This is a genomic window from Bradyrhizobium sp. CCBAU 53340, assembly GCF_015291645.1.
Classification (GTDB): domain Bacteria; phylum Pseudomonadota; class Alphaproteobacteria; order Rhizobiales; family Xanthobacteraceae; genus Bradyrhizobium.
In genome coordinates, this window is record NZ_CP030055.1 from 1 (window position 1) to 57,671 (window position 57,671).

At 64.9% G+C, this 57,671-nt stretch carries 50 protein-coding genes (1 of these 50 running past the window's edge); 39 read left to right on the top strand and 11 right to left on the bottom strand.

Annotated features, from left to right (window positions below; translation table 11 throughout):
- The first annotated feature begins 3 nt into the window (after window positions 1-3).
- The 12 genes from dnaA to XH89_RS00060 all read left to right on the top strand — a co-directional run bounded on the left by dnaA (window position 4) and on the right by XH89_RS00060 (window position 16,200).
- Window positions 4-1,416: a chromosomal replication initiator protein DnaA gene (gene dnaA, locus XH89_RS00005; RefSeq protein ID WP_194468737.1), complete on the top strand. Its 1,413-nt coding sequence runs from the start codon at window positions 4-6 to the stop codon at window positions 1,414-1,416.
- A gap of 253 nt (window positions 1,417-1,669) precedes the next feature.
- On the top strand, window positions 1,670-2,788 hold the full coding sequence (gene dnaN, locus XH89_RS00010; RefSeq protein WP_194465120.1) for a DNA polymerase III subunit beta: 1,119 nt from the start codon (window positions 1,670-1,672) through the stop codon (window positions 2,786-2,788).
- 127 nt (window positions 2,789-2,915) lie between these two features.
- Window positions 2,916-4,052 carry a DNA replication/repair protein RecF gene (gene recF, locus XH89_RS00015; protein ID WP_194465121.1) on the top strand — a complete coding sequence of 379 codons (1,137 nt, stop codon included), beginning with the start codon at window positions 2,916-2,918 and terminating at the stop codon, window positions 4,050-4,052.
- Between the two features lie 120 nt (window positions 4,053-4,172).
- Window positions 4,173-4,916 carry a hypothetical protein gene (locus tag XH89_RS00020; protein WP_194465122.1) on the top strand — a complete coding sequence of 248 codons (744 nt, stop codon included), beginning with the start codon at window positions 4,173-4,175 and terminating at the stop codon, window positions 4,914-4,916.
- A gap of 68 nt (window positions 4,917-4,984) precedes the next feature.
- Window positions 4,985-7,150: a hypothetical protein gene (locus XH89_RS00025; protein WP_194465123.1), complete on the top strand. Its 2,166-nt coding sequence runs from the start codon at window positions 4,985-4,987 to the stop codon at window positions 7,148-7,150.
- Between the two features lie 138 nt (window positions 7,151-7,288).
- The gene (locus XH89_RS00030) at window positions 7,289-7,972 is read left to right on the top strand and encodes a hypothetical protein (protein ID WP_194465124.1); all 684 of its coding nucleotides are present in this window, start codon (window positions 7,289-7,291) and stop codon (window positions 7,970-7,972) included.
- A gap of 312 nt (window positions 7,973-8,284) precedes the next feature.
- Window positions 8,285-10,720 (top strand): DNA topoisomerase (ATP-hydrolyzing) subunit B, encoded by a 2,436-nt coding sequence (gene gyrB / locus XH89_RS00035; protein WP_194465125.1) that lies wholly within the window; start codon window positions 8,285-8,287, stop codon window positions 10,718-10,720.
- A 207-nt stretch (window positions 10,721-10,927) separates the two neighbouring features.
- Window positions 10,928-11,536, top strand: coding sequence for a phospholipid scramblase-related protein (locus XH89_RS00040; protein WP_194465126.1), 609 nt, complete (start codon window positions 10,928-10,930; stop codon window positions 11,534-11,536).
- A 264-nt stretch (window positions 11,537-11,800) separates the two neighbouring features.
- Complete coding sequence (gene murA / locus XH89_RS00045; RefSeq protein ID WP_194465127.1) at window positions 11,801-13,096, top strand: UDP-N-acetylglucosamine 1-carboxyvinyltransferase; 1,296 nt, start codon at window positions 11,801-11,803, stop codon at window positions 13,094-13,096.
- A 329-nt stretch (window positions 13,097-13,425) separates the two neighbouring features.
- The gene (locus XH89_RS00050) at window positions 13,426-14,817 is read left to right on the top strand and encodes an MATE family efflux transporter (RefSeq protein WP_194465128.1); all 1,392 of its coding nucleotides are present in this window, start codon (window positions 13,426-13,428) and stop codon (window positions 14,815-14,817) included.
- Window positions 14,814-15,302 (top strand): DUF2867 domain-containing protein, encoded by a 489-nt coding sequence (locus tag XH89_RS00055; protein ID WP_194465129.1) that lies wholly within the window; start codon window positions 14,814-14,816, stop codon window positions 15,300-15,302. The genes XH89_RS00050 and XH89_RS00055 overlap by 4 nt, the downstream gene beginning before the upstream one ends.
- Window positions 15,303-15,555: 253 nt before the next feature.
- Complete coding sequence (locus XH89_RS00060) at window positions 15,556-16,200, top strand: DUF6064 family protein (RefSeq protein ID WP_194465130.1); 645 nt, start codon at window positions 15,556-15,558, stop codon at window positions 16,198-16,200.
- A gap of 15 nt (window positions 16,201-16,215) precedes the next feature.
- Here the strand turns inward: XH89_RS00060 and XH89_RS00065 are convergent, their stop codons facing one another.
- On the bottom strand, window positions 16,216-17,331 hold the full coding sequence (locus XH89_RS00065) for an aromatic acid exporter family protein (RefSeq protein ID WP_194465131.1): 1,116 nt from the start codon (window positions 17,329-17,331) through the stop codon (window positions 16,216-16,218).
- Between the two features lie 123 nt (window positions 17,332-17,454).
- On the opposite strand from XH89_RS00065, the gene XH89_RS00070 reads away from it, so the two are divergent.
- Entirely contained in the window at window positions 17,455-18,825 is a 1,371-nt protein-coding gene (locus tag XH89_RS00070; protein ID WP_194465132.1) for an MmgE/PrpD family protein, read from the top strand.
- A 4-nt stretch (window positions 18,826-18,829) separates the two neighbouring features.
- Here XH89_RS00070 and XH89_RS00075 read toward each other — a convergent pair whose 3' ends face one another.
- The 3 genes from XH89_RS00075 to XH89_RS00085 all read right to left on the bottom strand — a co-directional run bounded on the left by XH89_RS00075 (window position 18,830) and on the right by XH89_RS00085 (window position 22,085).
- Window positions 18,830-20,257 carry a serine hydrolase gene (locus XH89_RS00075; protein ID WP_194465133.1) on the bottom strand — a complete coding sequence of 476 codons (1,428 nt, stop codon included), beginning with the start codon at window positions 20,255-20,257 and terminating at the stop codon, window positions 18,830-18,832.
- A 145-nt stretch (window positions 20,258-20,402) separates the two neighbouring features.
- Window positions 20,403-21,464 (bottom strand): helix-turn-helix domain-containing protein, encoded by a 1,062-nt coding sequence (locus XH89_RS00080; protein ID WP_194465134.1) that lies wholly within the window; start codon window positions 21,462-21,464, stop codon window positions 20,403-20,405.
- Between the two features lie 51 nt (window positions 21,465-21,515).
- Window positions 21,516-22,085 (bottom strand): GNAT family N-acetyltransferase, encoded by a 570-nt coding sequence (locus tag XH89_RS00085; RefSeq protein WP_194465135.1) that lies wholly within the window; start codon window positions 22,083-22,085, stop codon window positions 21,516-21,518.
- Window positions 22,086-22,149: 64 nt separating this feature from the next.
- On the opposite strand from XH89_RS00085, the gene XH89_RS00090 reads away from it, so the two are divergent.
- Entirely contained in the window at window positions 22,150-23,067 is a 918-nt protein-coding gene (locus tag XH89_RS00090) for a pirin family protein (RefSeq protein WP_194465136.1), read from the top strand.
- 63 nt (window positions 23,068-23,130) lie between these two features.
- The gene (locus XH89_RS00095; RefSeq protein ID WP_194465137.1) at window positions 23,131-24,045 is read left to right on the top strand and encodes a phosphoribosylaminoimidazolesuccinocarboxamide synthase; all 915 of its coding nucleotides are present in this window, start codon (window positions 23,131-23,133) and stop codon (window positions 24,043-24,045) included.
- Between the two features lie 300 nt (window positions 24,046-24,345).
- Here the strand turns inward: XH89_RS00095 and XH89_RS00100 are convergent, their stop codons facing one another.
- The 3 genes from XH89_RS00100 to XH89_RS00110 all read right to left on the bottom strand — a co-directional run bounded on the left by XH89_RS00100 (window position 24,346) and on the right by XH89_RS00110 (window position 27,411).
- On the bottom strand, window positions 24,346-25,431 hold the full coding sequence (locus XH89_RS00100; protein WP_194465138.1) for an SbmA/BacA-like family transporter: 1,086 nt from the start codon (window positions 25,429-25,431) through the stop codon (window positions 24,346-24,348).
- A gap of 202 nt (window positions 25,432-25,633) precedes the next feature.
- A complete protein-coding gene (locus XH89_RS00105; protein WP_194465139.1) occupies window positions 25,634-26,512 on the bottom strand; it encodes an MBL fold metallo-hydrolase in 879 nt (292 codons plus the stop codon).
- Window positions 26,513-26,523: 11 nt separating this feature from the next.
- Window positions 26,524-27,411: an NAD-dependent epimerase/dehydratase family protein gene (locus XH89_RS00110; protein ID WP_194465140.1), complete on the bottom strand. Its 888-nt coding sequence runs from the start codon at window positions 27,409-27,411 to the stop codon at window positions 26,524-26,526.
- A 386-nt stretch (window positions 27,412-27,797) separates the two neighbouring features.
- Here XH89_RS00110 and XH89_RS00115 point away from each other — a divergent pair, with 386 nt between their 5' ends.
- A complete protein-coding gene (locus tag XH89_RS00115) occupies window positions 27,798-28,343 on the top strand; it encodes a helix-turn-helix transcriptional regulator (protein ID WP_194465141.1) in 546 nt (181 codons plus the stop codon).
- A 35-nt stretch (window positions 28,344-28,378) separates the two neighbouring features.
- On the opposite strand, the gene XH89_RS00120 is transcribed toward XH89_RS00115, so the two are convergent.
- The gene (locus XH89_RS00120) at window positions 28,379-29,872 is read right to left on the bottom strand and encodes an NAD-dependent succinate-semialdehyde dehydrogenase (protein WP_194465142.1); all 1,494 of its coding nucleotides are present in this window, start codon (window positions 29,870-29,872) and stop codon (window positions 28,379-28,381) included.
- Between the two features lie 113 nt (window positions 29,873-29,985).
- Complete coding sequence (locus tag XH89_RS00125) at window positions 29,986-30,306, bottom strand: hypothetical protein (RefSeq protein ID WP_194465143.1); 321 nt, start codon at window positions 30,304-30,306, stop codon at window positions 29,986-29,988.
- 339 nt (window positions 30,307-30,645) lie between these two features.
- Here XH89_RS00125 and XH89_RS00130 point away from each other — a divergent pair, with 339 nt between their 5' ends.
- Together XH89_RS00130 and XH89_RS00135 are read left to right on the top strand one after the other, a co-directional pair.
- Window positions 30,646-31,839: a serine hydrolase gene (locus tag XH89_RS00130; RefSeq protein ID WP_194465144.1), complete on the top strand. Its 1,194-nt coding sequence runs from the start codon at window positions 30,646-30,648 to the stop codon at window positions 31,837-31,839.
- 109 nt (window positions 31,840-31,948) lie between these two features.
- On the top strand, window positions 31,949-33,655 hold the full coding sequence (locus XH89_RS00135; RefSeq protein ID WP_194465145.1) for an AMP-binding protein: 1,707 nt from the start codon (window positions 31,949-31,951) through the stop codon (window positions 33,653-33,655).
- Window positions 33,656-33,781: 126 nt separating this feature from the next.
- Here XH89_RS00135 and XH89_RS00140 read toward each other — a convergent pair whose 3' ends face one another.
- A complete protein-coding gene (locus XH89_RS00140; protein ID WP_194465146.1) occupies window positions 33,782-34,783 on the bottom strand; it encodes an adenosine kinase in 1,002 nt (333 codons plus the stop codon).
- 125 nt (window positions 34,784-34,908) lie between these two features.
- On the opposite strand from XH89_RS00140, the gene murJ reads away from it, so the two are divergent.
- The 15 genes from murJ (at window position 34,909) to trmB (ending at window position 49,411) form a co-directional block, all read left to right on the top strand.
- Window positions 34,909-36,441, top strand: coding sequence for a murein biosynthesis integral membrane protein MurJ (gene murJ / locus XH89_RS00145; RefSeq protein WP_194465147.1), 1,533 nt, complete (start codon window positions 34,909-34,911; stop codon window positions 36,439-36,441).
- 93 nt (window positions 36,442-36,534) lie between these two features.
- Entirely contained in the window at window positions 36,535-37,587 is a 1,053-nt protein-coding gene (gene trpS / locus XH89_RS00150; RefSeq protein ID WP_194465148.1) for a tryptophan--tRNA ligase, read from the top strand.
- A 253-nt stretch (window positions 37,588-37,840) separates the two neighbouring features.
- The gene (locus XH89_RS00155; protein ID WP_194465149.1) at window positions 37,841-38,410 is read left to right on the top strand and encodes a NifU family protein; all 570 of its coding nucleotides are present in this window, start codon (window positions 37,841-37,843) and stop codon (window positions 38,408-38,410) included.
- Between the two features lie 156 nt (window positions 38,411-38,566).
- A complete protein-coding gene (gene tsaB, locus XH89_RS00160) occupies window positions 38,567-39,259 on the top strand; it encodes a tRNA (adenosine(37)-N6)-threonylcarbamoyltransferase complex dimerization subunit type 1 TsaB (RefSeq protein ID WP_194465150.1) in 693 nt (230 codons plus the stop codon).
- Window positions 39,256-39,741, top strand: coding sequence for a ribosomal protein S18-alanine N-acetyltransferase (gene rimI, locus XH89_RS00165; protein WP_194465151.1), 486 nt, complete (start codon window positions 39,256-39,258; stop codon window positions 39,739-39,741). The genes tsaB and rimI overlap by 4 nt, the downstream gene beginning before the upstream one ends.
- Window positions 39,742-39,779: 38 nt before the next feature.
- Window positions 39,780-40,235 carry a Fur family transcriptional regulator gene (locus XH89_RS00170; protein ID WP_057746941.1) on the top strand — a complete coding sequence of 152 codons (456 nt, stop codon included), beginning with the start codon at window positions 39,780-39,782 and terminating at the stop codon, window positions 40,233-40,235.
- Window positions 40,236-40,240: 5 nt separating this feature from the next.
- Window positions 40,241-40,921 carry an HAD family hydrolase gene (locus XH89_RS00175; RefSeq protein WP_194465152.1) on the top strand — a complete coding sequence of 227 codons (681 nt, stop codon included), beginning with the start codon at window positions 40,241-40,243 and terminating at the stop codon, window positions 40,919-40,921.
- A gap of 127 nt (window positions 40,922-41,048) precedes the next feature.
- Complete coding sequence (gene miaB, locus XH89_RS00180) at window positions 41,049-42,446, top strand: tRNA (N6-isopentenyl adenosine(37)-C2)-methylthiotransferase MiaB (protein WP_194465153.1); 1,398 nt, start codon at window positions 41,049-41,051, stop codon at window positions 42,444-42,446.
- Window positions 42,447-42,510: 64 nt separating this feature from the next.
- A complete protein-coding gene (locus XH89_RS00185) occupies window positions 42,511-43,509 on the top strand; it encodes a PhoH family protein (RefSeq protein ID WP_194465154.1) in 999 nt (332 codons plus the stop codon).
- 59 nt (window positions 43,510-43,568) lie between these two features.
- The gene (gene ybeY, locus XH89_RS00190) at window positions 43,569-44,078 is read left to right on the top strand and encodes an rRNA maturation RNase YbeY (protein ID WP_194465155.1); all 510 of its coding nucleotides are present in this window, start codon (window positions 43,569-43,571) and stop codon (window positions 44,076-44,078) included.
- Between the two features lies 1 nt (window position 44,079).
- Complete coding sequence (locus tag XH89_RS00195; protein ID WP_246767708.1) at window positions 44,080-45,198, top strand: hemolysin family protein; 1,119 nt, start codon at window positions 44,080-44,082, stop codon at window positions 45,196-45,198.
- Window positions 45,195-46,808 (top strand): apolipoprotein N-acyltransferase, encoded by a 1,614-nt coding sequence (gene lnt, locus XH89_RS00200; protein WP_194465157.1) that lies wholly within the window; start codon window positions 45,195-45,197, stop codon window positions 46,806-46,808. Before XH89_RS00195 ends, lnt begins: the two co-directional genes overlap by 4 nt.
- Window positions 46,809-47,046: 238 nt before the next feature.
- Entirely contained in the window at window positions 47,047-47,460 is a 414-nt protein-coding gene (locus tag XH89_RS00205; protein ID WP_057746952.1) for a helix-turn-helix domain-containing protein, read from the top strand.
- Between the two features lie 116 nt (window positions 47,461-47,576).
- Window positions 47,577-48,704: a M20 family metallopeptidase gene (locus tag XH89_RS00210; RefSeq protein ID WP_194465158.1), complete on the top strand. Its 1,128-nt coding sequence runs from the start codon at window positions 47,577-47,579 to the stop codon at window positions 48,702-48,704.
- Window positions 48,701-49,411, top strand: coding sequence for a tRNA (guanosine(46)-N7)-methyltransferase TrmB (gene trmB / locus XH89_RS00215; protein WP_194465159.1), 711 nt, complete (start codon window positions 48,701-48,703; stop codon window positions 49,409-49,411). The genes XH89_RS00210 and trmB overlap by 4 nt, the downstream gene beginning before the upstream one ends.
- Before the next feature lie 98 nt (window positions 49,412-49,509).
- On the opposite strand, the gene XH89_RS00220 is transcribed toward trmB, so the two are convergent.
- Window positions 49,510-50,592, bottom strand: a complete 1,083-nt coding sequence (locus XH89_RS00220; protein WP_194465160.1) for a DUF2336 domain-containing protein — start codon at window positions 50,590-50,592, stop codon at window positions 49,510-49,512.
- 358 nt (window positions 50,593-50,950) lie between these two features.
- Between XH89_RS00220 and rimP the strand changes: the two genes are divergently transcribed.
- The 6 genes from rimP to truB form a co-directional block, all read left to right on the top strand.
- Window positions 50,951-51,709: a ribosome maturation factor RimP gene (gene rimP, locus XH89_RS00225; protein ID WP_194465161.1), complete on the top strand. Its 759-nt coding sequence runs from the start codon at window positions 50,951-50,953 to the stop codon at window positions 51,707-51,709.
- Between the two features lie 2 nt (window positions 51,710-51,711).
- Window positions 51,712-53,322, top strand: a complete 1,611-nt coding sequence (nusA, locus tag XH89_RS00230; protein ID WP_194465162.1) for a transcription termination factor NusA — start codon at window positions 51,712-51,714, stop codon at window positions 53,320-53,322.
- 77 nt (window positions 53,323-53,399) lie between these two features.
- Window positions 53,400-54,083, top strand: a complete 684-nt coding sequence (locus tag XH89_RS00235; protein WP_194465163.1) for an RNA-binding protein — start codon at window positions 53,400-53,402, stop codon at window positions 54,081-54,083.
- Window positions 54,084-54,153: 70 nt separating this feature from the next.
- The gene (infB, locus tag XH89_RS00240) at window positions 54,154-56,847 is read left to right on the top strand and encodes a translation initiation factor IF-2 (RefSeq protein ID WP_194465164.1); all 2,694 of its coding nucleotides are present in this window, start codon (window positions 54,154-54,156) and stop codon (window positions 56,845-56,847) included.
- A 155-nt stretch (window positions 56,848-57,002) separates the two neighbouring features.
- A complete protein-coding gene (gene rbfA, locus XH89_RS00245) occupies window positions 57,003-57,446 on the top strand; it encodes a 30S ribosome-binding factor RbfA (protein ID WP_194465165.1) in 444 nt (147 codons plus the stop codon).
- Window positions 57,443-57,671: the 5' end (the start) of a tRNA pseudouridine(55) synthase TruB gene (gene truB, locus XH89_RS00250; RefSeq protein WP_194465166.1), read on the top strand. It continues 890 nt past the right edge of the window; 229 of the gene's 1,119 nt are visible here — the first part of the coding sequence; it begins with the start codon at window positions 57,443-57,445; its stop codon lies beyond the right edge, outside the window. Before rbfA ends, truB begins: the two co-directional genes overlap by 4 nt.

The following is a 57,671-nucleotide window of genomic DNA, read 5'->3' on the forward strand; positions in this document are numbered from 1 at the left end:
ATGATGACGAACTCGGAACAGGATCGCTGGTCACGCGTGAAGAATCGGCTGCGCTCGAACGTTGGCGAAGACGTCTATACGAGCTGGTTTGCGCGCATGGATCTCGAAGGCGTGCAGGAAGAGAGCGTGCGACTGTCGGTGCCGACGCGCTTCCTGAAGAGCTGGATCCAGGCCCATTATGCCGAGCGCGTGCTGTCATGCTGGCAGGCCGAGATGCCGGAAGTGCATCGCATCGACCTCACCGTCCGCTCCGCGGTGCGCCCGGTGGTGCAGCCGAAGGAAGCGCCCGCGCCGGTCGAGGCGCGCCGTGCGCCCGCCCCCGAGCTGCGCTCGACTGCCACCGCGCCTGTTTCCGCCAATCATGATGCGCTCGGCGGCTCCCCGCTCGATCCGCGCCTGACCTTTGCAAGCTTCGTCGTCGGCCGCTCCAACACGCTGGCCCATGCGGCCGCGCGCCAGGTCGCGGAAGGTCGCCGCGGCGACCCCGTGATGTTCAACCCGCTCTACATCCATGCCGGCGTTGGCCTCGGCAAGACGCATCTGCTCCAGGCCGTGACCTGGGCCGGCAATTCCGGCAACGAGCGCAAGGTGCTCTATCTCACCGCGGAAAAATTCATGTACGGCTTCGTCGCCGCGCTGAAGACGCAGACGGCGCTCGCCTTCAAGGAAGCGCTGCGCGGCATCGACGTGCTCGTGATCGACGATCTCCAGTTCCTGCAGGGCAAGTCGACCCAGGCCGAGTTCTGTCACACGCTGAACGCGCTGATCGATGCCGGCCGCCAGGTCGTGATCGCGGCCGACCGTCCGCCGTCCGATCTCGAGAGCCTGGACGACCGCGTCCGCTCGCGGCTCGCCGGCGGCCTCGTGGTCGAGATGGGCTCGCTCGGCGAGGAGCTGCGCCACGGCATTCTCAAATCGCGCGTCGCGGCGGCCCGCACCCATCATGCGACTTTCGACGTCCCGGAAGAGGTGCTGCATTATCTGGCGCGCGCCATCACCCATAACGGCAGGGATCTCGAAGGCGCGATCAACCGGCTGCTCGCTCACTCAAAGCTGAACAACCAGCCGGTGACGCTGGAGATGGCCGAACGCGAGGTGCGCGACCTGATCCGCCCCTCGGAGCCGAAGCGGATCAAGATCGAGGACATCCAGCGCGTGGTGGCGCGGCAGTATAATGTCAGCCGCTCCGACCTCCTCTCCTCGCGCCGCACCGCCAACGTGGTGCGCCCGCGCCAGGTGGCGATGTACCTCGCCAAGACGCTGACCCTGCGCTCGCTCCCCGAGATCGGCCGCCGCTTCGGTGGCCGCGACCACACCACGGTGCTGCACGCCGTGCGCAAGATCGAGGCCCTGGTGTCCAAGGACAATGCGCTGTCCGAGGAAGTGGAGTCGCTGAAGCGCCAGCTTCAGGAATAAACGCCTAAGGCTTTCCCCCACCACCACCCGCCGTCCCGGCCATGCCAGGACGGCGGGTTTCGTTTGGGCGGGTAAATCGTGGGGAACTGGCTCCCGCTCCCTTGAATCCCGGGGCCATCCGCGCCACCTTGCGCGACCCTGAGGGCTTTGGTCATATCGGCTGGATGATCCGGCCTTCCCAGGGTCTTCGGTGCCGCGGCGCGTTGTCCTCCGCCCGGCTTTTTCCATCTTTGGGGATCGGGCGAGTAGTGCAATGAAGGTTACGGTCGAACGCGCGCAACTCCTGAAATCGCTTGGCCATGTCCACCGCGTGGTCGAGCGCCGCAACACGATTCCGATCCTGGGCAACGTGCTGGTGCGCGCCGAGAACGCGAAATTGTCGCTGAAGGCAACCGACCTCGACCTCGAGGTGACCGAGACGCTGCCGGCGGAAACCGCGACAGCCGGCTCGACCACGGTGCCGGCGCACATGTTCTACGACATCGTGCGCAAGCTGCCTGACGGTTCGCAGATCGTGCTGGAGGCCGACGGTGATCGCGCCGTGCTGGCAATCCGCGCCGGCCGCTCGCGCTTCACGCTGCAGACCCTCCCCGAGAACGATTTTCCTGACCTTGCTGCCGGCGACCTCTCGCATTCGTTCAATCTCGCCGCCAAGGACGTCAAGCGGCTGATCGACCGCACCCAGTTCGCGATCTCGACGGAGGAGACGCGCTATTACCTCAACGGCATCTATCTGCACGCGGCCGGAACCGCGAAGGCCGCGACCTTGCGCGGCGTCGCCACTGACGGCCACCGGCTCGCCCAGCTCGATCTGGTGCAGCCCAAGGGCGCCGAGGGCATGCCCGGCGTGATCGTGCCGCGCAAGACGGTCGGCGAGGTGCAGCGCCTGATCGAGGACACCGATGCCGAGATGACGATCGAGCTGTCGCAGGCCAAGATCCGCTTCACCATCGGCAACGTGGTGCTGACCTCGAAGCTGATCGACGGCACCTTCCCCGATTACGGCCGCGTCATTCCGCAAGGAAACGACAAGGAGCTCGTCGTCGACAAGAAGGACTTTGAGAACGCGGTCGACCGCGTCTCCACCATCTCCAGCGAGCGCGGCCGCGCGGTCAAACTGTCGCTGTCGGCGGGCAAGCTGGTGCTGTCGGTGACCAACCCGGATTCAGGCAGCGCCACCGAAGAGCTCGAGGTCGAGTACGCCTCCGACGCCCTCGATATCGGCTTCAACTCCCGCTATTTGCTCGACATCGCCGCCCAGATCGAAGGCGACGTCGCAGTGCTGAAGCTCGCCGACCCCGGCTCGCCGACGCTGGTGCAGGACAAGGACGACAAGAGCGCGCTGTACGTGCTGATGCCGATGCGGGTGTGAGGGGCTACCGGCCTTCTTCGCACTGATTACATCCGTCATGGCCGGGCTTGTCCCGGCCATCCACGTCTTCAGAGCCAAGAACGTGGGTGCCCGGCACAAGGCCGGGCATGACGTAAAGCGGATTTCCATGACCCCCTCGCGCATTCATCGCCTGACGCTGACGCATTTTCGCAATTACCGGGCGGCGGGGCTCGAGACGGCGGCCGACATGGTGGCGCTGGTCGGGCCGAACGGGGCGGGCAAGACCAATTGCATCGAGGCGATCTCGTTCCTGTCGCCGGGACGGGGCCTGCGGCGCGCCACGCTGGAGGATGTCGCCGACAACCAGGGCGACGGCTCATGGGCCGTGTCCGCGCAGGTCGAGGGCGCGCTGGGGCTCGCCACGCTCGGCACCGGCATCGAGCCGCCGCGCGCGGATGCTGCGGTGAGCCGGCGCTGCCGCATCGACCGCGAACCGGTGAATTCCGCAGCCAGCTTCGGCGACCACATCCGCATGGTGTGGCTGACGCCGGCGATGGACGGGCTATTCATGGGCGCGGCGTCCGAGCGGCGGCGCTTCTTCGATCGCCTGGTGCTCGCCATCGACAGCGAGCATTCCAGCCGCATCAACGCGCTGGAGCGCTCCCTACGTTCGCGCAACCGCCTGCTCGAGACGCGCAATTACGACGACCATTGGTGCGACGCGATCGAGCGCGAGACCGCCGAGCTTGCCGTCGCCGTCGCCGCAACGCGCGGCCAGACCGCGGCGCGGCTCACCGGCATGCTGAATGCGCGCGCGCAGGCGTCCGCGTTTCCCTCAGCGCAAATCGCGCTCGACGGCTGGATGGAGAACGCGCTGCTCGAGGAGACCGCGACCTCGGTCGAGGACCGCTACCGCCAGATCCTGCGCGACAACCGGCCGCGCGATGCCATTGCCGGCCGCACCACCGACGGCCCGCATCTCACCGACCTCCAGGTCGTCTATGCGCCAAAAAGCATGCCGGCGCGCGATGCCTCCACCGGCGAGCAGAAGGCGCTCCTGATCGGCCTCGTGCTGGCGCACGCGACGCTGGTCGCCGAGATGACCGGCATCGTGCCGCTCTTGCTGCTCGACGAGGTCGTCGCCCATCTCGATCCCAACAGGCGCGCCGCGCTGTTCGACGAGCTGCGCAAGCTCGGCGCGCAGGTGTGGCTCACCGGCGCCGATCCTGCTGCATTTGCCGAGATCGGCGCAGGAGGCGAAGTGTTCGACGTCGAGAGCGGACGCGTTTCCGCCCGGCGCTAGCCCGTTTTGTTGAACCCGGCCTATTCGGAACGCGACTAGAACTGTGAGGCCGCACTGGGCGGTGTCGCAGCCGTTGCAGTCGCGCGATCGACACGCGCGATATCCCTGGAGAGAAAGACCATGACGACGGTAAGGCGCGGGACGCAAGTCCCGGCACGATGGCGGCTGTTCGTGTGCGGCATCGCCTTGCTCGCGAGCTGCCTGATCGCGGCCACCGCCAGCGGCTGGGCGCCCCGTCTCCCAATGCTGTTTTCCTCCGAGCTGACGCCGGATCCCGACACCAAGCTGCCGGCGCCGACCCGTTACAGCTACCGCGGCATCCACACCACCGTCGTGCGGGGCGTTGAGACGCCGCTTCGCACGAGGCTTGAAGCGACGGTGCCCGCCGAGCTCGGCAACGTGCTCGCCTTCTACCGCACCGAGCTCGGAAAGCTCGGCTGGCAGGAGCAGCATGATGGCGCAGTGGTCTCCGCCGATCACGTCCAGCTTGCCTTCGTCTCCCCGGTCGGCCCCGGCATGCTGGCGCTCGATCGCAAGGATTCGGGCACCACGGTCGATCTGGTGCAGAAGAACGCATCCGTCGCGACCGACGCCAACGTCATGCCCGAGCCCGGCCAGGCGAAGCTGGTGTTCTCCAATATCAGCGAGACCGAAGCCACGCTCACCATCAATGACCGGACCATCACGCGCGCCGCGGGCACCCATGCGGTGTCGCTGGACCTGCAGCCCGGCAAATATGCCTACGAGGTGGACGTGCCGGGTCATCCAGCCATCGCCCACGTCCTCGACTTTGCCGCCGGTGACACCTGGGAGCTCACGATCGGGCGCGACGGAGAAGCCTGGTCGCCGCTCCTGCTGTACTGAGCGCCTTTGAACCTCCCGAGTTCCATCAGCGACTAGTCGTCTGAGGCGCGAATCCGGGAGTTTTGCCGATGTCGATGATCAAACGCGGGACGCAAGCCCCGGCGCACGGGCTGCTGCTCGCCTGCGGCCTGTTGCTGATGGCGAGCGCCGCAGGCGCGACGCAATTCGACGCCGGCTATATCGACCCTCACACGGTGCCGATGCTGCCAGGCGCGATCCAGGACACCTCCGATCCCTCCCGGGTGCAATATGGTGTGCCGACCGCGGTCGCGGTGACATCGGCCGCCGTGAAGAAAATGCTCATCGCCGAGGGCTGGGTGCCCTACATCCGCCCGCTCGACGAGACCAACAGCAATTTCGTCTTCAAGAAGGGACGGCAGGGACTGTCCGTCTTCTTCACGGAGGGCCTCAGCCGACCCGACCAGTCGTCGGTCTCCTACCGTCCAACCCGCATCTATGCGAATGTCCCGTTCCCCGACGGCGCAATCGATCTCGTGTTCGACGAGACGCGGCCCTATCTCGGCTGCATCGCGCCCAGCGCCCTCGACGCGACGGCGGATTTCTATGCGAAAGAAATGGCCGCGATCGGCTGGCGCAAGCTCACGCCTGAGACGGCGACAAGCTGGCCGAACGCGGACCTGACCGCGTCAGTTCCGAACGGCGTGCGTGCGTTCTACGGCCATGACGATGACGAGAGCAGCGGCTTCTACAAGCAGAAGCCGGTGATGCTGACGCTGACCCGTCGCGACGACGGGCGCACCAATGTCGACATCAGGATCGCGCCGTTCGCGCTGCCCACTGATCTGGAGGCGGGCGATGCGGCCGGCCTGCCGGAGCCGAAGCCATTCAAATCATCCTCGGGCAGGGGCAACGCCCGAACATCAACGCGCGAGCTGATCGTCGCGGCCCTTGCCGACCTGCCCGCAGTGGAGGCCTTCTACCATCGCGAATTTGCAAGCCGGGGCTGGACGGAAGAGGGAAATGCACCGCTCGCCCCCGGCGACGAGATCGCACTGAAATTCTCCTCGCCGGAAGAGAATGGCGTGCTGCATCTTGGCCGCAAATACGATTTCACCATGGTCCATCTGATCGCACAGGTGAAAGAGAGCGTGCTCGCCGCCCGCGCCAAGGCGAAGAAGGACGCCGACGACCAATTCATGAAGGACGCCGAGGCGATGACGAAGCAGGTCCTCGCCGAGGACGCTATCAGGCGCAAGGCGCAGGCCGCCGCGCTGTCCGATGCCCCGCTGCAGGCGCTCGCCGGCAGCAACGCGCCGCTGCCGGTGCCCGAGACCGCACAGGAGGTGGAGTCCGGCAACGGCCGGCTCGAATTCAACTCGACATCGAGCGTGAAGGCGCTGGCCGCCTTCTACCGCGCCTCAATGAAGCCCGCCGGCTGGAAGGAGCAGCCCTCCGTCATCAACCAGCCCAACATGGCGGTGTTGGAATTTTCCAAGGCCGGCAAGTCGATCTCGATGACCTTGATGCAAATGGGCCCGAAGGTGAACGTCAGCGCCAACGGATCCGGCCTGAGGATTGCTGCCGCCAAGCCTGCCTCGCCCAGCCAGCCGGCGAGCAATGATCCTGCTGCAACGCAAGCCAAGGCATCCGCCCCGCTGGAAGCGGATCCGGACTCTGTGCTGCCCGTGCCGAAGCAGCACAGCTCGACCGGGCTTGGCACGGCAAAGCTGCCCGGCATCGAGGTGCCGTTCCGCCGCGAGCTCGAAGCCAGCGTGCCGGCCGAGCTCGGCGAGGTGCTCGCCTTCTATCGCAGCGAGCTGACAAGGCTCGGCTGGCAGGAGAAGCCTGAGGGCGCAGTCACGACCGCTGATCGCGTGCAGCTCGCCTTCGCCTCGCCGCAGGGGCCGGCCGTGTTGAAGCTCGGCCGCGCCAACGGCGAGACGTCGGTCAATCTGGTGCAGAAGAACCCTGAAGCCGCGACCAAAGCGGACATCATGCCCAAGCCGGGTCGGGCCAAGCTGCTGCTTGGCAATATGGGTAACCAGGACGCCGTGCTCACCATCAACAAGCAGACCGTCAAGGTTGCGGCCGGCGCCAGTGGCCCGCAATCGCCGAAAGGTCCGATGCTCGATCTGCCGCCCGGCAAGTATCAATACACGCTGAAAGTCGCGGGGCAGTCGGGGCGCAACGCAACGATCGAGCTCGTCGCGGGCGATGCCTGGGGCCTGATGGTGGGTCCGACCGGCGAGGTGCTGCCGCTGCAGATGTATTGATCGTAGCCCTTGCCTGGATCGGCCGGGTTGAACCTGGCCGATCCGTAGCGCGACTAGTCGTCGAGAGACGGCGGCGACGGCGTCGCAGCCGGTGCATCGCGCGAAAATCGCGACGCACGACATCCCTGGAGAGTGGGCATGACGACGGTAAGGCGCGGGACGAAGGTCCCCGCAAGATGGCTACTGGCATGCGGCCTCGCCCTTCTTGCAGGCTGCTCGCAGGAGCCGCTGACTGCCGCAGATCCCCACGCCGACATGCCGGTGCCGACGCGAGCCAGCCACTCAAGCTTCAGCACCTCGCGCGCGTCCGGCGTCGAAACCCCTTTCCGGGTCGAGCTCAAAGCCCAGGTGCCCGCAGAACTCAACGACGTCCTGGCCTTTTACCGCACAGAGCTCGGAAAGCGCGGCTGGCAGGAAAAGCCGGAAGGCACGATGGTCGCCGCCGATCGCGCGCTGCTCGTCTTCGCTTCCCCGAAGGGACCGGGCACGCTGACGCTCGACCGCGCCAAGGGCGAAACCACGGTCGACCTGGTGCAGCGAAATACCGAGGTCGCGGCCAAGGCCAACTTCCTGCCGACGGCAGGACAAGCCCGGCTGATCTTCGGCTATCTCAGGCCGAACGTGGCTTCGCTTATCATCAATGATCAAACCATTGAGATCGCTGGTGGCGAAAATCATCCCCAAACGCTGGATCTGCCGCCGGGCACATATCGCTACGAGCTGCGCGCATTTGGCCTTCTGCTGCGCGCCGATACCGTCACCCTGGCCGCAGGGGAGGCCTGGGACCTCAGCGACGACAAGAAGCCGTCCCAGATCTACTGAGGCTGCGCTCCCAGCTTCTGCGCACCGTCATGGCCGGGCATGACGACGACCAGTGAACCCCGCCCTGGACGCCCCTGCGCCCCCCGCAAAATCCACGCCTTTGAGGGCTAAAAACGAAGTCTCGAATCGGGCTTTTCGCCAGCCTCGGAATCGGCCTTCGAATGCCTTGAAATCAGGGCCAAAAACCCCATCTACTCAAAGGGTTGCCGGAAGATAGTTTGCGCTAGGCGCAAGCCCTCTTTCGTGGCACAAATAGCTTCCAAATCGGCGCCTTTTGCGCGGCTGATTCGGGCGACATTTCGAAGGCCTCTCATGACAGAACCTGCTCGGCAGCAAGCTGCCGAAAACGAGCCCTCCACCGCGAGCGAATACGGCGCGGAATCGATCCGCGTGCTCAAGGGGCTCGATGCCGTCCGCAAGCGCCCCGGCATGTATATCGGCGACACCGATGATGGCTCGGGCCTGCATCACATGGTGTACGAGGTCGTCGACAACGCCATCGACGAAGCGCTGGCGGGCCACGCCACGCGCGTCGACGTCGTGCTCAATGCCGACAATTCCGTCACCGTGCGCGACGACGGCCGCGGCATTCCTGTCGACATCCACAAGGGCGAAGGCATCTCGGCGGCCGAGGTCATCATGACCCAGCTGCACGCCGGCGGTAAGTTCGACCAGAACTCCTACAAGGTCTCCGGCGGCCTGCACGGCGTCGGCGTCTCCGTCGTCAACGCGCTGTCGAGCAAGCTCGGCCTGCGCATCTGGCGCGACGACAAGGAACATTACATCGAGTTCGCCCATGGCGATGCGGTCGCACCGCTCAAGGTGGTCGGCGATGCGCCGGGCCGGCGCGGCACCGAGGTGACGTTCCTGGCCTCGACCGAGACGTTCAAGAACGTCGAATATGATTTTGCCACGCTCGAGCACCGCCTGCGCGAGCTCGCCTTCCTCAATTCCGGCGTCAACATCATCCTCTCCGACATGCGCCATGCGGTCGAGAAGCGCGAGGAGATGCACTATTCCGGCGGCGTCGAGGAGTTCGTCAAATATCTCGACCGCAACAAGAAGGCCCTGGTGCCGACGCCGATCATGGTGCGGTCGGAAGCCAACGGCATCGGTGTCGAAGCCGCTTTGTGGTGGAATGACAGCTACCACGAGAACGTGCTGTGCTTCACCAACAACATCCCGCAGCGTGACGGCGGCACCCATCTCGCCGGCTTCCGCGGCGCGCTGACGCGCCAGGTCAACGGCTATGCCGAGGCCAATGCGAAGAAGGAAAAGATCGCGCTGACCGGCGACGACTGCCGCGAAGGCCTCACCGCCGTGCTGTCGGTGAAGGTGCCGGACCCGAAGTTTTCGTCGCAGACAAAGGACAAGCTTGTGTCCTCGGAAGTGCGCCCGGTGGTCGAGAACGTCCTCAACGAGGCGCTCCAGGCCTGGTTCGAGGAGCATCCATCCGAGGCCAAGATGATCGTCGGCAAGGTGATCCAGGCCGCCGCCGCCCGCGAAGCTGCGCGCAAGGCGCGCGAGCTGACGCGCAAGAGCCCGCTCTCGGTCTCCTCGCTGCCCGGCAAGCTCGCCGATTGCCAGGAAAAGGATCCGGCCAAATCAGAGCTCTTCATCGTCGAGGGTGATTCGGCAGGCGGCAGCGCCAAGCAGGGCCGCAACCGCGAATTCCAGGCCGTCTTGCCGCTGCGCGGCAAGATCCTCAACGTCGAGCGCGTCCGTCCCGACAAGATGCTGTCGTCGGAACAGATCGGGACGCTGATCACAGCGCTCGGAACCAGTATCGGCGACGAGTTCTCGGTCGAGAAGCTGCGCTATCACAAGATCATCGTGATGACCGACGCCGACGTCGACGGCGCCCACATCCGCACGCTCTTGCTCACCTTCTTCTATCGGCAAATGCGCGACATCATCGACGGCGGCTATCTCTATATCGCCCAGCCGCCGCTCTATAAGGTCTCACGCGGCAAGTCCGAGCAGTACCTGAAGGACGAGCGCGCACTGGAAGACTATTTGATCGACGCCGGCCTCGATGATTGCGTGTACATCCCCGGCACTGGCGGCGACCGCTCCGGGCGCGACCTGCGCGCGCTGGTCGACGATGCCCGCGTGGTCCGCAGCATCCTGCGCAATCTGCACAGCCGCTATAACCGCAAGGTGGTGGAGCAGGCCGCGATTACCGGCGTGCTCAACAAGGAGATCTACGGCGATCCCGAGAAGGCTGCGGCCGCGGCGCAGTACATCGCAGGCCGGCTGGACAACCAGGCCGAGGAGGTCGAGCGCGGCTGGATCGGTCAATTCGTCGAAGGCCAGGGTTTCCTGTTTGAACGCACCGTGCGCGGCGTCAAGGAAGCCGCCGTCATCGACGACGCGCTGCTCGGCTCGGCCGAGGCTCGCAAGCTCGACGAGTACACGACGAGGCTCCAGGACGTCTATGCCCGTTCCGGCAAGCTGCGGCGCAAGGACAGCGAGCACGTGGTGCATGGCCCGGTCGATTTGTTCGAGGCCGTCACCGAAGCCGGCCGCAAGGGCATCACGCTGCAGCGCTATAAAGGTCTCGGCGAGATGAACCCGGAACAGCTCTGGGAGACCACGCTCGACACCGAGGTGCGCTCGCTGCTGCAGGTGAAGGTCAAGGAGGTCGACGAGGCCGACGACATCTTCACCAAGCTGATGGGCGACGTGGTCGAACCGCGCCGCGATTTCATTCAGGAACACTCGCTCAGCGCGACGATCGATATTTGAGGGCGACTGGCTCCTCTGCGTCATGGCCCGGGCTTGTCCCGGCCATCCACGGCTTGCTCCGCGGAACAAAGAACGTGGAAGCCCGGGCATGACGACTGTGGCTACACCGCTTCCTGAACCTCACCCCCGCCAATCGCGACGAAATGGCGTAGGCGGCCCTGGAAGAGGTTCGAACGAATGTTGCCGATTTTAGCTGGACAGAGCCGAATGTACGTGCAGCAGGTCTTCGAAATGGCCGAGCTCTTCGGTTTCGAAACCCGCAACAAATACCGCATTCGCGATGAAAATGGCCGCGATCTACTCTATGCGGCTGAACAGCAAAAGGGGCTTCTCGGCTTCATCGGGCGGCAGGCATTCGGGCATTGGCGTTCCTTTGAGGTGCATTTTTTCGACAACGCGCGACAGCCTGTCATGCGCGGGATTCATCCCTTCCGCTGGTTCTTTCAGTGCCTGGAACTACGTTCGCTCGACGGCCGCCTCATCGGGACCATCGAGCGTCAGTTTTCGATTCTCACCAAGAGCTTCCATGTGCACGATGCGCAGGGAAGAGTGGTGCTCGAGGTCAGTTCGCCATTCTGGCGCGTCTGGACCTTTCCATTCATGCGCGGAGGGCAAGAGCGCGCGCGCGTTGCGAAAAAATGGTCTGGCCTCGGCTCTGAACTGTTCACCGACCGCGACAATTTTCTGGTGGAGTACCTGGAACGCAGTCTGACGGAAGATGAGCGAGCGCTGGTTCTCGCTGCTGCGATCTACATCGATCTCATGTACTTCGAAACCAAAGGCGAGGGCGGCGCCATCAATCTGTTCCGCAATTGAGGCGGCCGCCTCAAGCTCAGGTCGTCATCCTGAGGAGCCCGCGACAGCGGGCGTCTCGAAGGATGGCCGCGGGCGAAAGCCGGGCCTTTCATGGTTCTCCCGGCGACGCGAAGCATCGTCCGGATCGGCGCATTCCGCGCTCCTCACCATGAGGGCCTAATAACGAATTCGGAGCTGGCCTGCACAATTGCTACCGCGCTCAATTCCCTATAGTTTCCGCCCCGAAAGTAGCCCGCCCCACCGCACCAGGACGGAGAGAACCCAGTGGCGCCCATCCAATATATCGTCGAGGGCGGTCACCGGCTCTCGGGCTCGATCGAGCCGGCCGGCAACAAGAATTCGGCGCTGCCGATCATCGCGGCCGCGCTGCTCACCGAGCATCCAGTGACGTTGGAGAACGTGCCGCGGATCCGCGACACCGAGACGCTGGTCGAGCTGGTCCGCTCGGTCGGCGCCTCCGCGGAATGGACCGAGCGCAACACGCTGCACATCCACGCCAAGAGCATCCGCGCCGCCGATCTCGATCCCGAGCTCTGCGTGCGTATCCGCGCCTCGATCCTGCTTGCAGGTCCCCTGCTCGCCCGCTGCGGCGAGGTGATGCTGCCGCCGCCCGGCGGCGACGTCATCGGCCGGCGCCGGCTCGACACCCATGTGCTCGCGCTGGAACAGTTGGGCGCCAAGGTCACCGCGACCGACCGGCTTGAATTCCGCTGCCCCAAGCTCACCGGCGCCGACGTGTTCCTGGACGAGCCGAGCGTCACCGCGACCGAGAACGCGCTGGTCGCGGCCGTCGCCGCCGATGGCGTCACCTATTTGCGCAACGCGGCCTCCGAGCCGCATGTGCAGGACCTCGCCAACTTCCTGGTCGCGCTCGGCGCGAAGATCGAGGGCATCGGCACCAACACGATGATCGTGCATGGACCGGCGACGCTGGGCGAAGCGACCTACCGGATCCAGCCCGACCACATCGAGGTCGGCTCGCTGATCGGGCTTGCCGCCGTGACGCGCTCGCCGCTGCGCATCGTGCGATCAGGTGTCGAGCATCTGCGCTCGATCCGCATGGGTTTTGAGCGGCTCGGCATCGTCTGCCGCGTCGAGGGCGACGACCTGATCGTGCCGTCGAACCAGACGCTGAAGATCCAGGACGATTTCGGCGGCCACGTGCCGAAGCTGGAGGACCAGCCCTGGCCGGCCTTCCCGGCCGATCTGATGTCGATCGCGATTGTCACCGCCACGCAATGCGAGGGCGTGATCCTGATGTTCGAGAAGATGTTCGAATCGCGGATGTTCTTCGTCGACAAGCTGATCGGCATGGGCGCGCGCATCGTGCTGTGCGATCCGCATCGCGCGATCATCGCCGGTCCCAGCCGGCTGCACGGAGCGACGCTGAGCTCGCCCGACATCCGCGCCGGCATGGCGATGTTGCTCGCCGCCATCTGCGGCGAGGGTACCTCCACCATCAACAACGCCGACCAGATCGAGCGCGGCTATGAACGCATCGACGAACGGCTGAACGCGCTGGGTGCGAAGATCCGGCGCGTGCCTGAGCGGAAAGGGTGATTTGCGAGAAATCTCCGCGACGGCAGTCTCGTAGGGTGGGCAAAGCGACTTGTCCGCCGTGGCTCGAAGCTAAGGCGGAAGCGTGCCCACCATCTCTCTCGATCATTGACAGATCGTGGGCACGGCGCAAGTGCGCCTTTGCCCACTCTACGAGACCGATGATGGTCTCGTGCCCCGGACGCAGCGCAGCACGTCAGTGGTGCGCCGCTGAGCCGGGGCCATGCCGCGAACTCGGAGTGCGTGACTCCTGGATCCCGGCTCGCGCTTCGCGCGTCCGGGACACGAGAGGGGCCATGTTTTCGACGTGCGGCTGTGCTATGGACGCCACCATGCTCGACACCGTCCAACCACAACAGCCGGGGCAAACCGGCGCGCAAAGTCATCTCGCGCAGGAATTCGTCGAGACATTGCGGCTGGCCGTGCCGATGATGCTGACGCAGCTCGGGCAGATCGCGATGATCACGAGCGATCTCGCGCTGATCGGGCGGCTCGGCGAGGATTCGGTTGCGGCTGCGGCGCTTGCGCACACCGTGTATTTCGTCAGCTTCACCTTCGGGCTCGGCTTGATGGCTGCGGTGTCCCCGCTGGCCGCGCAGGCGTTCGGTGCCGGCGACGTCAGGCGCATCCGCCGCTCCTTGCGGGTGGGCTTGTGGGTCGCGTTTCTCATTTCGCTGCCGATGATGGCCTCGCCGCTCTATGGCGAGCACATCCTGATGGCGCTCGGACAGGCGCCGAATTCGGCCGCGCTCGCGCAGCGTTATCTGAATGGCCTCGCCTGGGGCATCGCACCGGCGCTCGGCTTCGTCGCGCTGCGCAGCATGATGAGCGCGGTGAACCGGCCGCAGGCGCCGCTGTGGATCACGCTCGCGGCGATCCCTGCGAATTTCGTGCTGGTCTATTGCCTGATCCACGGCCTGTTCGGCCTGCCACAGCTCGGCCTGTTCGGTGCGGGACTTGCGACCACGCTGGTCAATCTCGGCACCTTCATCGCCGCGCTCGCCATTGCAGCCTGGCGCAAGCCGTTCAGCGATTATCATCCGCTGGCGCATCTGTGGCGGATCGACTGGCCCCTGATGCGGCAGCTGATCGTGATCGGCGCACCGATCTCGTTCTCGCTTCTGCTGGAATACGGCCTGTTCTCCTCGGCCGCGCTGCTGATGGGCTTGATCTCGATCACCGCGCTCGCCGCGCACCAGATCGCGCTCCAGGTCACCGCCGTGCTGTTCATGGTCCCGCTCGGCATCGGCATGGCCGCGACGGTGCGGGTCGGCCATGCTTTCGGCCGCGACGACCCGGCCGGCGTCCGGCGCGCGGGCCTCGTCGCGGCCGTGCTCGGCATCGCCTTCGTCGCAGCCCTGACCGTTGCGATCATCCTCGGGCGCTACGAGCTGGGACGGCTGTTCCTCGGCAGCAGCGAGGCCAGCGTGCCGACGGTCGCGCTCGCAGCGACACTGCTCCTGGTCGGCGCGACCTTCTTCATTGCCGACGCGCTCCAGACCATCATGGGCGGCGCCCTGCGCGGCATCAACGACACCAGGATGACGCTGGTGTTCGCGGCCACAGGCTATTGGTGCGTCGGCTTCCCGATCGCCTGGGTGCTCGCCTTCCATGCCGGCCTCGGCGCGGTCGGCGTCTGGACCGGATTGTCGATCGGATCGTTCGTCTATGCCGGACTCTTGATCTTGCGCTTCCGCATGTTGACGCGCAAAATCGCGGGATGACAGGACCCGTTCGCGAAATCCCCCCCGATGTCGACGCCGGCGCGGTGCTGGCAGGCGCGCAGTTCATCGATGCCTTTCAGGCAGAGATCGGCGCAGCACCCCTGACCGCGCGCGAGGCCTGCACCCGAATGGTGCTGCACGGTCCGCGCTGGGTCGATGCGCTGACGCGGCTGCGCAACATCTTGGTGACACCCCTCGGCCTGAAAACATCGGGGGAAGGCGCCTACGCGCCCGGCGGCCTGATCGGCCTGTTTCCGGTGCTGAGCGAGACCCCAGAGCGGCTGATCGCCGGCTTCGATGATTCCCATCTCAACTTCCGCATCGTGGTCGATGTCGCCGGCGAGGCGAGGCTTCGCCACGTCACGCTGACCACTCTGGTGAAAACGAACAATCTGCTCGGACGGACCTACCTCGCGCTCATCACACCGTTCCACAAGCTGGTGGCCCGCAGCATGATGGGATGCATCGTGGCACCGGCGCGATGACGCTGTCCGTCGACCTGTTCTTTTCCTTTCGCAGCCCGTTCAGCTATCTTGCGCTGCCAACGAAGCGTTAGGGTGAACTGAAGAGGCGTCAGCTCCGCTATATTGCCGAAAGCCCGACGGGAAATACCGTCGCGCTTGGCCGGCTGTCGACATGGGTCAACGTGCCGCGGCCGGCTGAGCATCCGCGTTGATCCCGATCAAATGGTGCATCCTGGCGGTTGACTAGCGTCTCCTCCCACAGGGAGCCGCATTCATGCTGCCGTTCACGGCCGAGCAATTCCTTGGCATTTTTGCGAGCTACAACAGGGCCATTTGGCCGGCGCAGGTTTTAGCTTACCTGTTGGGCGGGCTGGCCTTCCTGCTGGTGTTTCACAAGGGCAGGTGGTCCGGTCAAATCGTCGCCGGCACCCTTGCAGCGATGTGGGCATGGACCGGCATCGTCTATCACCTGGTCTTCTTCGCAACGATCAACAAGCTCGCTTACATTTTCGGCGCGCTGTTCGTCGTCCAGGCCGCGGCCTTCATCTACTTCGGCGCGTGCCAGAGGCAGCTGGATGTCAGCTACAACGAGAGGCCGGCAGGATTTATCGGGGTCGTGTTCATATTCTACGCGGCAGCGATCTATCCAATGTTCGGCCTTGAGATGGGGCAGCCTCCAAACGAACTGCCGATGTTCGGGGTCACACCGTGTCCCGTCACTATCTTCAGCTTCGGCATGTTGCTGCTGACAAGACACCCCGTTTCGCGCTGGCTGATTGTGATCCCGTTTCTATGGTCGCTCGTCGGCGGCAGTGCCGCGATTCTTCTCCGCATCCCGCAAGACTGGGCATTGTTGGTGGCCGGAGTCGTCTCCGTCGCACTGCTGGTCAAGCGTGACAGGGAGATGGTCCCTGCCTGATCATCCCACACCGGCTCACTCCGCCACCTTCACCGGCCCATCCGCTGCCGCCTCCGACCATTCGCCAACGACGCGGTCGAGGTCGCAGAGGTTCTGGTGCATCTGCTCCAGCGAGAAGCCGAGCGCGAAGAAGCGCTCCGCGGTGTCGCTCGCGTGGCCGCGGATCAGACCGTCCTGGCGCACCGCCGCCACCGCCTCCGAATAGTGCTGAAGCGCGACGTGAACGGGGTGGATCGGCGGCGCGCCGGCGCCCTCACGCAGGGCTTCGGCCGCGGATTTGAGGAAGCGCAGGATCGCCGCGCTCACCTCTGCCAGGGGACCTGCGAGCCTCACCTGCACCTCGGCCGGCAGCGGCACCACGGTGGCACGGCCGACCATCACGACGTCGTGGCGCAGCCGCAGGATCGTCCGCAACAGCGGGCCGGTGTCGGGGCCGCTCGACAGGCGCGCCGAGCGCTCGCGCTCGGCTTCGGCGCCGATGGTGTTCATGCCCACCATGGCGGTGCCAATGCCGTCCTGAATCCGATGCAGCGCATCGTTGTCGCGGCCGCGCGTCAGGCCGGCGAGCAATTCGTTGAAGGCCTCCGCGATCAGATCGAGCAGTTTCGCCGCACTGGCGCGAATCTGGCGCACGGCGCGCGAGGGCAGCACCACGAAGGAGACCAGCAGCCCCGTCACCGCGCCGACCGAAACCTCGCAGACGCGGTCGATCGCCGAAGCCATTGGATCGGCATGATGCATCGACGGCAGCACCAGCACGATCACCGCCGTCACCGTCGCCGAGCTCAGGTTCGGATAGATCGACGCGATGAAGGCGAGCGGCGCCACGGCCAACACCAGCAGCCCCAGCAGGCCCGCTTCACTGGAATAGGGAATCAGGATGGCGATCGCGCCGCCATAGATGGCGCCGCCGATCGTGCCGAGCATGTAGTCGCGCGTCGCCTTCAGCGAGCGGCCAACGCTCATCTGGGTCACGATGATCGACGTCAGCACGGCCCAGAGCGGCAACAACAGATGCAGCGCGGTGGCGAGCGCATAGGCGCCGGTGGCCGCAACGGTGACCCGGACCGCCAGCCCCAATTGCGTCCTGCGCGACCAGACCCGGTCGAACAGCTCTCTTGCTGAAATCATCATCTCAAGTCCCGGTCAGATCCCATCGCGCCAACCAAAAGCATAGCTGATACCCGCTGCCCCAAGGCCGCTTGAAAGGCAAAATCAGCCCGCCTAACTTGCCGGCCAAAACGAGGAAACACGATGGCCCACGAAACCGCAACGCTCGCCGCCTATGTCGCCAAGCTGAAATTTGCCGATATTCCGGCGGAGGTGCTGGATCGCGCCAAGGTGCTGACGCTGGACTTTCTGGGCAGCGCCATCCGGGCGCGGCGCGAGGCCGAATCCACCCCGTCGCTGCTGAAGATGCTGGAAGCGCTGTCGCTCGACACCAAGGGCGATTCCACCGTGTTCGGCGATTCCAAGACCTGGACGCCGGCCGTGGCGGCGCTACTCAACGGGGCGCTCGGCCATTCCCTCGACTTCGACGACACGCATGCGGATTCCTCGCTGCATCCGAGCGCGCCGGTGGTTCCCGCCGCCTTCGCCGTCGGCGAGATGGTCGGCGCCTCCGGGCGCGATGTGCTGACCGCGATCGTCGCTGGCTACGAGGTCTGCTGCCGGCTCGGCAATGCGCTCGACCCCACCTCGCATTATGCGCGCGGCTTCCACCCGACCGCGACGGCCGGCACCTACGGCTCGGCGGCGGCAGCGGCCAAACTGTTCGGCCTCAACGAGACGCAGATCATCGCCGCCTTCGGCGTCGCCGGCAGCCAGGCCGCCGGCTCGCTGCAATTCCTGATGAACGGTGCCTGGAACAAGCGCTATCAGGTCGGCGCCGCCGCGATGAACGGCGTGATCGCCGCAACGCTCGCCCGCAACGATTTCGTCGGCGCAACCGAATCGATCGAAGGCAAGCACGGCCTGCTCGCCGGCTACACCGACGATCCGCATCCGAGCAAGGCGGTCGCCGACCTCGGCAAGACCTACGAGACCATGAAGATCGGCGTGAAGCCTTATCCGAGCTGCCGCTACACCCATGCCGCGATCGACGCGCTGATCGCCATGCGGCGCGAGCACAATCTGACGCCCGACCAGGTCAAGCGCGTCGAGATCGGCCTGCATCGCAACGGCATCACGCTGACCGGCGATGCCGCGACCAAGCGGCACCCGATCTCGATCGTCGGCGGCCAGTTCTCGATGTTCTTCACCGGCGCGCTCGCGCTCGACCAGGGCTCGTTCGGCTGGGACGATTACAACCGTCTCGGCGATGCCGCGATCGACGCGCTCGCCGACAAATTCGACGTGGTGCAGGACGACCGGCTGGAGATCGGCCGCACGCATCCCTTTGGCGCACGCGTCAGCATCACCACGGAAGACGGTGTGCATGAGCGGCTCTATGCCGATCCGTCCGGCGAGCCGAATTCGTTCCCGGACGCGCAAGCCATGCAGCAGAAGTTCCTGACGCTGGCGCGGCCCGTGCTGAATGCACGGGCCGACAAGTTCGCCGACGCAATCATGACGCTGGAGCGGTTCGATCGCGTGGCACAGGCGACGGAGTTGGGACGGCAGTAGCGGCCTAATTCGCTCCCGCCATCTTCCCCTGCTCTCGCGTGACAGCCACGACATCGCGCACCAGATCGAACACGCCATCCACCTCAGGCGGCCAATTCGGCGAGCGGCCGAGCCGCACGATGACGAGGCGCTCCGAGGGAATGATGATCGTGTACTGCCCGATCGTGCCCTTGGCGAAGAAGGCATCGCGTGGCCAACCGTGGTCGACGCGAAATTTTGCGCCAAAACTGTTGCCTTGGTTGGTCCAGAAGCCAGCGCCAATACCGACCCACCCGTTCGGCGTGGCGGACGCCGAATAGTTCACCCAGCCCTCCGGCAGGATGCGCTTGCCGCCGGCGACGCCGTCATTGAGATAAAGCTGGCCGAAGCGCGCCCAGTCGCGCGCGGATGCCATCATCTCGCCGGAGCCCTCGATCGTGCCTGAAGCGTCGAGCTGGAGCGTGACGTTGTGCATGCCGAGCGGCGCGAACAATTCGCGGCGCGCGAAGGCGAGCGCATCGGCGGGCTTGCCGCCGGCGGCGTTACGGATCAGTTGCGCGAGCATGAGGTAATTTCCGTCGTGATAGTTCCACGCCGTGCCCGGCGCTGTCGCGAGCGGCGCGCGCTCGGCGAAGCTCGCCATATCGTCCTCGGCATATTTCATGGTGTTGACCGGTTCGAGCACGGAGCCAAGCTTGGCCTCCAGCGAGCTTCCGAGCGCGATGCCGGCAGTGTGACGCAACAACTGGTCGACCGTAATGGCATGGCGCGGATCGTCAGGACTTTGCCAGGCGGCGATGGGCGCGGGCCCATCGAGCTTCAACTTGCCTTGGCGCACCAGAATGCCCATCAGCGCTGACATCACCGACTTCGTCATGGAGAAACCGAGCAGCTGCGTTTGCGGCCCGACGCCATCGGCATAGCGCTCGGCGATGATGCGGCCGGCCTTCATGACAACGATCGCGCGGGTGCGGCGGTAGGGCGGCTGCGCGGGCTCGGCAAAGGCGCGGTCGAGCGCGGCTGCCAGGCCCTCGCTTTGCGGCGCGACAAGTCCCGGGCCGGCGATCTCGGGCAGCAATGCGGTCTGCTTGTCGTCGGACGGCAATGCGACATCGGCGATTCCCTGCCCGTGCTCGAGCGTGCAACCGAGCCCGTCGCGGTAGACGGCGTGGCTGCGGCCGATCCCGAACAGGGACACCGTGACATCCTTGCGCGCGCGATCGACCTGAAGATCCATCGCCCAGGTCAGAAGACCCGCACCGGGCATCGCATCGGTGGTGTCAGTGAGGTCACGCCTGACATCGAGGCCGGAGACGAAAATGTCCGAGCAGAGCGTGTGGGCGATGAAGCCGGTGGCAACCTTCGGCACATCGCGGGCTCGCGCCGCCCCGAGCGCGAGGCCGGCACAGGCAATAGTGGTGGTGAGGAGGAGGATCTTGCGGCGACGGGTCACGGGCTTTCTCCGGCTTCGGGGCGTGTGCCGGGGAGCAAGCCGGAGGTGGGCGATGTGTGCTCGCCGGATTTGGAAATCGGCCTCGTCGAAACTGATCAGGACTGGTCGATTTCGGAATTCTTACGTGATTTCAAAGGCCTGAAATCTAGGCCGCGTCGACCTTGAGCCGGCGATATTCCGTCGGCGTCACGCCGGTCACCGCCTTGAAGGCGCGGTTGAACGGGCCGAGCGACTGGAAGCCGGCGTCCATCGCAATGGTAATGACGGGAACCTCTGCCTGGGTGGGATCGGCCAGCGCCGCCTTGGCTTCCTCGATGCGGTGGTTGTTCAGAAACACATTGAAGTTACGATAGCCGAGCCGGTGGTTGATCAGCCGGCGCAGCCGGTATTCCGGGATCTTCAGCCGGGTGGCCAGCACGCCAATGGTGATGTTCTCCTGACGATAGATCCGCTCATCCGCCATCAGCCGCATCAGGGTGTCGATGAGCTTCTGATCGGCAGCATCGTCGGCCGCGGGCTGACTGAAAACAATGGGCGGCGCAGGCTCCACCGCTGCCGGAAACAGATCCGCCCCGTCAACGCGCATCATGGCATAGACGATCGCCGCGACGGTACAGGCGAGCGCGCCGGCATTGATGGTTTCGGCGACAGCGCCGACATGGTCGCCGGCGACGACGATCTGGAGCACCGCGTTCAACCCGCCATAGAGCGCGATGGTGCAAACGATGAAGACGCGAACGCGGCGGCGGCGCTCGACGAGGTCAGCCGGCCAGGAAGCGATCATCTGCCCGACTGCAAGCGCGATGAAACCGAGCACGATCAGATTGACCATCGTCACCGAGAACCGCACATGGCCGCTGGGTGCAATCCAGACGCAGCCTGCGAAGCTGTAGGCCGTCACCAGCGCCCAGATCGCTCCGTGCCACCAGCGCAGGCGAAACTCATCGTCGAACAGGGCGCGCGTAAACAGCCAGAACACCACGATGGTGCCGGTCGACAACGCGATCAGCGGCGCATGCCAGAGCGGAATCCGCGACGTGACATCCAGCGAATAGCTCACCGCATGGGCAACCGATCCCAGCACGAAGGCCGCGCCCAGGCGGGCAGCCAGCACGTTGCGATAATCGTGTAGCAGCGACGCCGCCAGCATCAGCAACAGCGCGACGCTGGCGGCGCGGAAGGCGAGTTCGAGATTGGTCAGCAGCATGCGTCGGTCCGATCGTCCGTGCCGCGAACTTAAGTCAGATCAGATTTCGATTCAATTTCGCCGCCACGAAGCGCGTGTCGTGATCCAGGCATCGGCGGGCTTTCCGAACAGATCAATCTCACGATCCTTCCGCGCGCCGAGCTTGAGCGCCACGCCTTGGGATGCCGCATTCTCGCTTTCGATACAATGCATGATCTCGTCGATCTCAAAACTATCGAACGACCAGTCGATCGACGCGCGCGCCGCCTCCACCGCATAGCCCTTGCCGCGAAACTCCTTGGCGATGCCCCACCCGACCTCGAAGGCCGGCCAGCCCGGCGGACACCAGGGGCCGACCCGGCCGACATATTTGCCAGTTGACTTCTCCTCGACCGCGAACATGCCGAAGCCGTAGAGTGCCCAGTGTCCTGATATCACCGCCGCGTTGCGCCAGCCGGCGATTGCGGTGGTGACAGGCTTGCCGTCGGCTGCAATGAAACGCGCCGTGCCGGGGTCGCTCAACATCGTCGCATTCGGCGCGATGTCGCTGGCGCGCCATGGACGCAGGATAAGACGTTCCGTCTCGATTTGCGGGCCTGAGACCTCAAGCAGCCTGGCGCCAGGCTTGAGCGGCGGAATCATCTGTCTCCTCCCGTTCCCTTTGATGTTCTGCTACGATCATACCAGCAAGGAACAGGAGTTCACCATGAGCTGGCAACCCTCCAACGATCCCGTGCTGGGCGATCCCATGTCCTGCGACGCGCTCGATCTCGTCATCGTGCCGCGCACCCGCGATCTCGGCGACGGATTTGAGGTGCGGCGGGCGCTGCCGCATGGCAAGCGGCAGATGGTCGGCCCCTTCATCTTCTTCGACCATTTCGGCCCGGTGCAGTTCGTCTCCGGCAAGGGCATGGACGTGCGGCCGCATCCGCATATCGGGCTGGCCACCGTCACCTATCTGTTCGACGGGTCCATCATGCATCGCGACAGCGAGGGCAACGTGCAGGAGATCGCGCCCGGTGCGATGAATCTGATGACCGCCGGCCGCGGCATCGCGCATTCCGAGCGCACGCCGGATGCGCAGCGCGCTTCGGGCCAGCAGATGCTCGGCCTGCAGAGCTGGATCGCGCTGCCGGCCGGATCCGAAGAGATCGCGCCGTCGTTCCAGCACTATGCGGCCGGCGATCTGCCAATGATCTCGGAGCGCGATTTTACCGCGCGGGTGATCGCGGGCTCGTCGTTCGGCATCGCCTCGCCCGTCACGATGGTGTCACCCTGGTTCTACACCGAGGTCACGGCCGCCGCCGGCGCGAGCGTGCCGCTCGACCCCGATCATGAGGAACGCGCGATCTATATCGTCGACGGCGAGGTCGAGATCGCAAATGAGCGCTACGAGGGGCCGCGGCTGCTGATTTTCCGCCCTGGCGACCGCATCACCGTGAAGGCGCTCAAGGCCACGCGAATGATGTTTCTCGGCGGCGATGCATTGGAAGGCCCGCGCCACATCTGGTGGAATTTCGTCTCCTCCAGCAAGGAGCGGATCGAGCAGGCCAAGCAGGACTGGAAAACCGGCCGCTTCGCCGCGGTTCCTCAGGAACATGAGTTCATTCCGCTGCCGGAATAAGCTAATCCGGTGTCCGGTCGCGCCATCAGGTGCGGCCGAATATTCTTTCCGAAAGCTGTGCCGATGACCACGATGCTCTCCAGCGACCTGCCCCTGACCAAGATCGGCCGCGGCAAGGTGCGCGATATCTACGCCGTCGACGACGACCGCCTGCTGCTCCTCACCACCGACCGCATCAGCGCCTTCGACGTCGTGATGGCCGAGACCATCCCGATGAAGGGCGCGGTGCTGACCCAGATCAGCGCCTACTGGTTCAACAAGCTCGAAGGCATCGTGCCGCATCACATGATCAGCGCCGACACCGACGAGATCATCGCAGCCGTGCCGGCGTTGAAGCCGCATCGCGCCGAGATTCTCGGCCGCGCCATGCTGTCCCGCCGCACCACCGTCTTCCCGATCGAATGCGTGATCCGCGGCTATCTTTCCGGCTCGGCCTGGAAGGAATATGCGGCGAGCGGGACGCTGGCGGGCGAGAAGCTGAAGGCAGGTCTCGTCGAGAGCGAGAAGCTCGAGCCTTCAATCTTCAGCCCGGCGACCAAGGCCGAGACCGGCCACGACGAGAACATCACCATCGCGAAGATGCGCGAGGTCGTCGGCGACGACGTCGCCTACACGCTCGAAAGCATGACGCGCGCGATCTACACGCTCGGCGAAGAGCTGGCGCGCGAGCAGGGCATCATCATCGCCGACACCAAGTTCGAGTTCGGCCGCGACAAGGACGGCCGCATCATCCTGATCGACGAAGTCATGACGCCGGACTCGTCGCGCTTCTGGGCGGTCGATGCCTACAAGCCCGGCCAGCCGCAGGCGAGCTTCGACAAGCAGCCCTTGCGCGATTATCTCGACGCCGAGCGCCGCGCCGGCCGCTGGAACGGCGACGCCCCGCCGCCGCCACTCCCCGCAACCGTCGTGGACGCAACCAGCAAGCGGTACCTGGAGGCGTATCGGCGGGTGACGGGTCGCGAACTCAAGATCTAGCCCCAGCCGCTGCCGCACACTCCGTCATTGCGAAGAGCTCTTGCGACGAAGCAATCCAGAATCCCTCCGCGGCGACAACCTGGATTGCTTCGCCGCGCTCGCAATGACGTGTGGGGAGCAGTGCGGTGAGTGCCGACATCCGCGGGTGGTTGATCGAAGAGGGTCGCGCGTGCCTCTCAAGCACTACCCGCCAAGCCCTCTGCTGCCGTCCCGGCGCAGGCCGGGACCCATACCGCGAGGTCTCTCGATCGCGTGCAGTGCTGTCCGGAAAACCGCTCCGCACATTTTGCGGACGATGCTCTAAGCCTGGACCGCCTGATCCTCGTCCATGGCGAGCATAAGTTCGGCAACCCGGTTGGCGGAGGCGGTCCATTCTGCAAGCTTGGCGTAGTTGTCCGTGAACCAGTTGAACGCGGTCTGCACGACGACGAAGGCAGCCGAGGCCTGAACCACTTCGCCAAGCGTCATCGCATCGGTCAGGTATTTGGGAAGACACAGCAAGAGACCGATCACCGGCGTGACCAGAAGACTGGTATATGTCACCAGCGTCATCCGCATCAATTGCCAGCAATAGATGCGCCAGATCGCGATCACGGCCTTCAACGCCGACACGACGGCGTGTCGTCCATTCGATCGATCCTCGGAAACGATCTTCCCCTCACCGCTCTCGCGCACATGCGTTCCGATCGCCCGCAGCTCGGCCTCCATGCGCTTGTTCTCCTCGATGACGCGCGTCAGGTGGCCGGCTGTCAACCAGATGCCGAGCGCGAGCAGCGCGGCATACGCGATCACGGCGAGGACGAGATAACCGGGAATCGTGAAGTCCAGGCCGTCGAGACGAACCTGCAAACTGCCGCCGACGGACCATAGCACGCCGATGAACGTGCCGATCGTGAGCAAGGACTGAAGCAGCCCGGTGGCAAGATCGATCGGCAAATCGGTCGCGACCCTGGCGTCATCGGCGATGCGATATTCCGGCGCCTCGTGGTGTCCGGCGAGGCGACCCGACCCGGCAAGGCGAGAACCACCCAGCCAATCGTCGTAGAGGCGGTTGCTCAGCCACTCGCGCCAGGAGCGCTGCAGGGTCATGCGCGCCCACACCGAGAATACGGTCAAGGCGATACTCGCAGCCGCCAGCGGCAGAAACCGCAGCGCCTGGTACAGGAGTGCCGCCTGATCCTTGCGGCCGATGGCGTTGAAGAAGTCCCGATTCCAGAAGTTCAGGCCGTATTGCGTCAGAAGTTGCAGGATCACATTGACGACCAAGCCGAGGACCAGGGCCCATGCGACCCAGGCGGTGGAGCCTCGCCAATACCCTGAAGCACTTTGCCAGAAGCGGCCGAGCAGCCGCTTCTCACCCGGAGCGAAAGAGGTCCTCGTCAGCATTCGCGAGCCGCAATCCTGCGTGTGCACCACCCTATGATGCCGCTCACGCCAAATTACGGCGTCTTGCCCGAGGCCTCTTGACCTGCGTCAAGCGACGCCGGCGGCTACACCCCCGCCATCATCACTCCAACGCTTCGTCATGGTCGAACGGCTGACCTCAGGTAATGGGCCCTGGCCTTCGCCAGGACGACGAAGGAGCGCCTCAGATGAGCTCCGCAGACCAGGGCTCATGACGGATCTCGAACGACTCGCCCTTCCTCGATAGCCGCGCGAAGCCCGGGAAATTCAGGTGCATTCCGGCGACGAGCTCCCCGCTCGCAGACACGCGATCCAGCACCTTCTTTCGGGTCGCTGCGGCCGCCGCCTGATCCACATCGAACGCAATCGTCACGTCCGGCCTCGGCACCTGAATATCCGGATAGTGAACGATGTCGCCCCAGATCAACAGCGACGCACCGCCGTCATCGATTCGATAGCCGCTGTGTCCCGGGGTGTGGCCAGGAAGATGGTCGATCACGATGCCGGGCGCGACTTGCCCTGCGCTGACCGTCCGGCGTCGCGCGCCATAGGCCTCGAAGACGGCACGGGCGGCTTGAAAGAACGGCTTGATCGCATCCGGGGCCAGATTGAGGTTGGCGTCGTCTGTCCAGAACGCGAACTCGGCTTCGTGCATCACGAGCTGGGCGTTCGGAAACAGGGGCGCCGAGGGCAAGACGCCGACGAGACCTCCGATGTGGTCCGGATGAGCATGGGTCAGAAGGATCTGGTCGATGGCGAGCGGGTTGACGTTGGCCGCGGCAAGCGAGGCCTGCAGCCGGCCGCCCCAGCCATTGATGCCGCCGCTACCGCCATCCACCAGGATGGTCCGGCCTCTTCCCTCGATCAGATAGGCGCTGACGGTGATCGCAGATGACGGAGGACGGCTTGCTGCCACCGTCATGCGCATGGCCTCATCAGGTCGCATTCCGGATAGGAGGTCGAACGGCGCAACAACGAAGCCGTCGACGATCCCGGTGACGATGTAGTCGCCGATTTTCCGCCGGTTCAGGCCGGGTGCTTGCCATTGGTTCGAATTGGTCATGCCATCGTCCTTCATTGCACTGCGAGGGTGTCATGCACCATCGCGTCCAGGCTGCTGGCGGTGATCCTCAGCAGTTTCTCCGTCTCGCTGGCGTCGAGCAGCAGCGGCTTTTCGAACAGATAGGACATCTCGACGGCTTCACCGAAGCCGATGCCTTCGAGATCGATCGAGGTGAGGCTAAGCAGCTTCGGATTGTCGATCTTCAGCGCGGCCGCGAATCTTTGCACCAGTTCGCGCACGGACGCCGACTGCGACGGCGCGTGAAAGGCACGGCCCCACTCTCCGGTGTAGCGCGACGCCGCGACCAGCGTCTTCGCGGTGTCCCTGGTGAAGCTCCATGCATGCGCCGCGTCGAGATCGCCGAGGAAAGCGACCGGCTCATTCTTGAGCAGCGATGGCAGTGCCAGCAGCGAGAAATACGTGACCGCGCCTTTGCCCAGATAGTCGCTGGCACGGATCTCGATGGCAGGAACGTTCGATCCCAATGCGCGCTGCCACATGATGTGGCGGGTCGTACCCTTTCGGCTGGTCGGGTCCGGTTCCAGATCCGGAGTGAGAGGGCTCACAGCTCCAGCACCATAGCTGTAGACATTTCCGGCCACGAGCAGTCTCGCCCCAACCTGCTCGGCCGCCTTGACCGTTCCATCCATGATGGGAAAGAAATCGGTCGGCCACCGATGATAGGCCGCCATGGCGCACATGAAGATCGCATCCGCGCCCTTACTGAGCGCGGCCAACTGCGCAGCGTCCGTGGCATCCGACGACACCGTACGCACAGCTCCTGCATCGAGCGACCCGGCGCTCCTGCTCGTGAGGATGACGCTATGTCCCTCCTCCGCCAGAAGGCGCGCGGTTTCGCGCCCGACCGGGCCGGCTCCGACAACCACGTAATGACTCACTTAACCTCCTCGTTCGTCACGAAGCGACAGGTGAGTTCTTTGACGCCTGAACCGTTGAAAATCGCGCACGATGCGCCAAATACCGAGCACGTTCCGCCAAGCCATTCGGGAGCCCGGCCATGCGTGCGAGATCGAGTTCGGCGTCATCATCGGTCGGGAGCATCGCCGCGGCCACCCGAACGGAGTCCGATCCGGTTGCCCTCGAACCGATCGGCGACCACCGGATCATCATCCATCTCACACCCACCATGCGCTCCCGTTGCCTCGCGTCCGGCGAAGCACATTTGCGTCACGCCGGCGATATCGATCTGATCCCCTCGGGCACGACTGCAGGCTTCGTTGCAGAGACGCCCTATCGGTCGCTTCAGATCCGGCTCGCGCCCCGCATGCTTGATCATGCCGCGTCGAAGGCAGGACGATTGACGTCAGTCCGGCTGGGTACGCATCACATGCTGCGAAATGACCGCATTATCCTGCTCGGACAGGCGCTCGAAAGCGACATGAAGGCAGGCTCGCCGAGCGGCCCGCTGTTCGCCGAGAATGTCGGAATGGCCCTGGCGGTCGAGCTGCTTGGACTGGCAGATGATGCGCCGCGCCAAGCCACGCGTCTCTCAGGCGCGCAACTCCAGAGGATCGCCGCCTATGTCGACGAGAACCTGGACCAGCCTCTCACTGTCGACATTCTCTGCCGCGAGGCCGGCGTCAGCAGCTCGCATTTGAGGGCATGGTTCAAGGCGGCCATGGGCATCACCGTGCACCACTACGTCCTGCAACGACGGCTGGAGCACGCACGTCAGTTGCTCCTCCAGGGCGACCGCAAGCTCAGCGACATCGCCCTGGAAGCGGGGTTTTCGCATCAGTCTCACCTGGCCAAGTGGATGCGCCGCGAATTCGGGCGCAGTCCCGGTGAGCTGCGTCGAAGCAAGAACTGATGCTTGCGTGATAGCGTAGCCCGGATGACCAGGGACTACACCCCCGCCATCATCACGTATTTGATCTCGACATATTCTTCCATGCCGTGACGCGAGCCTTCGCGTCCGAGGCCGCTTTCCTTGACGCCGCCGAACGGCGCGACTTCGGTGGTGATGAGGCCGGTGTTGACGCCGACCATGCCCGACTCCAGCGCTTCGGCGACGCGCCAGACGCGGCCGAGATCGCGGGAGTAGAAGTACGACGCCAAGCCAAAGGGCGAGGCGTTGCACATCGCGATGACGTCGGCCTCGTCCTTGAAGCGGATCACCGGAGCGAGCGGGCCGAAGGTTTCCTCCTGCGATACCAGCGAGTCCGGCTTGACGTCGGCAAGCACGGTCGGCTCGAAGAAGGAGCGCCCGAGCTCGCTGCGCTTGCCGCCGGTCACGACCTTGGCGCCGCGCTTGACGGCATCGGCAATGTGACGCTCGACCTTGTCGATCGCCTTCATGTTGATCAGCGGCCCTTGCGTGACGCCGGTCTCGGTGCCGTCGCCGATCTTCATCGCCGCGACCTTCGCCGACAGCTTCTTGACGAACTCGTCGTAGATCCTGTCCTGGGCGTAGATGCGGTTGGCGCAGACGCAGGTCTGGCCCATGTTGCGATATTTCGAGACGATCGCGCCCTCGACTGCAGCATCGATGTCGGCATCGTCGAACACCACGAACGGCGCATTGCCGCCGAGCTCGAGGCCGAGCCGTTTCACGCCGACCGAGGCCTGCTGATAGAGGATCTTGCCGACCGCGGTCGAGCCGGTGAAGCCGACGAAGCGTACCGCCGGATGCTCGCACAGCACCTTGCCGATCGGCGGCGCATCACCGGTGATGATGTTGAGCACGCCCTTGGGAATGCCGGCCTTCTCGGCGAGCACGGCCAGCGCCAGGGCCGAGAGAGGCGTCTCGTTGGCGGGCTTGAGCACCACGGTGCAGCCCGCGGCCAGTGCCGGCGACACCTTGCGCGTGATCATCGAGTTCGGGAAGTTCCACGGCGTGATGGCACCGCAGACGCCGATCGGCTGCTTGATCGCGAGCAACCGCGCATCGGGCCGCTGGGTCGGAATGGTCTCGCCATAGACGCGGCGGGCTTCCTCCGCGAAGAACTCGATATAGGCGGCACCGATGTCGACCTCGCCGAGCGCTTCCGACAGCGGCTTGCCTTGCTCGGAGGTGAGGATCAGCGCGAGGTCTTCACGGTTGGCGATGATCAGCTCGAACCATTTGCGCAGGATGTTGGAGCGCTGCTTGGCGGTGTGCTTGGCCCAGGCGGGGAACGCACGCTGGGCGGCTTCGACCGCCTTGATGGTGTCATCAGCCCCGAGCTGCGGGACCTTTGCGATCTCGACGCCCGTCGCGGGATTGTTCACCGCGAAGACCGGCGTGCCGACCCAGGCGCCATCGATGTAGCAGGCCTCCTTCAGCAGCGCCGGGTCCTTCAACCGGTCACGCAGGGTGGCGGTGGCGTGCTGGGCGCGTGCAGCGGCGGTCGGGGTCATGGCGTTACTCCCTCGGGGGCGATCGGATTCGGCCCGGAATATAGGGACACCAGATGCGCAATGCACCGTCCCGCAACGCACAGCTGATGGGAGTTAAACTGACAGCGGGGTCGTTACGCCGCGCCGCTCATATAGGTCTCGCGGCGGCCGATCATGCGTTCTGCTGCGGCCTTGGCGTCGGCCTTCGAGGAGGTCGCACAGGTGCGGTATTCGAGATCGGGTACGTCGGACGGGTTGCGGCGGCCGAACCAGGATTTCGAGCCGACCGGGAGCTGCGCCAGCGACTGGGCCAGATTGTCGACCGCGCCGAACGAATAGAGCGCGCCTGATCCGGCGATCCGAACCTCGTAAATGCCGGGCGAGATCGGCGCTTCCAGATTGTCGCCCCGTCCGGGACGGGGATAGCGCTTCCATTCGCTCCAGGTCGAAATCATCTTTGAGTCCCCTCGCGGCCGCTGGGACCGCCAAATTTGCTTCAAGTCTTGACGTCAGCCGCCGATCGGGCGGGGAGCTGAACGCCGCAACGCACAAAATGTTTCAAATGCTTCAAACACCTGAAACATATCGCCTGAGTCCATCCAAGGTCACGGGCAGTTGCGGCCATCCACCGCAGATTGTGATGAAGTGTTGCAGATCAGTCGTCCCGCGCGGAGTGCAGACCGTCAAGTCACGACATCGCGACCACAGGATGCATATCGCCACGCTTGCCGCGCGCGACCTGCAGGAGGACAATCCGAACACTTCCAACAATAATCAAACCGGAGGAAACGCTGATGCAAAGCAAAGCCCAGATCGACGAGATTCTGCGCAAGACATGCGATGCCAAGGAGATTCCCGGCGTTGTCGCGATCGCCGCCAGCGGCAGCGAGATTCTGTATCAGGGCGCGTTCGGCAAGCGCGACCTGTCCAAGCCCGATGCGATGACTGCAGATAGCGTGTTCTGGATCGCCTCGATGACGAAGGCGGTAACATCAGCGGGCGCGATGCAGCTGGTCGAGCGGGGCAAGCTGTCGCTCGATGCGCCGATCGGATCGCTGCTGCCCGACCTCGCCAATCCGCAAGTGCTGGAAGGCTTTGACGCCAAGGGCGAGCCAAAACTGCGGCCGGCGAAGAGTGCGATCACGCTGCGCCACCTCATGACCCACACGGCGGGCTTCTGCTACGACATGTGGAACGGCGAATTCGCGCGCTACATGGAAAAAACAGGCACGCCCGGGATCATCACCTGCCTGAACGCCGCGCTGAAGGCCCCCGTGATGACCGATCCTGGCACGCGCTGGGAATACGGCACCAACATCGATTTCGTCGGCAAGGCCGTGGAGGCCGCCAGCGGCAAGCGGCTCGATGCCTACCTGCGCGACCATATGTTCGCGCCGCTCGGCATGAGCGACACCGGCTTCAAGATCAGCGACGACATGCGCAAGCGCCTCGTCGGCATGCATGCCCGCGGCGAGGACGGCCAGCTTGCCGCTATGCCGTTCGAGCTCGAGCAGACCCCGGAATTCCACATGGGTGGCGGTGGCCTCTATTCGACCGCGGGCGACTACATCAAATTTACGCAGATGATCCTGAACAAGGGCCGCGGCAACGGCAACCAGGTGCTGAAGCCAGAAACGATCGCCATGATGGGACAAAACCAGATGGGCGATCTCAACATGACCAAGATGACGACGGCGGCGCCACCTTACACCAACGACGTCGATCTCTACCCGGATCAGGTGAAGAAGTGGGGCCTCAGCTTCATGATCAACACCGCCAAGACCGCGGAGGGGCGCAGCGCCGGCAGCCTCGCCTGGGCAGGCCTCGCCAACACCTATTACTGGATCGATCCGGCACGCGATGTCACCGGCGTGATCCTGATGCAGCTCTTGCCGTTTGCGGATGCGAAATGCCTGCAGGCGTTTGCGGGATTCGAGCGCGGCGTCTATGCCGGGCTCGATGCCGGAAGCGGGCAAAAGGCGGCGTAACCCCTTAGTATGAGGCGCGCAGCATCGCGCGCTCTCCCGGCAAAGGATAACCTCGTGCCCGAAAGCCGTCGGCTTCGGGCACGAGGCGATAAGGTTTGAGGAGACGAACTTGGCGAACGATCTTGCAGGCAAGGCCGACAGCTATGTGTGCGGCATCTCGGACACGCCGCTGCTCGGCGACACCATCGGTCGCAGCCTCGATCACGCGGTGCGGCGCTGGGGTAATCGCGAGGCGCTGGTCTCGCCCAGCCACGGCGTGAGATGGACCTGGACCGAATTCGCCGAACGCGTCGATGCGCTTGCCGCCGGCTTTCTCGCGCTTGGCCTCGAGCGCGGCGAGCGGATCGGGATCTGGTCGCTGAACCGGCCGGAATGGACGCTGACCCAGTTCGCCGCCGCCAAGGCCGGCCTGATCCTGGTGACGATCAATCCCGCCTACCGGCTCAGCGAGCTCGAGTTCGCGCTGAAGAAAGTCGGCTGCGCCGCGATCGTCACCGCGACGGCGTTCAAGACCAGCCAATACATGGAGATGCTCAACACGCTGCTGCCGGAGCTTGCAAGCGCGAGGCCCGGCCAGTTGCGCGCGACGCGGCTGCCGGCCCTGCGAATGGTGATCCAGATCGGCGGTCCTTCAGCGCCAGGCACGATCCCCTTCGAAGAGGTCGCGCGCATGGGCAGAGCGGAGCATCGCGAGCAGCTTGCCGCACTCGGCGCCGCGCTGCAGTTCGACGATCCCGTCAACATCCAGTTCACCAGCGGCACGACCGGCTCGCCCAAGGGTGTGACGCTGACCCACCACAACATCCTCAACAACGGCTATTTCACCGGACGCGCGATGCGCCTGACTGAAGCGGATCGCATCTGCATTCCGGTGCCGCTCTATCATTGCTTCGGCATGGTAATGGGCAACCTCGCCTCCGTCACGCTCGGGGCGACCATGGTCTATCCCGGCGAGGGCTTCGATCCGCTCGCGACGCTGCGCGCGATCGAGCAGGAGAAATGCACGACGCTCTATGGCGTGCCGACCATGTTCATCGCCGAGCTCGATCATCCCGAGTTCAAGACGTTCAACCTGACATCGCTGCGCACCGGTATCATGGCCGGCGCGCCCTGCCCGATCGAGGTGATGAAGCGCGTCAACACCGAAATGAACATGCGCGAGGTCACCATCGCCTATGGCATGACCGAGACCAGCCCGGTCAGCTTCCAGAGCGCCACCGACGATCCGCTCGAGCGGCGCGTCTCCACCGTCGGGCGGATTCACCCGCATGTCGAGGTGAAGGTCGTCGATCTCGAGGGACGGATCGTCAAGCGCGGCGAACGCGGCGAGCTCTGCACCCGCGGCTACAGCGTCATGCTGGGCTATTGGGAGGAGAAGGAAAAGACCGGCGACGTGCTCGACGTCGCCGGCTGGATGCATACTGGCGACCTCGCCACCATCGACGACGAGGGCTATTGCAACATCGTCGGGCGCATCAAGGACCTGGTGATCCGCGGCGGCGAGAACCTCTATCCGCGCGAGATCGAGGAATTCCTTTACCGTCACCCCAAGATCCAGGATGTGCAGATCTTCGGCGTCGCCGATACCCGCTATGGCGAGGAGCTCTGCGCCTGGATCCGCGTCAGGCCGGGTGAGACGCTGACCGCCGAAGAAGTCCGCGCCTTCTGCGACGGTCAGATCGCTCACAACAAGATCCCGCGCTATGTCGAGTTCGTCGACGAATTCCCGATGACCGTGACCGGCAAGATCCAGAAATTCGTGATGCGGGATGCCGTGGAGCAGCGGCTGGGGTTGAAGGCGGCGAAGACGGCGTGAGGTGAGAGCCACCGCGTCGCCACATCGTCATTGCGAGGAGCTCTTGCGACGAAGCAATCCAGAATGCCTCCGCGGAGGAGCTGGATTGCTTCGCTTCGCTCGCAATGACGAGGGGAGAGACGACGACTAAACCGTCAGCCCGCGCTGCTGGGCCAGCTCCCTCAGCGACACCTGGGGACGCGCGCCGATATGCTGGATCACTTCCGCCGCAGCCAGCGCACCGAGCTCGCCGCATTGCTTGTGCGACAGATCGCGCGAAAGGCCGTACAGGAAGCCGGCCGCGAACAGATCGCCGGCACCGGTGGTGTCGACCAGCTGCGTGACCGGCGAGGCCGGCGCTGCGACGGCATCGGTCGGCGTCACCACCACGCAGCCCTTTTCGCTGCGGGTGACCACGCCGAGCTTGACGTCGCTGCGCAGCTGCTTGAGCGCGGTGTCGAAATCGGAGGTCTCGTAGAGCGAGTGCAGCTCGGACTCGTTGGCGAACACGATGTCGGCGATGCCGTCACGCATCAATCCCAGAAATTCATCGCGATAGCGGCCGACGCAGAAGGAATCCGACAGCGTCAACGCCACCTTGCGGCCGGCCTCGTGCGCAACCTTGGAGGCCTTGAGGAAGGCTTCCTTGGCGCCCGGCGGATCCCAGAGATAGCCTTCGAGATAGACGATCTTGGCAGCCGCGATCTCGGCCGGATCGATATCGGCGGGCGACAGATCCTGCGCCGCACCGAGATAGGTGTTCATGGTACGCTCGCCGTCGCCGGTCACCAGGATGTAGGAGCAGCCGGTGGCGGGGCCGTCCTTCGCGGGCGGCGTGTTGAAGGCAACGCCGGCGGCGCGGATGTCATGGACATAGAGCTTGCCGATCTGATCGTCCTTGACCTTGCCGACATAAACGGCACGCGCCCCCAGGCTACCGATGCCGACGATGGTGTTGGCGGCCGATCCCCCCGAGACTTCCGTCGCCGGGCCCATGTCGTTGTAAATGGCCGCGGCCCGTGCCTCGTCGATCAGGGACATGCTGCCCTTGACCATGCCGTGCTTGACCAAAAAGGCTTCATCGGTCCGGACCAGAACGTCGAACAGCGCATTGCCGATGCCGAGAACGTCATATTTCACGTCAGCCATTCACCTTGATCCTGTTTGCCGGATTGCGAACCTTACGGAAATCCGCTTCCTGTCGGCCTCAAATCTGGCCCGCGGCCTATCACGACCCGGGCTTTGCGGGCAAGCAACGGTATTATACACGCGCAATGATCCGCTCCTTCCTGACCGTCTCGACGGGAACACTGGCCTCGCGTCTCCTCGGCTTTGCCCGCGATTCCCTGATCGCGGCGCTGCTCGGCACCGGCGCGGTGGCCGATGCGTTTCTGGCGGCGTTCCAGCTCGTCAATGTGGTGCGCCGACTGCTCAGCGAAGGGGCCCTGAATGCAGCCCTGATCCCGGCCTGGCTGCGCGTCCGGGACCGCGATGGCGCGGAGGCTGCCTCCGCGTTTGCCGGACGCGTGCTCGGCACAGTCAGCGCGGCGCTGATCGCGATCTCGATCGGCATTGCGCTGCTCATGCCGCTGATCATCATGGTCATCGCGCCGGGCTTCGTCGGACGTCCCACGCTTGATCTGGCCGTGCAGAACGCGCGGCTGATGCTGCCTTATCTCGCGTTTGCTGGCCCGGTCACGGTACTGATGGGACTGTTGAACGCGCAAGGGAAATTTGCGCTCACGGCGTTCTCACCATTGCTGTTCAACATCGCTCTGATTGCGGCCATCGCGATGCTGCTCGTCTGGCACGCCGATGCTGGCTTTGCCGCGTGGATGCTGGCCGCCACCGTCGGGATCGCCGGATTGCTGCAACTCGCGATGTTAGCCTCACAGCGAAGCGCGCGTCTGGCGACGCCGTTGCGCGCAAGCCTCGACAAGGGGATGCGCGGCTTCTTTGCCAAGGCGATCCCCGGCATGATCGCAAGCTCGGGCCCGCAATGGCTGATGGTGGCAGGCGCGATCATCGCCTCCGCAACGCCATCCGCCGTATCCTGGCTCTATTTCGCCAACCGCCTGATCGAGCTGCCGCTCGGCATCGTCGGCGTCGCCATGGGCACGGTGCTGGTGCCGGAGTTGACGCGCGCGGTCGGCAACGGCGATCGCGACGCCGTCGCGCACGCGGAATCGCGCGCGCTGGAACTTGCGACCGGACTCGCGTTGCCGGCGACGCTCGGCCTTGCCGTGCTGGCTGAGCCGATCGTGCGACTTTTGTTCGAGCATGGTGCGTTTGGCGCGGAAGACAGCACCGCCACCGCACGCGCGCTGATGTGGCTGGCGCTGGGGTTGCCGGCGCATGTGCTGATCAAGGCGCTGTCGCCGGCCTTCTATGCCCGAAGTGACACGATGACGCCGCTGCTAGCTACGGCCAAAGGGTTTGTGGTCGCGGTCGCCCTCGCCGTCCTGCTCGGGCACTTCTTCGGCGCAAGCGGGATCGCCGCAAGCATCGCGGCCGGGGCATGGAGCAGCGCGCTCGCGCTGCTCCGCAAGGGCAGCCGTGAATTCGGCTTCTCGGTCGACAGCGCCGCCCGCAAGCGGCTGCCGCGGATCGTGCTCGCCGCTGCTGCCATGGGCGCCCTGCTCTTGCTGAGCACGGGCCTGATGCCCACCGAGGCCCATGGCCTGATCCGCTTCATTGTGCTGGGTCTGCAGATCGCGGCCGGGATCGCAATCTATGGCGTGCTCCTGCAAATCCTCGGCGCCGCCTCCTGGCGCGAGGTGGCTGCCGCCCTGAAGCGGCCGGCCTGACCGCGAGGCCCGCGCGGGTCCTATCGAATTGCCCTTGACGGAGCAGCGCCGCTGTTGGAAACGACGGCCGGCGACCTCTCAGGAAAACTGACCATGGCATTCGTTGAACGGGTTTTTTCGGGCGTCCAGCCGACGGGCAATCTGCACCTCGGCAACTATCTCGGCGCGATCGTCAACTTCGTGAAAATGCAGCAAACCCACAACTGCATCTATTGCGTCGTCGACATGCACGCGATCACGCAAGGCGTGGACGTCTGGGGCGGACCGACCGAGCTCGCGCGCGTCACCCGAGAGGTGACGGCAGCGTTCATCGCCAGCGGCATCGATCCGAAGAAGCACATCGTGTTCAACCAGAGTCAGGTCTCGGGCCACGCCGAACTCACCTGGATCTTCAACTGCGTCGCGCGCCTAGGCTGGCTGAACCGCATGACCCAGTTCAAGGAGAAGGCCGGCAAGGATCGCGAGAACGTCTCGGTCGGGCTCTACGACTATCCCGTGCTGATGGCTGCCGACATTCTGCTCTACCGCGCCACCCACGTTCCTGTTGGCGAGGACCAGAAGCAGCATCTCGAACTCTCGCGCGACATCGCCCAGAAGTTCAACAATGATTTCGGCGATTCCATCCGCAGCCACGGCGTCAATGACGGCCTGTTCTTCCCGCTGCCGGAACCTTTCATCACCGGCCCGGCGACGCGCGTGATGTCCTTACGCGACGGCACCAAGAAGATGTCGAAGTCGGATCCATCCGACAATTCGCGCATCAATCTGACCGACGACGCCGACACCATCGCGCAGAAGATCCGCAAGGCGAAGACCGATCCGGAGCCGCTGCCGACGGAAGAGAGGGGCCTGGAAGCGCGCCCCGAAGCCGACAATCTCGTCGGCATCTTCGCCGCACTCTCCGACCGCTCCAAGGCCGACGTGCTCAAGGATTTCGGCGGTGGCCAATTCTCCAGCTTCAAGAACGCGCTGGCGGAACTGTGCGTCACCAAGCTGGCGCCGATCGCCGGCGAAATGAAGCGCCTGGTTGCCGATCCCAGCCATATCGACACCATCCTGAACGATGGTTCCGACCGGGCCCGCGCCATCGCGGACGAGACCATGAAGCTCTCGAAGGACATCGTCGGCTTCATCCGCCGGCGCTGAAGTTTAAGCGCGGCGGGACCGGAGGACCGTCATGCCCGGGCTTGTCCCGGGCATCCACGTTTTGGCCCCAGCCGAAGCGGCATGGATGGCCGGGACAAGCCCGGCCATGACGATGCAGATACATTTCCGTCAACTAACTCGCTGAAATGACAGCGGAACGGCCGTTTCGCCCCTTGATCGTGCGTTCCCCGTCGCCATCTGCTAGGGAAGAGAGCACGCGCCGGCCTTGAACCGGCGACGTCTGGAGAAACCCATGTTCATTCAAACCGAAGCCACCCCCAATCCCGCCACGCTGAAATTCATTCCCGGCCGCGTCGTTTCCGACGGCAGCCCGATGGAATTTTCGAGCCGCGACGCGGCAACGCGTTCGCCGCTCGCCGAGAAGCTGTTCGAGGTCCCCGGCGTCACCGGCGTGTTCTACGGATCCGACTTCATCACCGTGACCAAGACCAGCGGTGAATGGCAGCAGCTCAAGCCCGCGATCCTGGGGGCCATCATGGAGCACTACATGTCCGGCGCGCCGCTGCTCGCCGACGGCGCGGCTGCAAGCGATGTCGAGCTCGACGATGAAGACGAATTCTTCGACGAAGCCGACGCCGAGACGGTCGACATGATCAAGGACCTGATCGAGACGCGGGTGCGGCCGGCGGTCGCCAATGACGGCGGCGACATCACCTTCCGCGGCTTCAAGGACGGCATCGTCTACCTCAATATGAAGGGCGCCTGCTCGGGCTGCCCGTCCTCGACCGCGACGCTCCAGCACGGTATCCAGAACCTGCTCAAGCACTTCGTGCCCGACGTGGTCGAAGTCCGGCCGATGTAAATTGCGCGATCGGCGCACCGATCGTTTCCGTCATGCCCGGGCTTGTCCCGGGCATCCACGTTTTTGGAGCTGCAAAGTCGTGGATGGCCGCGTCAAGCCCGGCCATGACGGCAAGAAGCTTGGGCATCATCCGGTTGGCAATGCTATGATTGCGACATGCTGATCCTTGCCATCGATACCGCGCTGGAAGCATGCGCGGCCGCCGTTCTCGACACCGACGCCGGCGAGCTCCTTGCGCAGGAGCAGCTTCTCATGAAGCGCGGCCACGCCGAGGCGCTGATGCCGATGATCGCGCGCGTGATGCAGTCGGCCAATGCCGCGTTCACGGCACTCGACCGGGTCGCTGTCACCGTCGGTCCCGGCAGCTTCACCGGCCTGCGCGTCGGCATTTCGGCGGCGCGCGGTCTTGCCCTTGCGGCCAAGCGGCCGGCCGTCGGGCTGACGACCTTGTCCGCCTATGCGGCCGCCATCGTCGGCCAGAGCCGGTCGGCGCCGGTGATCTCGGCGATCGATGCGCGGCACGATCACGTCTATTTCCAGATCGTCGGCGGCGACGGCAGCCAGCTGGTGCGGCCGGCCATCGCTCCCATCGACGAGGCGATCGCGGCCTCGCAATTCGGTGCGCCGCATCTGGTCGGCAATGCCGCCAAGATTCTCGCCGAGCGCTGGCCAAAGAATGGACCGCAGCCGGTTTCGGTCGACGCGCAGCCTGCGCCCGACATCAGCTGGGTCGCATGGCTCGGCGCCGCGGCCAATCCCGGCACCAATCCGGCTCGGCCGTTCTATCTGAAGGCGCCCGATGCAAAACCGGCCGCGCTGCCGCCGCTTGCGCACGCCGCCAGCTCATGATGGGCTGGATATCGGAATGGTGGCGGGGCGGTACGGCCGTCGTCGAACCCGCCACTGCGCGCGACGCAGCGCGGCTGGCGCAGCTGCATGGCGCCTCTTTCGCGCGCGGCTGGGGCGAAAGCGAATTCGAAGCCATGCTCAGCGAGCGCAACACGCTCATTCATCGCTTGCGCCTGGGGCGCAAGACGATTGGCTTTGCGGTGTCGCGGATTGGCGCGGACGAAGCCGAGATCCTTTCGGTCGCGGTCGATCCGGCCCATCGCGGCCACGGCCTCTCCCGCACGCTGCTGATGACCCATCTCGGTCACCTCGCCGGACGCGGCGTGCGCACGATATTTCTGGAAGTCGAGGAGAACAACCAGCCGGCACGACGGCTCTACGACCGGGGCGGATTCGTGGTGGTCGGGCGCCGCGAACGCTACTATAAGCAGGCCAACGGGGAACAATTGAACGCACTACTGATGCGACGTGACTTGTCGTAACATCGATGGCAGAGAACGCCCCGTCAGGCGGATACGATATGACCGGACTTAAACCCTCTTCGGCATCCAAGGCGACCGGCATCGAGGCGCGCTGTGCCGCCACCGGCATGCGCATGACCGAGCAGCGCCGCGTCATCGCGCGCGTGCTTGCGGAAGCGGTCGATCATCCCGACGTCGAGGAACTGTACCGGCGCTGCGTCGCGGTCGACGACAAGATCTCGATCTCGACGGTCTATCGTACCGTCAAGCTGTTCGAGGACGCCGGTATCATCGAACGCCATGATTTTCGCGAGGGCCGCGCGCGCTACGAGACGATGCGCGATAGCCACCACGACCACCTCATCAACCTGCGCGACGGCAAGGTGATCGAGTTCACCTCGGAAGAAATCGAGAAGCTCCAGGCCGAGATCGCCCGCAAGCTCGGCTACAAGCTGGTCGACCACCGCCTCGAGCTCTATTGCGTGCCGCTCGACGACGACAAGCCGACGTCTTGAGTCTCGTGCCAATAGACCTCATCATCTTCGATTGCGACGGCGTGCTCGTGGACAGCGAGGTGATCTCCTGCCAGGCACATGCGAATGCGCTGACGCGCCACGGCTATCCGATCACGTCGGAGCAGGTGGCCGAACGCTTCCTTGGCCGTGCGACAAAACAGGCCAATTTCGAGATCGAAACCGAGCTCGGCCGCAAGCTGCCCGAGGCCTATCACGGCGATCTTCAGGACGAGCTGTTTCGCGCGTTCGAAGCCGACCTCGCGGCGATCCGTGGCATCCACGACGTGCTCGACGTCGTGACGCAACGTGTCTGCGTTGCCTCGAGCGGCTCGCATCAGCGCATGCAGGTGAGCCTCGGAACCACCGGCCTCTATGAGCGCCTCGCGCCACACATCTTCTCGTCTTCGCAGGTGGCGAACGGCAAGCCGGCACCAGACCTGTTCCTGTTCGCAGCCAAGCAGATGGGCGTGTCGCCGGAGCGCTGTGTCGTGATCGAGGACAGCCTCGCGGGCATTGCCGGCGCGCGGGCGGCCGGGATGAAGGTGTTCGGCTTTTACGGGGGTAGCCATTGCGGGGCCGGCCATGCCGAGACCCTGCGCCAGGCCGGCGCCGATCTGACCTTCTCGGACATGCATCAATTGCCGGAGCTGGTCCGGCGGGTCGCGGCGGACGCCCTAACGGGCTGAATCCGGCACCAAACCTCGCGATTCCGCACTTCGCCGCCCGGGGATGGCTCTTTTGGCCCCCAATCGCTGGATTTTCGCCCCTCCAGCCTATATTTGAGGGCCGTCCTCCACCTCATCTCCAGGTTCCATGACGCCGCCGCGCAAGCTGCACATCAAATCATATGGCTGCCAGATGAACGTCTACGATGCCCAGCGCATGGTGGACACGCTGGCTCCGGAAGGATTCGTGGAGACGGCGAACCCCGAGGACGCCGACCTCGTCATCCTCAACACCTGCCATATCAGAGAGAAGGCCTCCGAAAAGGTCTATTCCGAGCTCGGGCGCTTACGCGTCGCCAAGGACGAGGCCGCGCGCGAGGGCCGCGCCATGCAGATCGCGGTCGCGGGCTGCGTTGCGCAGGCCGAGGGCGAGGAGATCGTCCGCCGGGCGCCCACCGTCGACGTCGTGGTCGGCCCGCAGAGCTATCATCACCTGCCTGAGCTGTTGAAACGCGCCGGCAACGAAGGCCGCGCGATCGAGACCGAATTTCCCGCGGCAGACAAATTCGGTTTCCTGGCCCAACCGAAGCCCGACGCGATCCGCGCCCGCGGCATTTCCGCTTTCGTCACGGTGCAGGAAGGCTGCGACAAGTTCTGCACCTTCTGCGTGGTGCCGTACACGCGGGGCTCGGAAGTCTCGCGGCCCGTGGCGAAGATCGTCGATGACGTGAAGCGGCTCGCCGACAATGGCGTGCGCGAGCTCACGCTGATCGGCCAGAACGTCAACGCCTATCACGGCGCGGGGCCGGACGGAAAAACCTGGCCGCTTGGCCGGCTGCTCGAACATCTGGCGACGATCCCCGGCATCGCGCGCCTGCGCTATTCGACCAGCCATCCCCGCGACGTCGACGACAGTCTGATCGCGGCCCATCGCGACCTCGATGCCCTGATGCCGTTCGTGCACCTGCCGGTGCAGTCGGGCTCGGACCGGATTCTCGCCGCCATGAACCGGAAACATACCGCCGATGATTATCGCCGGGTCATCGACCGTTTCCGTACCGCTCGCCAAGACATTGCTTTTTCATCGGATTTTATCGTCGGCTTCCCCGGCGAGAGCGAGCAAGATTTTCTCGCCACCCTCGCGCTTGTCACGCAAATCGGCTACGCTGCGGCGTATTCGTTCAAATACTCCGCCCGGCCGGGAACGCCGGCCGCGGACATGCAGGAGACGGTGTCCCCCGCCGAGATGGACCAGCGATTGGAGCGGCTCCAGGACTTGATCGACAGCCAGCAAGCGGTCTTCAACAAGGCTGCGATTGGCTCAACGGTCGACGTGCTGTTCGAACGTCCGGCGCGCAAGGACGGCCAGATCGTCGGCCGCACCGCCTTCCTTCAGCCCGCCCATGTGATGGCCTCGCCCGACATCATCGGCAAGATACTGCCTGTTCGGATCGACAGTCTCGAGCGCTACAGTTTCCTCGGCGAGCTCGCCACGCCACGCGATGCGCGCGAGCCCGCTTTATCATCCATCGCTACCGGAGCCTGAACCCTTGCCAAAAAGCGCATCGGATTCGTCTTCTATCGCTCCCAGCCGCAAATTTGACCGCGACATGCAAGTTCCGCCCGAGACCCAGGTCGTCATCGACTTCGACGACAACCGCGCCGCATCCGCACTGGTCGGCCCTTACGGCCAGAACCTGGCGCAGATCGAGCGCCGGCTCGGCGTCGTCGTGGACTCCAAGGGCAACCACATCACCATCGGCGGCACGCGCGACGGCTGCGACGCGGCGCGCCGGGTGCTGGAGACGCTCTACGCTCACGCCGTGAAGGGGCAGGATGTCGACCAGGGCGAGGTCGAAGGCGCGATCCGCGCGGTGATCGCGCAAGGGTCCCTGTTCGAGTTCGACGCCAAATCGGCGAAGTCCGCCTTCGACAGCATTAACTTGCGCAAGCGCCCGGTGCGCGCGCGCACGGCCGCGCAGGACTCCTACATCCGCGCGCTGAAGCGCCATGAGCTGGTGTTCGGCATCGGCCCCGCCGGTACTGGCAAGACCTGGCTCGCCGTCGCGCATGCCGCGCAATTGTTCGAGCGCAAGGAAGTCGACAAGATCATCCTGTCGCGTCCCGCGGTCGAAGCCGGCGAGCGGCTCGGCTTTTTGCCCGGCGACCTCCGCGAGAAAGTCGATCCTTATCTGCGCCCAATCTACGACGCGCTTTATGACCTCATGGACGCGCGCATCGTCGAGCGCGCGCTGCAGACCGGCGAGATCGAGATCGCGCCGCTCGCCTTCATGCGCGGCCGCACGCTGACCAACGCCGCGATCATCCTCGACGAGGCGCAGAACACGACCTCGATGCAGATGAAGATGTTCCTGACGCGTTTGGGCGAGAACAGCCGCATGATCGTCACGGGCGATCCCTCGCAGATCGATCTGCCGAACGGCCAGACCTCGGGTCTTGCCGAGGCGATGCGTCTGCTCGATGGCGTCGAGGGCATTGCACAAGTTCATTTCAAGGCCGAGGACGTGATCCGCCACGAGCTCGTGGCACGAATCGTCGCCGCCTATGAAGGCTCGCCGCAGCGGCCGCCCGCCGGCAACAAATCCTGACGAGACAACAGCGGGACCCCAAGGGCGCGGACACGGCGCTCTTCGTTCCGAACAAAGCCATGTCGCATTCCAACCTTCCCATCACCGAGGTCCTCGTCGTCGCCGATTGCTGGCAGAGCGAGCCTGACGCCGAAGCCGTGATCCAGCGTGCCGTTGCGGCTGCCGCCGAATCCGTCGACGAAGACGTCGCGGACGCAGAAGTGGCGGTGATGCTGACCGATGATGTCGGCATCCGCACGCTCAACAGCAACTGGCGCGGCCTGGACAAGCCGACCAACGTGCTGTCGTTTCCCGCGCTCCAGCCCGAAGGCGAGTGGAAGCCGGGCGATGCGCCGCGCATGCTCGGCGACATCGCGATCGCCTTTGAGACCATGCGGCGTGAGGCGGACGAGGAACACAAGCCGTTCGACCATCATTTGAGTCATCTCGCGGTGCATGGTTTCCTGCATTTGATCGGCTACGATCACGAGAACGACGACGACGCGGAAGAAATGGAAGCGCTCGAAACCGAGATCCTGGCTCACCTCGGCATCCCCGATCCCTATGCAGACCGCGCGGGGACGCACTGAGATGCCGGATTCAGACCCTATCCACGACAATCCGCGCAACACGGCCAACCTGCCGGCCGTGGTGACGCCCGGCGAAGTCATGCGCCCGACGGCGGAAGGCTGGCTGCTGCGCGCCATCCGCACGCTGTTCGGCTGGAAGGCCGGCTCGGTGCGCGACGATCTCCAGGTCGTGCTCGACGCGTCGACGCCCGACGACACCGGCTTCTCCGCGGTCGAGCGCACCATGCTGCGCAATATCCTCGGCCTGCACGAGCGCCGCATCGCCGACGTCATGGTGCATCGTGCCGACATCATCGCGGTGAAGCGCGACATCCCGCTCGGCGAATTGATGGACCGGTTCGAGCGCGCCGGCCATTCGCGCCTCGTCGTCTACAACGAGACGCTGGACGATCCCGTCGGCATCGTCCACATCCGCGACCTGCTCGCCTTCATGACGGCGCGTGCGCGGGTGTCGGAGGCGACCAAGACCAAGCGCAAGAAGCCGCTGCCGGCCGGGCTCGATCTGAAGGCCGTGGACCTGGCACTGCCGCTGCATGAAGCGCGCATCATCCGCAAGCTGCTCTACGTCCCGCCATCGATGCGGGCGATCGACCTGCTGGCGCAGATGCAGGCGACGCGCATTCACCTGGCGCTGGTCGTCGACGAATATGGCGGCAGCGACGGCCTGGTTTCGCTCGAGGACATCGTCGAGCAGATCGTCGGCGAGATCGACGACGAGCATGACAGCGACGAGCCGCCGTCGATCGTGCGGCTGCCAGACAATGCCTTCATCGCCGACGCCCGCGCCAGCCTCGACGACGTCCGCACCGTGATCGGCGAAGACTTCGTCACCGGCGAGGCCGGCGAGGAGGTGGAGACGCTGGGCGGCTATCTCGTCAGCTTCGTCGGACGGCTGCCGGTGCGCGGCGAGGTGATCTCGGGCCCCGGCACTTACGAGGTCGAGGTGCTCGATGCCGATCCGCGCCGCGTCAAGCGGCTGCGGATCTCGACCCGGAAGGAACGCCCCACACCGCGCACCCAGCGCGAGAGAAGCCGTCGCGAGGCCGCTCCGGACAGCGGCCAGCCGCCGGCCGGTGAAGCGCCGACCCCGCCACCTGCCGACGGGACCGGCCCGCAGTGAGCGTGTTCCAGCGTTTCAAGCAGATTGCACTTGCCATCATCCTGACCTGGGGATGGAAACGCGCGTTGCTGGCGATGGCCTGCGGCGCGCTCTCGGTGCTGGCGCTGGCGCCATTCAACGTCTTTCCGGTGCTGTTCATCACCTTTCCTGTGTTGGTCTGGCTGATCGACGGCGCCGGGGCCGGCCGCTACGGCGGCGTCCCCGCCGCAGCGCTGACCGGCTACTGGTTCGGGCTCGGCTATTTCGTCCCCGGTCTCTACTGGATCGGCTACGCCTTCTTCGTCGACGCCGACGTGTTCGCCTGGCTGACGCCGTTCGCCGTGCTGGGCCTGCCGGCCTATCTCTCGATCTACACGGCGATCGGTTTCGCGCTCGCCCGCCTGCTCTGGACCAAGGATGCCACCCGCATTCTCGCGCTCGCCGCAAGCCTCACGGTGAGCGAATGGTTGCGCGGGCACATGCTCACCGGCTTTCCCTGGAACGCCTTCGGCTATGCGCTCTCGGAGCCGCTGGCGCTGGCGCAGACCTCATCCCTCATCGGTCAGTGGGGCATGACGTTTCTCGCGGTTGCGATCTTCGCGAGCCCGGCGGTGCTGATCGACCGCACCCGCGACCGCAAGCTCGCGTGGCGCGTGCCGGCCGCGGCACTCGCGCTGCTGGTCGTCATGGGCATCTTCGGCGCGATCCGCATGTCGCTGCATCCGACCACCATGGTTGCGGGTGCCAAGCTGCGCCTGATGCAGCCGAACCTCCAGCAGGACCTCAAATTCAACTACTCCGCCAAGGCGGAGGTGATGAAGAAATATCTGGCGCTGTCGGACCGCGCATCCGGGCCGCAATCTTCAGGCGTCGGCGCCGCCACCATCCTGATCTGGCCGGAATCGGCGTTTCCGTTCTTCCTGACCCGCGAAGCCGACGCGATGGCGCAAATCGCCGAGCTGCTGCCCAAGGGCACGGTGCTGATCACCGGCTCGGTCCGCGCTCCCGATCTGCCTCAGGGCACGCCGATCACGCGGGCCTATAATTCGATCTATGTGATCGACCACGACGGCAGCGTGCTCGCCGTCTACGACAAGCTGCACCTGGTTCCGTTCGGCGAATATCTTCCGTACCAGAATCTCATGGAGAAGCTCGGCTTCGAGCAGCTGACGAGGATGCGCGGCGGCTTCATTCCCGGCGAGGTGCGGCACGCGTTACCGGTGCCGGGGGCGCCGCCCGCCCTGCCGCTGATCTGCTACGAGGCGATCTTCCCCGACGAGGTCGGCACGCGCGACCAGCGCCCAGGCTGGATGGTCAATCTCACCAATGACGGCTGGTTCGGCATCTCGACCGGCCCGTACCAGCATCTGGAGCAGGCGCGGATGCGCGCCATCGAGCTCGGACTGCCGCTGGTTCGCTCCGCCAATACCGGCATCTCCGCGGTGATCGATCCGGTGGGGCGCACGGTGGCCAGCCTCGGTTTGGGGATCGAGGGCATTTTGGATGCAAATCTGCCCACCGCAATCCCGCCCACGATCTATGCGAAGGTCGGCGACATCCCCGCAGCCATGCTCGTCGCGCTGGCTGTGATTTTGGCGGTGCGACGCCGCGTTGCCAAACGGCACCCCTGATCTGATCGCGCGGCTGCCAGCGACATTCCAGCGGGGCGGCCGGAAACCTTTGACAACCGTAGTCCCACGGTTGACAGACTGCATGCGGCCTCCCCATTCTGCACCGGCTGCGCAAGACAGCGGTGCATTGCTAAATTTCTCCGCAATGTTTCCCCAATCAGAGTGAAGTTTTGACGTCGCTGTCACCTGAGGCAATACTTTCGATTGCGCCCACGGTGGTGTTTGGAGGGCTGAGGAAATGTCGAAAGCGCCCAACCCTGTTGACAAATATGTCGGCAGTCGCGTGCGCATGCGCCGCATCATGTTGGGCATGAGCCAGGAAAAGCTCGGCGAAGCTTTAGGCCTGACTTTCCAGCAGATTCAGAAATACGAGAAGGGCACGAACCGGGTCGGCGCAAGCCGTATCCAGCAGATTGCCGAGATTCTCCAGGTGCCGGTGTCGTTCCTGTTCGAGGGCGGACCGAGCGGCGTCGCCGGCCCCGACGGCTTCGCCGAAGGCGCATCACCCTCCTATGTCTCGGACTTCCTCGCGACATCAGAAGGGCTCGCGCTCACCAAGGCGTTCACCCGAATCACCGATTCGAAGCTGCGCCGTTCGATCGTCGACCTGGTCGAGCAGATCGCCGCCCGCGAAGGCCCGGACAAGCGCTGACGCGGCGCATCATTCCGATTTGAGACTGAGCCAAATCTGGCCTATGTCGTCATTTGCGGACCGCGCCTTGCGCTGCCTCCGCGGAAGTGATGCGATTCGAAGGCACAGATACGTCCATGGCGAACTCCAATTCGTTCGATAGCCAAACTATTCTCGCTGGCATCCGCCGCTGGGTGGAGATCGAGACACCGACGGAAGTGCCCGAACAGGTCAACAAGCTGACCTCGATGGTTGCCGATCATTATCGCGATCTGCCGGTCACGATCGAACGCATCACCGGCGTCGATGGCTGCGGCGATCATCTCGTGGTGCGTTCGAGCTGGGGCCAGGACCGGCCCGGTATCCTGGTGCTCAGCCATCTCGATACTGTTCACCCCATGGGCTTCATCGCGCGCCTGCCGTTCAAGGTCGAAGGCGACAGCGCGTTCGGTCCCGGCATCTACGACATGAAGGGCGGCGCCTACATCGCCTATCATGCCTTTCGCGAGCTTTGCGCCACGCCCGAGCGTCCGCCGCTCGGCGTCACCCATTTGTTCACCTCCGACGAGGAGATCGGCAGCCCGACCTCGCGCACATTGATCGAGCAGGAAGGCCGCAAGGCCAAATACGTGCTGGTGACGGAACCGGCGCGCGATGGCGGCAAGATCGTCACCGGACGCAAGGGCGTCGGCCGCTTCCAGGTTTTCATCAAGGGCGTGCCCGCGCATGCCGGCTCGCGCCCCGAGGACGGCCGCAGCGCCGTGCGCGAACTCGCCAATGTCATCCAGACGCTGGAAGGGATGAATGACCTGACGCGCGGCGTCACCGTCAATGTCGGCGTGGTGCGCGGCGGCTCGCGCCCCAATGTCACGCCGGAAGAGGCCTATGCCGAAGTCGATCTGCGCGTGCCTGGCTTCAACGATGCGGAAGAATTCGTCGGCAAGATCCTCGGCCTGACGTCGAAGACCGACGGCGTGACCGTCACCGTCACCGGCGAGCTCAATCGTCCGCCCTATGAGAAGGGCAATGCGGGCGCATCGTTGTACGAGCACGCGAAGACGCTCGCTGCCGAGCTCGGCTTCGAGCTGATCGACACCCATACAGGCGGCGGCTCGGACGGCAATTTCACCGCGCCGCATACCGGCACGCTCGACGGGCTCGGCGTCGACGGCAAGGGCGCGCATACCCATTACGAGCAGCTCTACGTCTCCTCGCTCGAGCCGCGCGCGCGGCTGCTCTATCGGCTGTACCAGACGCTGCGATGAGCGAACGCAAATCAGATCCCGATCGCGCGGACAGCGCGCGCGCCTTCTTTGGGCGGCGCAAGGGCCACAAGCTCAGGCAGCATCAGGCCGAGCTGGTCGATCATCTGCTGCCGCATCTTTCGCTCGACATCGCGGCGGAGAGGCCGACAAGCGCTGCGGAGATCTTTGCTCCGCCGGCCGAAGATATGCGTCTCGAGATCGGCTTCGGCGGCGGCGAGCATCTCGCCGCCGAGGCGCAGAACTTTCCGACTACCGGCTTCATCGGCTGCGAGCCCTATGTCAACGGCATGGCCAAGATTCTCGCGCAGATCGAAGCGGCCAATATCGGCAACATTCGCCTGTTCGCGGGCGATGCCGCCGAACTATTGGCCTGGCTGCCTGAAGCCTCGCTGTCGCGGATCGATTTGATTCATCCCGACCCCTGGCCGAAACGGCGGCACTGGAAGCGGCGCTTCGTTCAGGACCGCACGATCGCCGCGATGGCGCGCGTGCTGAAGGCGGGCGGTGAATTCCGCTTCGTCTGCGACATCGACGATTACTGCGCCTGGACGCTGGCCCATCTTGCGCGCGCGCCGGATTTTCAATGGCTGGCCGAACGCGCCGACGATTTCCGCCAGCCCTGGGAGGGCTACACCATGACGCGCTATGGACGAAAAGCCGCGCGCGAAGGACGCAAGGCGGCGTATTTGCGATTCAGACGGACGTAGTCGTCAATGCGAGGAGCGAAGCGACGGAGCAATCCAGACTGCTTCTGCGCAGAGATCTCAGGATTGCTTCGCTTCGCTCGCAATGACGGAGCGCGACGCTAGATCGTCTGCCGGTTGCGCCAGAATTTCACGACGCGCTCGGCGGTCGCCGGCATCAGGCGCGTGAAATTCATCCGCGCCTGCTCGAGATCGGCATCGGCAGGCATGCGATGCGGCCCGTACCACATCAGGATCAGCGCGCGCACCGTGGGCCAGCCGAGATTCAGGACACGGCCGATGATCAGGATCGGATCGTAGCGATCGCCCGAGATCAGGCGATCGAGGATGGAAAGCCTGACGCCGGCCATCGCCGAGAGCGTGGCGACCGATTCCTCGTATTTGTGCGCCTTGGCAAAACCGAGCAATGCGCTCTCGCCGAGATGGCCGTCGCGATGCAGGCCAAGCACCGTGCGTTGCGCGGCCGAGAAATCGCGTCGCGGCCCGGGCGGCAGTGCGGCCTCCTCGATCGCGGCCATCGCGCGCTTGATCTCGAGCTGGCGCGTCGGATTGACCACGGTGGACAGGCGACGCCTGATGACGTCGAGCGTGCCGTCCAGAAGCTTCTTGAGGTGTTCGCCGGAGAGATCCTCGCGCTGGCCGATCTTGAGCGTCAGCACCCCGTCCTGGCTCGCGCGCTTGATCAGCTCCGAATAGCCACCCGGCGAGAAATGCGCCCCGGCATTGCCGGCGGCGCGACGCACCACGTCGCGGTCGCCGCGCTCGACCAGCACGTCGGTGATCTCGGTCGACAGGGTCGGCCGTTCCGTCATCGCCAGCAGGTGGCCCTGGCCCTTCAGCCGGGCGATCTCGACGAGCGCGGCTTCGTCGAGCACCGGCGAGCGGCGCAGCACCGGGCCCGCCACCAGGATCTCGTTTTCGCGGGCGAGCTGGCCCACCAGATGAGGCGGAGCATTGTCCAGCCGCGAGAAGCGCTCGGCGAGATCGACACGCGCGGCAAGCTCCGCATGCGGGACGAGATCGATCAGCAGATTGTCGAAGAGATCGATGAGCTCGGGACGGAGTCTTGAGGCGTCCTGGAAGAACAGCGCAGCAATGGCGCTCGCGATCTCGCCACGACGTCGGGGATCGCCGCGTTTGACGATATCGTCCAGTCCTGGAATGAGCGACGTGGCAACGGTCATGAAACGCAACTCGAATCTGGCACGCCGTGGGCGCGCCATGACTCAAGCCGCCCCACAAGCTCGAAATTTAGGCCCGCTTTGTGAAGGAAGCGTTGCTGCCGGCGCCGCCGGCCAGGGGCGCAAAAAGCCCGCATCCGGCTGCGAGGGGCCTTGTCCGGGCCTTCGGAAAGGGCTATATCAGCGCCAATTCATCTTCTCATACGATCCGCGTAGTGAGAGTGGGCCCGAAAGGACCCGCTCTTTTTTATTACCTGAACGCGGCTTGGCGGAAGATGCGGCCCGACGCCGTCGGGAAAGTTCCGAAGCGGGCTTTGACCTCTTAGCCAAGCGTTAACCATCGAGCGCCTTGACCTCTGATATGACCGAACCGACCGCTGGTTCCACCGATGCCGAATTGCTGGCCGAGCCGAGGCTCGTGGTCGAGCCGGGCGTGGCGGCACGGGTGTCTGCGGTCGCAGCCCCGGTGCTCGAAGGCATGGGTTACCGCCTGGTGCGAATCCGCATTTCCGGGGAGGCCGGCTGCACCGTTCAGATCATGGCCGAGCGGCCGGACGGCTCGATGCAACTCGAGGATTGCGAGGCGATCTCGCGGGCGCTGTCGCCCGTGCTCGACGTCGCCGACCCCATCGATCGCGCCTATCGGCTGGAAATCTCCTCGCCGGGGATCGACCGCCCGCTGGTGCGCCGCTCCGATTTCGAGCGCTATACCGGCCATCTGGTGAAGGTCGAGATGGCCGTCGCCCATGAAGGGCGCAAGCGGTTTCGTGGCATGCTCGGTGCCGTCGAAGGCAACCGCGTGCATCTGCATCGCGACGACGCCAAGGCCGGCGACGATGCCGACGTGCTGCTGACGATGGAAGATATCAGCGAGGCACGGCTGGTGCTGACCGATGAGCTGATCGCCGAATCCATGCGCCGCGGCAAAGCCGAGGAGCGCCAGATGCGCCGGGATCTCGGCCTCGCGCCGCCGCAGGCGCCGCATGCCAAGATCAGCGAAAAGACCACCAAGAACACCAAGCCGACGAAGAAGAAGCCGGCCCCGACCAATACGAAGAAACATCGCCTTGCCGCCGAACGCGCGCGGCGCGGCGAGATCGAGCCTGACGAAGGAGACTAGCCATGGCAGTCAGCGCCAATCGACTTGAATTGCTCCAGATTGCCGACGCCGTCGCGCGCGAGAAATCGATCGATCGCGGCATCGTCATCGCGGCGATGGAAGATGCCATCGCCAAGGCGGCGCGGGCCCGTTACGGCAGCGAGACTGACGTTCACGCCGAGATCGACCCGAAGAAGGGCGAGCTGCGGCTGTCGCGCCACATGCTGGTGGTCGACAAGGTCGAGAACCATTCCAACCAGATCTCGCTGGTCGATGCGCAGCGCGCCAATCCGGGCGCCCAGGTCGGCGACACCATCGCAGACACCCTGCCGCCGCTCGAATACGGCCGCATCGCCGCGCAGTCGGCCAAGCAGGTGATCGTGCAGAAGGTGCGCGAGGCCGAGCGTGACCGGCAATACCAGGAGTTCAAGGACCGCATCGGCGACATCGTCAACGGCGTCGTCAAGCGCGTGGAATATGGCAGCGTGATCGTCGATCTCGGTCGCGGTGAAGCCATCATCCGCCGTGACGAGATGCTGCCGCGCGAAGTGTTCCGCAACGGCGACCGCGTCCGCGCCTACATCTTCGACGTCCGCCGCGAGACCCGCGGTCCGCAGATCTTCCTCTCGCGCACCCATCCGCAGTTCATGGCGAAGCTGTTCGCGCAGGAAGTGCCTGAGATCTATGACGGCATCGTCGAGATCAAGGCGGTGGCCCGCGATCCGGGCTCGCGCGCGAAAATCGGCGTGATTTCCCGCGATTCCTCGGTCGATCCGGTCGGTGCCTGCGTCGGTATGCGCGGCTCGCGCGTGCAGGCCGTGGTGAACGAATTGCAGGGCGAGAAGATCGACATCATTCCCTGGTCGCCCGACATCGCGACCTTCGTGGTCAACGCGCTGGCGCCGGCGGAAGTCTCCAAGGTCGTCATCGACGAAGACCGCGAGCGCATCGAGGTCGTGGTGCCCGACACCAACAACCAGCTCTCGCTGGCGATCGGCCGTCGCGGCCAGAACGTCCGTCTCGCCTCGCAGCTCACCGGCTGGGACATCGACATCCTGACCGAGCAGGAGGAATCGGAGCGCCGCCAGGCCGACTTCGAGAACTCCACCCGCGTCTTCATGGAATCGCTCAATGTCGACGAGGTTGTCGGCCAGTTGCTCGCCTCCGAAGGCTTCACCTCGGTCGAGGAACTCGCGATGGTGGACCTCAAGGAACTCGCCAGCATCGAGGGCTTCGACGAGGAGACCGCGCAGGAACTGCAGAGCCGCGCCCGGGAATATCTCGATCAGCAGGAAGCCGAGATCGAGGCGCGCCGCAAGGAACTCGGCGTCGAGGATGCCGTGAAGGACGTGCCCGGCGTGACCTCGAAGATGCTGGTGAAGTTCGGCGAGAACGACATCAAGACCGTCGAGGACCTCGCCGGCTGCGCCACCGACGATCTGGTCGGCTGGACCGAGCGCAAGGAAGGCGGCGAGCAGACCAAGTTTGCCGGCGCACTCGACGGCCTCGGCATCTCCCGCGACGATGCGGAAGCCATGATCATGCAGGCCCGCGTCAAGGCCGGCTGGATCACCGAAGCTGACCTCGCCAAGCCGGCCGAAGAGGCCGAGGCGATCGCAGATCAGCCGGCTTGATGCGCGTTCAGCAAAAGTGGAGACCGGTTTTGCGTAAAGAACGCGCGACCTGGAAGGCGTAGGAGGATGTTGCCCGGATGCTTGCCAGCGCTGACAGCGAACTTGACCATGGACCGCGGGCCGAAAGGTCCGCGACCATGCGCATGTGCGCGGTTAGCCGCGAGGTCCGGCCGATCGACGAGCTGATCCGCTTCGTCGTCTCGCCCGCCGGCGACCTGGTTCCCGACCTCAAACGCAAGCTGCCCGGACGGGGCATGTGGGTCACGGCGTCGCGACGGGTGGTTGCGGAAGCCCTCCGTCGTCACCAATTTACCAAAGCCTTCAAGCGCGACCTGCGCATTTCCAAGACGCTTCCCGCCGACATCGAGGTGCTCCTGGTTCGGAGCGTGACCGAAGCCCTTGGGATCGCCGCCAAGGCGAGGCAGGTCGTGGCCGGCTTCGGCAAGGTCGAGAGCGCCCTGCGGGAGGGCACGGTCGAGGTCCTGATCCATGCCAGCGACGGGGCCGCGGACGGAATCCGTAAATTGGACACGCTGGCGCGGCAAAATGACGGAAATCGCGGCGATCAGCCGCCGATTCCCGTCGTCACCGCCTTGAAATCTGCAGAATTGGATTTGGCACTCACCCGGTCAAATGTGATACATGCTGCCCTGCTCGCGGGCCCGGCGAGCAAGACATTCCTGTCACGTAGCCAGATGCTGGTCCGATACCGGCTGGCGGACGAAGACAAGACTGCCGAAAAGCACGGCCAGGATTTCTGAAGACAAACGACGACCCGATAGGACGGTGCGGCAACGCACAACACTGATAAATCAGGATTAGGACTGCTGAATGGTTGATACCAAGACCCCTGACGACAAGAAGCTGAGCGTTCCGAGCAAGACGCTATCGCTCAAGCCGCGCGTCGAAACGGGCACAGTGCGCCAGAGCTTCAGCCATGGCCGCAGCAAGCAGGTCGTGGTCGAGAAGCGCGGCAAGCGTCGCATCGACGGCAGCCCTGAGCCGCAGGCGCCGACGGTGGTCGCAAAGCCGGCGCCGGCCGCATCTGCGCCCACACCCTCGCGCTCGTCACCGCCGCCACGCAACGCCGGCTCCGGCGTCGTGCTGCGCACGTTGACCGAGGACGAACGCTCCGCCCGCGCCAGCGCGCTCGCCGACGCCAAGGTTCGCGAAGTCGAAGAGCGCCGCCAGGCCGAGGAAGAGGCCCAGCGCCGCGCCGTCCGCGAAGCCGCCGAACGCGCCGAACGCGAAGCCGCCGAATCCCGCCGCAAGGCCGAGGAAGAGCGTCATCGCCACGAGGAAGAGGCCAAGCGCAAGGCCGAGACCGAAGCCAAGAAGCGTTTTGGCGAAGGCGAGCAGCCGGCAGCCGGCGCGCGTCCCGCCGCAGCGGCGGCCTCGGCTCCCGCGACCAGCGCGCCGCGCCCCGCGCCGACCACGACGCGTCCGGGCGCGACGACGACCGCTCGCCCGGCACCCGCCACGTCGCGGCCGGGTGGCCCCGTGGGTCGCACGCCCGCCGTCGCGGCCGGACCGGACGAGGACGATGGTCCGCGCCAGATCCGTCGCGGCCCCGGTGGCGCCGCGCGCCCTGCCGCAGCCCCCAAGACCACGCACAAGCCCGGTCCGCAGAAGGAGCGCGGCCGCCTGACGGTCGTGACCGCCCTCAACGCCGACGACGTGCGCGAGCGTTCGATCGCCTCGTTCCGCCGCCGCACCCAGCGCCTGAAGGGCCACGCCTCGAACGAGCCGAAGGAAAAGCTCGTCCGCGAGGTGACGATCCCGGAAGCGATCACCATCCAGGAACTCGCCAACCGCATGTCCGAACGCGCGGTCGACGTCATCCGCATGCTGATGAAGCAGGGCGCGATGCACAAGATCACCGACGTGATCGATGCCGACACCGCGCAACTGATTGCCGAAGAGCTCGGCCACACCGTCAAGCGCGTCGCCGCGTCGGACGTTGAAGAAGGCCTGTTCGATCAGGTCGACGATTCCACCGACACCGAGACCCGCTCTCCGGTCGTCACCGTGATGGGCCACGTCGACCACGGCAAGACCTCGCTGCTCGACGCGCTCCGCCATGCCAACGTTGTGTCGGGCGAAGCCGGCGGCATCACCCAGCATATCGGCGCCTATCAGGTGGTATCGCCCGAGAGCGGCAAGAAGATCACCTTCATCGACACGCCCGGCCACGCCGCGTTCACCGCGATGCGCGCCCGCGGCGCCAAGGTCACCGACATCGTCGTGCTGGTGGTCGCGGCCGATGACGGCGTGATGCCGCAGACGGTCGAGGCCATCAACCACGCCAAGGCGGCCCGCGTGCCGATCATCGTTGCCATCAACAAGATCGACAAGCCCGACGCCAAGCCCGAGCGCGTCCGCACCGAGCTGCTTCAGCACGAGGTGCAGGTCGAGTCGTTCGGCGGCGACGTCGTCGACGTCGAGGTGTCCGCCAAGAACAAGACCAATCTCGACAAGCTGCTCGAGATGATCGCGCTCCAGGCCGACATCCTCGAGCTGAAGACCAATTCGGAGCGTCCGGCCGAAGGCACCGTGATCGAAGCCAAGCTCGATCGCGGCCGTGGTCCGGTTGCCACCGTGCTGGTCCAGCGCGGCACGCTGCGGGTCGGTGACATCATCGTCGCCGGCGCCGAGATGGGGCGTGTCCGCGCGCTGATCTCGGATCAGGGCGAGACGGTGCAGGAAGCCGGCCCCTCGGTGCCGGTCGAAGTGCTCGGCTTCAACGGTCCGCCGGAAGCCGGCGATCGTCTCGCCGTGGTCGAGAACGAAGCCCGCGCCCGTCAGGTCACCAGCTATCGCGCGCACCAGAAGCGCGAGAACGCGGCGGCCTCGATCTCCGGCATGCGCGGCTCGCTCGAGCAGATGATGTCGCAGCTGAAGACGGCGGGCCGCAAGGAGTTCCCGCTGATCGTCAAGGCCGACGTGCAGGGCTCGCTGGAAGCGATCCTCGGCTCGCTGGAGAAGCTCGGCACCGACGAAGTCGCAGCCCGCATCCTGCATGCCGGCGTCGGCGGCATCTCGGAATCCGACGTGACGCTCGCGGAAGGTTTCAACGCCGCGATCATCGGCTTCTCGGTTCGTGCCAACAAGGAGGCTGCTGCAGCCGCCAAGCGCAACGGCATCGAGATCCGCTACTACAACATCATCTACGACCTCGTGGACGACGTGAAGAAGGCGATGAGCGGCCTGCTCGCGCCGACCTTGCGCGAAACCATGCTGGGCAATGCCGAGATCCTGGAGATCTTCAACATCTCCAAGGTCGGCAAGGTTGCCGGCTGCCGCGTCACCGACGGCACCGTGGAACGCGGCGCCAATGTGCGCCTGATCCGCGACAACGTCGTCGTGCACGAAGGCAAGCTGTCGACGCTGAAGCGCTTCAAGGATGAAGTGAAGGAAGTCCAGTCCGGTCAGGAATGCGGCATGGCCTTCGAGAACTATCACGACATGCGTGCCGGTGACGTCATCGAGTGTTATCGCGTGGAGACGATCCAGCGCTCCCTGTAAGTCCAAATCTTACCGAAGCGCCCGGATCTATTTGAGCTGAAATTGCGGGAGTGCGATGGCCGGATTTTTTCCGGCCATCCACGCTCCATTCGTTTCAACAGGACAAATGACAATGCTCGTGTCCCAACGCGGGCACGTTGAGGTGATTTTCGACCATGCCGCGCCATCATCAGAAAAAGAGTTCCGCGCCCGGCGGCTCGCAGCGACAGCTGCGTGTCGGCGAGCAGGTTCGCCACGCGATAGCCGATATTCTGGCGCAAGGCAGCGTGCATGATGCGGACCTCGAAGGCCACATCATCACCGTGCCGGAGGTGCGGATGTCGCCCGACCTGAAGCTCGCGACAATCTACGTGATGCCGCTCGGTGGCCGTGACACCGAGCTTGTCCTCACTGCGCTCGACCGCAACAAGAAATTCCTGCGCGGCGAAGTCGCGCGGCGCGTTAACCTGAAATTTGCACCTGATATTCGTTTCCGCGTCGACGAACGATTCGACGAAGCGGAACGGATCGAGAAGCTTTTGCGAACGCCTGCGGTGCAGAAGGATTTGGACAAGGATCTGGACAAGAATCCGGATTCGGATCGGGAAGAAGAGCAATGATGGTGGACCCGGCTCACGGCACGATCGGCAGCGACGAGGCCGATGCGCGCGAGGCGCAGCAAAATAATTTTGCAGATGTCGGCGGCGGTTCTCAGCCGCATCAGGAGGCGCGTCGCGTCAACAACGACCCGCGCGCGGGCAAGCAGAAGGGCAATCAGGTGCGCCGCGACCGGCGCGACGTGCACGGCTGGGTCGTGCTCGACAAGCCGATCGGGATGACCTCGA

Bases quoted from the DNA above. Each gene is read 5' to 3' on its own strand.
- dnaA (WP_194468737.1), top strand. From the start codon at position 4: ATGACGAACTCGGAACAGGATCGCTGGTCACGCGTGAAGAATCGGCTG.
- dnaN (WP_194465120.1), top strand. From the start codon at position 1,670: ATGAAGGTTACGGTCGAACGCGCGCAACTCCTGAAATCGCTTGGCCAT.
- recF (WP_194465121.1), top strand. From the start codon at position 2,916: ATGACCCCCTCGCGCATTCATCGCCTGACGCTGACGCATTTTCGCAAT.
- XH89_RS00020 (WP_194465122.1), top strand. From the start codon at position 4,173: ATGACGACGGTAAGGCGCGGGACGCAAGTCCCGGCACGATGGCGGCTG.
- XH89_RS00025 (WP_194465123.1), top strand. From the start codon at position 4,985: ATGTCGATGATCAAACGCGGGACGCAAGCCCCGGCGCACGGGCTGCTG.
- XH89_RS00030 (WP_194465124.1), top strand. From the start codon at position 7,289: ATGACGACGGTAAGGCGCGGGACGAAGGTCCCCGCAAGATGGCTACTG.
- gyrB (WP_194465125.1), top strand. From the start codon at position 8,285: ATGACAGAACCTGCTCGGCAGCAAGCTGCCGAAAACGAGCCCTCCACC.
- XH89_RS00040 (WP_194465126.1), top strand. From the start codon at position 10,928: ATGTACGTGCAGCAGGTCTTCGAAATGGCCGAGCTCTTCGGTTTCGAA.
- XH89_RS00050 (WP_194465128.1), top strand. From the start codon at position 13,426: ATGCTCGACACCGTCCAACCACAACAGCCGGGGCAAACCGGCGCGCAA.
- XH89_RS00055 (WP_194465129.1), top strand. From the start codon at position 14,814: ATGACAGGACCCGTTCGCGAAATCCCCCCCGATGTCGACGCCGGCGCG.
- XH89_RS00060 (WP_194465130.1), top strand. From the start codon at position 15,556: ATGCTGCCGTTCACGGCCGAGCAATTCCTTGGCATTTTTGCGAGCTAC.
- XH89_RS00065 (WP_194465131.1), bottom strand. From the start codon at position 17,331: ATGATTTCAGCAAGAGAGCTGTTCGACCGGGTCTGGTCGCGCAGGACG.
- XH89_RS00070 (WP_194465132.1), top strand. From the start codon at position 17,455: ATGGCCCACGAAACCGCAACGCTCGCCGCCTATGTCGCCAAGCTGAAA.
- XH89_RS00080 (WP_194465134.1), bottom strand. From the start codon at position 21,464: ATGCTGCTGACCAATCTCGAACTCGCCTTCCGCGCCGCCAGCGTCGCG.
- XH89_RS00085 (WP_194465135.1), bottom strand. From the start codon at position 22,085: ATGATTCCGCCGCTCAAGCCTGGCGCCAGGCTGCTTGAGGTCTCAGGC.
- XH89_RS00090 (WP_194465136.1), top strand. From the start codon at position 22,150: ATGAGCTGGCAACCCTCCAACGATCCCGTGCTGGGCGATCCCATGTCC.
- XH89_RS00095 (WP_194465137.1), top strand. From the start codon at position 23,131: ATGACCACGATGCTCTCCAGCGACCTGCCCCTGACCAAGATCGGCCGC.
- XH89_RS00100 (WP_194465138.1), bottom strand. From the start codon at position 25,431: ATGCTGACGAGGACCTCTTTCGCTCCGGGTGAGAAGCGGCTGCTCGGC.
- XH89_RS00105 (WP_194465139.1), bottom strand. From the start codon at position 26,512: ATGACCAATTCGAACCAATGGCAAGCACCCGGCCTGAACCGGCGGAAA.
- XH89_RS00115 (WP_194465141.1), top strand. From the start codon at position 27,798: ATGCTTGATCATGCCGCGTCGAAGGCAGGACGATTGACGTCAGTCCGG.
- XH89_RS00120 (WP_194465142.1), bottom strand. From the start codon at position 29,872: ATGACCCCGACCGCCGCTGCACGCGCCCAGCACGCCACCGCCACCCTG.
- XH89_RS00125 (WP_194465143.1), bottom strand. From the start codon at position 30,306: ATGATTTCGACCTGGAGCGAATGGAAGCGCTATCCCCGTCCCGGACGG.
- XH89_RS00130 (WP_194465144.1), top strand. From the start codon at position 30,646: ATGCAAAGCAAAGCCCAGATCGACGAGATTCTGCGCAAGACATGCGAT.
- XH89_RS00140 (WP_194465146.1), bottom strand. From the start codon at position 34,783: ATGGCTGACGTGAAATATGACGTTCTCGGCATCGGCAATGCGCTGTTC.
- murJ (WP_194465147.1), top strand. From the start codon at position 34,909: ATGATCCGCTCCTTCCTGACCGTCTCGACGGGAACACTGGCCTCGCGT.
- trpS (WP_194465148.1), top strand. From the start codon at position 36,535: ATGGCATTCGTTGAACGGGTTTTTTCGGGCGTCCAGCCGACGGGCAAT.
- XH89_RS00155 (WP_194465149.1), top strand. From the start codon at position 37,841: ATGTTCATTCAAACCGAAGCCACCCCCAATCCCGCCACGCTGAAATTC.
- tsaB (WP_194465150.1), top strand. From the start codon at position 38,567: ATGCTGATCCTTGCCATCGATACCGCGCTGGAAGCATGCGCGGCCGCC.
- rimI (WP_194465151.1), top strand. From the start codon at position 39,256: ATGATGGGCTGGATATCGGAATGGTGGCGGGGCGGTACGGCCGTCGTC.
- XH89_RS00170 (WP_057746941.1), top strand. From the start codon at position 39,780: ATGACCGGACTTAAACCCTCTTCGGCATCCAAGGCGACCGGCATCGAG.
- miaB (WP_194465153.1), top strand. From the start codon at position 41,049: ATGACGCCGCCGCGCAAGCTGCACATCAAATCATATGGCTGCCAGATG.
- XH89_RS00185 (WP_194465154.1), top strand. From the start codon at position 42,511: ATGCAAGTTCCGCCCGAGACCCAGGTCGTCATCGACTTCGACGACAAC.
- ybeY (WP_194465155.1), top strand. From the start codon at position 43,569: ATGTCGCATTCCAACCTTCCCATCACCGAGGTCCTCGTCGTCGCCGAT.
- XH89_RS00195 (WP_246767708.1), top strand. From the start codon at position 44,080: ATGCCGGATTCAGACCCTATCCACGACAATCCGCGCAACACGGCCAAC.
- XH89_RS00205 (WP_057746952.1), top strand. From the start codon at position 47,047: ATGTCGAAAGCGCCCAACCCTGTTGACAAATATGTCGGCAGTCGCGTG.
- XH89_RS00210 (WP_194465158.1), top strand. From the start codon at position 47,577: ATGGCGAACTCCAATTCGTTCGATAGCCAAACTATTCTCGCTGGCATC.
- trmB (WP_194465159.1), top strand. From the start codon at position 48,701: ATGAGCGAACGCAAATCAGATCCCGATCGCGCGGACAGCGCGCGCGCC.
- XH89_RS00220 (WP_194465160.1), bottom strand. From the start codon at position 50,592: ATGACCGTTGCCACGTCGCTCATTCCAGGACTGGACGATATCGTCAAA.
- rimP (WP_194465161.1), top strand. From the start codon at position 50,951: ATGACCGAACCGACCGCTGGTTCCACCGATGCCGAATTGCTGGCCGAG.
- nusA (WP_194465162.1), top strand. From the start codon at position 51,712: ATGGCAGTCAGCGCCAATCGACTTGAATTGCTCCAGATTGCCGACGCC.
- XH89_RS00235 (WP_194465163.1), top strand. From the start codon at position 53,400: ATGCTTGCCAGCGCTGACAGCGAACTTGACCATGGACCGCGGGCCGAA.
- infB (WP_194465164.1), top strand. From the start codon at position 54,154: ATGGTTGATACCAAGACCCCTGACGACAAGAAGCTGAGCGTTCCGAGC.
- rbfA (WP_194465165.1), top strand. From the start codon at position 57,003: ATGCCGCGCCATCATCAGAAAAAGAGTTCCGCGCCCGGCGGCTCGCAG.